Annotated in this window: 42 protein-coding genes and 1 pseudogene; 17 read left to right on the top strand and 26 right to left on the bottom strand. The window is 65.4% G+C overall.

What is annotated here, in order from left to right:
- Nucleotides 1-485: 485 nt before the first annotated feature.
- From Q8J98_RS05695 to Q8J98_RS05680, 4 genes are read left to right on the top strand one after another with little or no spacing between them, the layout of a single operon-like run.
- Nucleotides 486-1,568 carry an AI-2E family transporter gene (locus Q8J98_RS05695; RefSeq protein ID WP_305293526.1) on the top strand — a complete coding sequence of 361 codons (1,083 nt, stop codon included), beginning with the start codon at nt 486-488 and terminating at the stop codon, nt 1,566-1,568.
- Nucleotides 1,569-2,243: a DnaA ATPase domain-containing protein gene (locus Q8J98_RS05690; RefSeq protein ID WP_305293525.1), complete on the top strand. Its 675-nt coding sequence runs from the start codon at nt 1,569-1,571 to the stop codon at nt 2,241-2,243.
- 54 nt (nt 2,244-2,297) lie between these two features.
- On the top strand, nt 2,298-4,463 hold the full coding sequence (locus tag Q8J98_RS05685) for an RNA degradosome polyphosphate kinase (protein ID WP_305293524.1): 2,166 nt from the start codon (nt 2,298-2,300) through the stop codon (nt 4,461-4,463).
- Nucleotides 4,464-4,510: 47 nt separating this feature from the next.
- Nucleotides 4,511-6,052: a Ppx/GppA family phosphatase gene (locus Q8J98_RS05680; RefSeq protein WP_305293523.1), complete on the top strand. Its 1,542-nt coding sequence runs from the start codon at nt 4,511-4,513 to the stop codon at nt 6,050-6,052.
- Here the strand turns inward: Q8J98_RS05680 and Q8J98_RS05675 are convergent.
- The 6 genes from Q8J98_RS05675 to scpA all read right to left on the bottom strand — a co-directional run bounded on the left by Q8J98_RS05675 (nt 6,049) and on the right by scpA (nt 11,641).
- Nucleotides 6,049-6,402 carry an AAA+ family ATPase gene (locus Q8J98_RS05675; protein ID WP_305293522.1) on the bottom strand — a complete coding sequence of 118 codons (354 nt, stop codon included), beginning with the start codon at nt 6,400-6,402 and terminating at the stop codon, nt 6,049-6,051. The genes Q8J98_RS05680 and Q8J98_RS05675 overlap by 4 nt on opposite strands.
- Before the next feature lie 41 nt (nt 6,403-6,443).
- Entirely contained in the window at nt 6,444-7,451 is a 1,008-nt protein-coding gene (locus tag Q8J98_RS05670) for an endonuclease/exonuclease/phosphatase family protein (RefSeq protein WP_305184046.1), read from the bottom strand.
- A complete protein-coding gene (locus Q8J98_RS05665) occupies nt 7,452-8,147 on the bottom strand; it encodes a molecular chaperone DjiA (RefSeq protein ID WP_305293521.1) in 696 nt (231 codons plus the stop codon).
- A 149-nt stretch (nt 8,148-8,296) separates the two neighbouring features.
- Nucleotides 8,297-8,782, bottom strand: coding sequence for a GNAT family N-acetyltransferase (locus Q8J98_RS05660; protein ID WP_305293520.1), 486 nt, complete (start codon nt 8,780-8,782; stop codon nt 8,297-8,299).
- Nucleotides 8,779-9,378, bottom strand: a complete 600-nt coding sequence (locus Q8J98_RS05655) for a VOC family protein (RefSeq protein ID WP_305293519.1) — start codon at nt 9,376-9,378, stop codon at nt 8,779-8,781. Before Q8J98_RS05655 ends, Q8J98_RS05660 begins: the two co-directional genes overlap by 4 nt.
- Before the next feature lie 133 nt (nt 9,379-9,511).
- Nucleotides 9,512-11,641 carry a methylmalonyl-CoA mutase gene (gene scpA, locus Q8J98_RS05650; protein WP_305293518.1) on the bottom strand — a complete coding sequence of 710 codons (2,130 nt, stop codon included), beginning with the start codon at nt 11,639-11,641 and terminating at the stop codon, nt 9,512-9,514.
- 94 nt (nt 11,642-11,735) lie between these two features.
- On the opposite strand from scpA, the gene Q8J98_RS05645 reads away from it, so the two are divergent.
- Nucleotides 11,736-12,182 (top strand): DUF4174 domain-containing protein, encoded by a 447-nt coding sequence (locus Q8J98_RS05645; RefSeq protein ID WP_305293517.1) that lies wholly within the window; start codon nt 11,736-11,738, stop codon nt 12,180-12,182.
- Between the two features lie 4 nt (nt 12,183-12,186).
- On the opposite strand, the gene Q8J98_RS05640 is transcribed toward Q8J98_RS05645, so the two are convergent.
- The 6 genes from Q8J98_RS05640 to Q8J98_RS05615 form a co-directional block, all read right to left on the bottom strand.
- Nucleotides 12,187-14,190, bottom strand: coding sequence for an acetyl/propionyl/methylcrotonyl-CoA carboxylase subunit alpha (locus tag Q8J98_RS05640; protein ID WP_305293516.1), 2,004 nt, complete (start codon nt 14,188-14,190; stop codon nt 12,187-12,189).
- A 137-nt stretch (nt 14,191-14,327) separates the two neighbouring features.
- Nucleotides 14,328-14,546 (bottom strand): hypothetical protein, encoded by a 219-nt coding sequence (locus tag Q8J98_RS05635; RefSeq protein WP_305184053.1) that lies wholly within the window; start codon nt 14,544-14,546, stop codon nt 14,328-14,330.
- Between the two features lie 337 nt (nt 14,547-14,883).
- Nucleotides 14,884-15,279, bottom strand: coding sequence for a hypothetical protein (locus Q8J98_RS05630; RefSeq protein WP_305184054.1), 396 nt, complete (start codon nt 15,277-15,279; stop codon nt 14,884-14,886).
- A gap of 60 nt (nt 15,280-15,339) precedes the next feature.
- On the bottom strand, nt 15,340-15,687 hold the full coding sequence (locus tag Q8J98_RS05625; RefSeq protein ID WP_305184055.1) for a hypothetical protein: 348 nt from the start codon (nt 15,685-15,687) through the stop codon (nt 15,340-15,342).
- Nucleotides 15,688-15,769: 82 nt separating this feature from the next.
- On the bottom strand, nt 15,770-16,537 hold the full coding sequence (locus Q8J98_RS05620; RefSeq protein ID WP_305293515.1) for a class I SAM-dependent methyltransferase: 768 nt from the start codon (nt 16,535-16,537) through the stop codon (nt 15,770-15,772).
- A 17-nt stretch (nt 16,538-16,554) separates the two neighbouring features.
- A complete protein-coding gene (locus Q8J98_RS05615) occupies nt 16,555-18,087 on the bottom strand; it encodes an acyl-CoA carboxylase subunit beta (protein WP_305293514.1) in 1,533 nt (510 codons plus the stop codon).
- Between the two features lie 168 nt (nt 18,088-18,255).
- Here Q8J98_RS05615 and Q8J98_RS05610 point away from each other — a divergent pair, with 168 nt between their 5' ends.
- The 3 genes from Q8J98_RS05610 to Q8J98_RS05600 are packed head-to-tail and all read left to right on the top strand — an operon-like array spanning nt 18,256 to nt 21,298.
- Entirely contained in the window at nt 18,256-18,606 is a 351-nt protein-coding gene (locus Q8J98_RS05610; protein WP_305293513.1) for a DMT family protein, read from the top strand.
- A gap of 47 nt (nt 18,607-18,653) precedes the next feature.
- Nucleotides 18,654-19,853 carry a multidrug effflux MFS transporter gene (locus Q8J98_RS05605; protein WP_305293512.1) on the top strand — a complete coding sequence of 400 codons (1,200 nt, stop codon included), beginning with the start codon at nt 18,654-18,656 and terminating at the stop codon, nt 19,851-19,853.
- A gap of 50 nt (nt 19,854-19,903) precedes the next feature.
- A complete protein-coding gene (locus Q8J98_RS05600) occupies nt 19,904-21,298 on the top strand; it encodes a short-chain fatty acyl-CoA regulator family protein (protein WP_305293511.1) in 1,395 nt (464 codons plus the stop codon).
- A gap of 103 nt (nt 21,299-21,401) precedes the next feature.
- Here the strand turns inward: Q8J98_RS05600 and Q8J98_RS05595 are convergent, their stop codons facing one another.
- The 4 genes from Q8J98_RS05595 to betI all read right to left on the bottom strand — a co-directional run bounded on the left by Q8J98_RS05595 (nt 21,402) and on the right by betI (nt 25,887).
- Nucleotides 21,402-22,046: a thermonuclease family protein gene (locus Q8J98_RS05595; RefSeq protein ID WP_305293510.1), complete on the bottom strand. Its 645-nt coding sequence runs from the start codon at nt 22,044-22,046 to the stop codon at nt 21,402-21,404.
- Nucleotides 22,047-22,113: 67 nt separating this feature from the next.
- The gene (gene betA / locus Q8J98_RS05590; protein ID WP_305293509.1) at nt 22,114-23,772 is read right to left on the bottom strand and encodes a choline dehydrogenase; all 1,659 of its coding nucleotides are present in this window, start codon (nt 23,770-23,772) and stop codon (nt 22,114-22,116) included.
- Between the two features lie 85 nt (nt 23,773-23,857).
- Nucleotides 23,858-25,309 carry a betaine-aldehyde dehydrogenase gene (gene betB, locus Q8J98_RS05585; protein ID WP_305293508.1) on the bottom strand — a complete coding sequence of 484 codons (1,452 nt, stop codon included), beginning with the start codon at nt 25,307-25,309 and terminating at the stop codon, nt 23,858-23,860.
- The gene (betI, locus tag Q8J98_RS05580; RefSeq protein WP_305293507.1) at nt 25,309-25,887 is read right to left on the bottom strand and encodes a transcriptional regulator BetI; all 579 of its coding nucleotides are present in this window, start codon (nt 25,885-25,887) and stop codon (nt 25,309-25,311) included. Before betI ends, betB begins: the two co-directional genes overlap by 1 nt.
- Nucleotides 25,888-25,975: 88 nt before the next feature.
- On the opposite strand from betI, the gene choX reads away from it, so the two are divergent.
- The 3 genes from choX to choV all read left to right on the top strand — a co-directional run bounded on the left by choX (nt 25,976) and on the right by choV (nt 28,837).
- Nucleotides 25,976-26,902: a choline ABC transporter substrate-binding protein gene (gene choX, locus Q8J98_RS05575; protein WP_305293506.1), complete on the top strand. Its 927-nt coding sequence runs from the start codon at nt 25,976-25,978 to the stop codon at nt 26,900-26,902.
- A gap of 91 nt (nt 26,903-26,993) precedes the next feature.
- Nucleotides 26,994-27,824: a choline ABC transporter permease subunit gene (gene choW / locus Q8J98_RS05570; RefSeq protein WP_305293505.1), complete on the top strand. Its 831-nt coding sequence runs from the start codon at nt 26,994-26,996 to the stop codon at nt 27,822-27,824.
- A gap of 2 nt (nt 27,825-27,826) precedes the next feature.
- The gene (choV, locus tag Q8J98_RS05565) at nt 27,827-28,837 is read left to right on the top strand and encodes a choline ABC transporter ATP-binding protein (protein ID WP_305293504.1); all 1,011 of its coding nucleotides are present in this window, start codon (nt 27,827-27,829) and stop codon (nt 28,835-28,837) included.
- A gap of 24 nt (nt 28,838-28,861) precedes the next feature.
- On the opposite strand, the gene Q8J98_RS05560 is transcribed toward choV, so the two are convergent.
- Both Q8J98_RS05560 and Q8J98_RS05555 read right to left on the bottom strand, forming a co-directional pair.
- Entirely contained in the window at nt 28,862-29,782 is a 921-nt protein-coding gene (locus Q8J98_RS05560) for a DMT family transporter (protein WP_336623090.1), read from the bottom strand.
- A 60-nt stretch (nt 29,783-29,842) separates the two neighbouring features.
- Complete coding sequence (locus tag Q8J98_RS05555) at nt 29,843-30,439, bottom strand: LysE/ArgO family amino acid transporter (protein WP_305293503.1); 597 nt, start codon at nt 30,437-30,439, stop codon at nt 29,843-29,845.
- Between the two features lie 242 nt (nt 30,440-30,681).
- Between Q8J98_RS05555 and Q8J98_RS05550 the strand changes: the two genes are divergently transcribed.
- The 3 genes from Q8J98_RS05550 to Q8J98_RS05540 all read left to right on the top strand — a co-directional run bounded on the left by Q8J98_RS05550 (nt 30,682) and on the right by Q8J98_RS05540 (nt 33,749).
- Nucleotides 30,682-31,587 carry a hypothetical protein gene (locus tag Q8J98_RS05550; RefSeq protein WP_305293502.1) on the top strand — a complete coding sequence of 302 codons (906 nt, stop codon included), beginning with the start codon at nt 30,682-30,684 and terminating at the stop codon, nt 31,585-31,587.
- A gap of 180 nt (nt 31,588-31,767) precedes the next feature.
- On the top strand, nt 31,768-32,676 hold the full coding sequence (locus Q8J98_RS05545) for a hypothetical protein (protein WP_305293501.1): 909 nt from the start codon (nt 31,768-31,770) through the stop codon (nt 32,674-32,676).
- A 161-nt stretch (nt 32,677-32,837) separates the two neighbouring features.
- Nucleotides 32,838-33,749 (top strand): hypothetical protein, encoded by a 912-nt coding sequence (locus tag Q8J98_RS05540; protein ID WP_305293500.1) that lies wholly within the window; start codon nt 32,838-32,840, stop codon nt 33,747-33,749.
- A 67-nt stretch (nt 33,750-33,816) separates the two neighbouring features.
- Here the strand turns inward: Q8J98_RS05540 and Q8J98_RS05535 are convergent, their stop codons facing one another.
- The 5 genes from Q8J98_RS05535 to Q8J98_RS05515 all read right to left on the bottom strand — a co-directional run bounded on the left by Q8J98_RS05535 (nt 33,817) and on the right by Q8J98_RS05515 (nt 38,895).
- The gene (locus tag Q8J98_RS05535; RefSeq protein ID WP_305184071.1) at nt 33,817-34,557 is read right to left on the bottom strand and encodes a YebC/PmpR family DNA-binding transcriptional regulator; all 741 of its coding nucleotides are present in this window, start codon (nt 34,555-34,557) and stop codon (nt 33,817-33,819) included.
- A 92-nt stretch (nt 34,558-34,649) separates the two neighbouring features.
- The gene (locus Q8J98_RS05530; RefSeq protein WP_305293499.1) at nt 34,650-36,428 is read right to left on the bottom strand and encodes an SLC13 family permease; all 1,779 of its coding nucleotides are present in this window, start codon (nt 36,426-36,428) and stop codon (nt 34,650-34,652) included.
- Between the two features lie 68 nt (nt 36,429-36,496).
- Nucleotides 36,497-37,417, bottom strand: coding sequence for a DMT family transporter (locus Q8J98_RS05525; protein ID WP_305293498.1), 921 nt, complete (start codon nt 37,415-37,417; stop codon nt 36,497-36,499).
- Nucleotides 37,414-38,226, bottom strand: coding sequence for a TIGR00282 family metallophosphoesterase (locus Q8J98_RS05520; RefSeq protein ID WP_305184074.1), 813 nt, complete (start codon nt 38,224-38,226; stop codon nt 37,414-37,416). The genes Q8J98_RS05525 and Q8J98_RS05520 overlap by 4 nt, the downstream gene beginning before the upstream one ends.
- A gap of 114 nt (nt 38,227-38,340) precedes the next feature.
- Complete coding sequence (locus Q8J98_RS05515; protein WP_305293497.1) at nt 38,341-38,895, bottom strand: 5-formyltetrahydrofolate cyclo-ligase; 555 nt, start codon at nt 38,893-38,895, stop codon at nt 38,341-38,343.
- A gap of 131 nt (nt 38,896-39,026) precedes the next feature.
- Between Q8J98_RS05515 and guaD the strand changes: the two genes are divergently transcribed.
- Entirely contained in the window at nt 39,027-40,325 is a 1,299-nt protein-coding gene (guaD, locus tag Q8J98_RS05510; protein ID WP_305184076.1) for a guanine deaminase, read from the top strand.
- A 94-nt stretch (nt 40,326-40,419) separates the two neighbouring features.
- Here the strand turns inward: guaD and Q8J98_RS05505 are convergent, their stop codons facing one another.
- Together Q8J98_RS05505 and Q8J98_RS05500 are read right to left on the bottom strand one after the other, a co-directional pair.
- The gene (locus tag Q8J98_RS05505) at nt 40,420-41,232 is read right to left on the bottom strand and encodes an inositol monophosphatase family protein (RefSeq protein WP_305293496.1); all 813 of its coding nucleotides are present in this window, start codon (nt 41,230-41,232) and stop codon (nt 40,420-40,422) included.
- 62 nt (nt 41,233-41,294) lie between these two features.
- Nucleotides 41,295-41,657: a helix-turn-helix domain-containing protein gene (locus Q8J98_RS05500; RefSeq protein WP_305184078.1), complete on the bottom strand. Its 363-nt coding sequence runs from the start codon at nt 41,655-41,657 to the stop codon at nt 41,295-41,297.
- 280 nt (nt 41,658-41,937) lie between these two features.
- Between Q8J98_RS05500 and Q8J98_RS05495 the strand changes: the two genes are divergently transcribed.
- Nucleotides 41,938-42,903 carry an NADPH:quinone oxidoreductase family protein gene (locus Q8J98_RS05495; protein ID WP_305293495.1) on the top strand — a complete coding sequence of 322 codons (966 nt, stop codon included), beginning with the start codon at nt 41,938-41,940 and terminating at the stop codon, nt 42,901-42,903.
- Nucleotides 42,904-43,005: 102 nt separating this feature from the next.
- Entirely contained in the window at nt 43,006-43,776 is a 771-nt protein-coding gene (locus Q8J98_RS05490) for a Bax inhibitor-1/YccA family protein (RefSeq protein WP_305293494.1), read from the top strand.
- Nucleotides 43,777-43,827: 51 nt separating this feature from the next.
- On the opposite strand, the pseudogene Q8J98_RS05485 reads toward Q8J98_RS05490, so the two are convergent.
- A pseudogene (locus Q8J98_RS05485) lies at nt 43,828-44,169 on the bottom strand (aldehyde dehydrogenase); the annotation flags it as partial.
- Nucleotides 44,170-44,313 lie beyond the last annotated feature (144 nt).

Raw genomic sequence — 44,313 nt, 5'->3', positions numbered from 1 at the left:
CCAGTCTGCCCGAAAGCGGGCGCGCCGCCGCGGATGCGGCTCCGAAACCGCAAAATCGATGCCATTTGCCCGAAAAAGGTGCCCCAGCGACGCTCAGACGGCCATCTCGGCGAAGCCGAAGCCGTTAATCAGACGTTCCCTAAGAGGAGCAAGAGTTGACGAGTGGACCGATTTCAGCAACGCCAAACTCGAAGGTGCCGCGCTTTGGAATACTGACTACTCAGCCTCGTCTCTTTCGCAGGCGCAGATAAACTCTGCCTTCGGCGACGCCACTGTAATTTTGCCGCCGCATCTTTTTCGCCCTGCACATTGGCCAGTGCAGGAGTGGACTAGGCTCGATTTTCTCACCGAATGGCGCAAATGGCAAGTCGACCCCTCCGCCTACACCCCTCCCCCTCCCCCTCCCCCCTCCCCCTAACCCCCGCCCCACCTTGCCACCCCCCCTTCTTTGCGCGATGCTGCGGCGAGCCGCCCGAGGAGACCCCATGGCCCTGCCCGTCCGCCATCAGATGACCTACTGGAGCCTTGCGCTGGTGGCTTTGCTGGCGGCGCTCTGGGGGCTTGGCTCGGTGATCCTGCCGTTCCTGACCGGCGGTGCCTTGGCCTATTTCATGGATCCGGTGGCCGACCGGCTGCAGCGCGCGGGGATGAGCCGGGTTGCGGCGACCTCGGTCATTGCGCTCTTGCTTTCCACCGGCTTCGTGGTGGTCGGGCTTTTGGTGCTGCCGACGCTGATCCGCCAGTCGGTGCAGCTGATCGAAACCGCCCCCGACATCTTCAACCGCTTGCAGGCGTTCCTGACGGCGCGCTTTCCCGGCATCATGGACGAAGGTTCGGTGGTGCGCGACACGCTCATTGCGATTGGCGAGGTGATCAAGGCGCGCGGCGGCGAATTGGTCAAGGGCGTGCTCAGCTCGGCGATCAGCGTGCTCAGCGCGGTGGTGTTCGTGGTGGTGGTGCCGGTGGTCGCGTTCTACATGCTGCTCGACTGGGACCGGATGGTGGCCCGCATCGACAACCTGCTGCCACGCGAGCATGCCCCGGTGATCCGCCGCCTTGCCAGCGAGATCGACCGGGTGATGGCGGGGTTCCTGCGCGGGCAGGTTTCGGTCTGCCTGATCCTGGGCACCTTCTACGCGATCACACTGATGCTGGCGGGGTTGCAGTTCGGGTTGCTGGTGGGCGCGGCGGCCGGGGCGATCACCTTTATCCCCTATGTCGGCGCGCTGATCGGCGGCGTGCTGGCGCTGGGGCTGGCACTCTTCCAGTTCTGGGGCGACTGGGTGAGCATCGGCATTGTCGCGGGCATCTTCGTGCTCGGCCAGTTTCTGGAAGGCAACATGGTGACGCCGAAACTGGTGGGGTCTTCGGTGGGCCTGCACCCGCTTTGGCTGATTTTCGCGCTGTCGGCCTTTGGCTCGGCTTTCGGTTTCGTCGGCATGCTGGTGGCGGTGCCGTTTGCGGCGATGATCGGGGTGCTGGTGCGCTTTGCCATTGAGCGCTATCAGGCAAGTCGGCTTTTTCAGGGGCTGGGGCACCCCGATGAAGCCACCGACGAGGACGCCTGAGTGGTGCGCCAGTTGGCCTTCGATCTGCCGCTGCGCAGCGCCAGCGGGCGCGCGGATTTCTTCATCTCGCCCGCCAATGCGCAGGCGCTGGCCACGCTTGATGCGCCCGGCGGCTGGCCGCAGGGGCGGATGCTGCTGATCGGGCCGGAAGGTGCGGGCAAATCGCATCTGGCGCAGCTTTGGGCCGATGAGCAGGGCGCGCTGACGGTTTTCGCGGCGGCGCTGCGGCGCGCCGAGGTGCCAGGGCTGGTTGCCGCCCGCGCTGTGGTGGTGGAGGATGGCGAGGCGGTCGGCGGCAACCCCGAGGCGGAGGCCGCGCTCTTTCATCTGCACAACCTCGCGGCGGCGGAAGGCGCGCTGTTGCTCATCACCGCTGCCCGGCCACCGCGCGACTGGGGCCTTGGCCTGCCCGATCTCGCAAGCCGCATGGCAGCACTTGCGACGGTGCAGATCGCGCCGCCCGATGACGCGCTGCTGGCGGCGGTGCTGGTCAAGCTTTTTGCCGACCGCCAGATCGCGGTGACCCCGGCGCTCATCACCTGGCTGGTGGCACGCATCGACCGCTCGCTGGCCGAGGCGCAGCGGGTGGTTGCGCGGCTTGACGCGGCGGCTTTGCAGCAGGGTGTGCCGGTCAGCCGCCGCCTTGCCGCGCGGGTGCTGGACAGCGGCACCTGACGGCCTCAGACTGGGTGTCACGAAACCGTCGCAAATTCGCAGCACAAGCGCCCCATGACCCAGGCTGATTTCCTTCGCACCCCGTTTCCGGCCGCCGTTGCCATGCCTGCGGCGGTGGTTTCCGGCCCGTCGCGGTTCTTCAACCGCGAGATGAGCTGGCTTGCCTTCAACTGGCGGGTGCTGGAAGAGGCGGAGAATGCGCGGGTGCCGCTATTGGAGCGGCTGCGGTTTCTGTCGATCTCGGCGACCAACCTTGACGAATTCTACACGGTGCGGGTGGCGGGCCTGCGCGAGCTGATGCGCGAAGGCAACGCGCTGCCTTCGGATGACGGGCTCAGCCCGGCGCAGCAACTGATCTTGATCAACGCCGATGCCCGCCGCCTGATGCAGCATCAGCAACAGGTCTGGAACCAGATCCGCCGCGACATGCAGGCCGCAGGCATTGTGCTTTTGACCCGCGCCAAGCTGACCGCGCGTGACCGCGCGCATCTGGCCGAGCATTTCCTGAACAAGGTGTTTCCGGTGCTTTCGCCGCTGGCAATCGACCCGGCGCACCCGTTTCCGTTCATTCCCAACGCCGGTTTCTGCCTTGCGTTGGAGCTGCGGCGCGAGCGGGACGGGCGGTCGTTGCAGGCGCTGTTGCCGATTCCGCAGCAGATCGACCGCTTCATCCGGCTTCCCGGAGAATCGCGGTTCCTGCCGCTGGAAGAACTGTTGCTGCTGCATCTCAACTCGCTCTTTCCCGGCTACAGGGACATCGGGCATTGCGCCTTCCGGGTGCTGCGCGACAGCGACCTTGAGGTCGAGGACGAGGCCGAAGACCTGGTGCGTGAATTTGAAACCGCGCTCAAACGGCGCCGCCGCGGCCAGGTGATCCGGATGAAGATCACCGCCGGGGCACCGCAGGGCCTGCGCGCGCTGGTGATGCACGAGCTTGGCGTGGCCCCCGACGAGGTGGTCGAGGTAAAGGGCCTGCTCGGCATTTCCGACCTCAAGGAACTGGTGCTGAACACCCGGCCCGAACTCCTGTGGCCAAGCTTCACCCCAAGGGTGCCCGAGCGGGTGCAGGACCATGACGGCGACATGTTCGCGGCGATCCGGCAAAAGGACATGCTGCTGCACCACCCCTATGAGACCTTCGACATGGTGGTGCGATTTCTGACCCAGGCCGCGGCCGACCCGAATGTGCTGGCAATCAAGCAGACGCTTTATCGCACCAGCCGCGACAGCCCGATTGTCACCGCGCTTTGCGAGGCGGCGGAGGCGGGCAAATCGGTGACCGCTTTGGTCGAACTCAAGGCGCGCTTCGACGAGGCGGCGAACATCCGGCAATCGCGGCGGCTGGAGCGGTCGGGCGCGCATGTCGTGTACGGCTTTGTCAACTACAAGACCCACGCCAAGATCTCGACCGTTGTGCGCCGCGAGGGCGAACAACTGGTGACCTACACCCATTACGGCACCGGCAATTATCACCCGATCACCGCGCGCATCTACACCGACCTCAGCTTTTTTACCTGCGACCCGGCACTGGGGCGCGATGCGACCAAGGTTTTCAACTACCTTTCCGGCTATGTGCAGCCGGAAGGTCTTGAAAACCTTGCAATTTCCCCGATTTCGCTGAAACCCCGCCTGCTGGCGATGATTGCCGCCGAGGCCGATCATGCGCGCGCCGGGCGGCCTGCCGAAATCTGGGCCAAGATGAACAGCCTGATCGAGCCGGAGGTGATCGACGCGCTTTATGCCGCGTCACGCGCCGGGGTGAAGATCACCCTCGTGGTGCGCGGCATTTGCGGGGTGCGGCCCGGCATCAAGGGGCTGAGCGAGAATATCCGGGTCAAATCGATCGTCGGGCGGTTTCTGGAGCACAGCCGGATCGTCTGCTTTGGCAACGGCCATGGCCTGCCGTCGAAACACGAGCGGGTGTTCATTTCCTCGGCGGACTGGATGGGGCGCAACCTGACCCGGCGGGTGGAGACGCTGATCGAGATCACCAACGCGACGGTGCGGGCGCAGATTGTCGATCAGATCATGGCGGCGAACCTCGCCGACGAGGCGCAAAGCTGGGTGCTGCAACCCGACGGCAGCTATCTGCGCTATCTGCCTGATGGGAAAACGGATTTCTTCTCGTGCCACCGGTTCTTCATGGAAAACCCCTCGCTTTCCGGGCGCGGATCGGCAGGGGCCCGCGACGTTCCGCAACTTGCGCATGGGCACGACTAGCGGCTAGGAGATGGCGCAGCCAGCGCCGAAAGCCCAGGGATGGACCGATGATTGCAGACCCCGAAGCGCATAGCGACGATTGGGACCCCTTCGGGCAGAACCTGTTCGACGACCCCTCGGTGCGCGCGCTGAGCCGCGTCGGCGTGGTCGATGTCGGCTCGAACTCGGTGCGGATGGTGGTGTTTGACGGCGCGGCGCGCAGCCCGGCCTATTTCTACAACGAAAAGGTGATGGCGGGGCTTGGCCAGGGCATGGCGGAGACCGGCAGGCTGAATCCGCGTGGCCGCGAGCGGGCACTGGCCGCGCTACTGCGGTTTTCACTTCTGGCGCGCAGCATGGGCGCGGCACCGCTAAGCTGCGTCGCCACCGCTGCGGTGCGCGATGCAAAAGACGGGCTGGCCTTTGTCCAGCAAGTCGAAAAGCAAACCGGGCTCAAACTCTGGATCATCGACGGGCAAGAGGAGGCGCGGCTTTCGGCGCAAGGCGTGTTGCTTGGCTGGCCCGGTGCCGAAGGTCTGGTCTGCGACATGGGCGGCAACTCGATGGAACTCGCAGTTGTTGCAAAAGGTAAAGTACACGCCAGAATTTCGGCCCCAATCGGCCCGTTTCAGTTGCAACAGGTAAAGGGCGGTGCCGCGGGTGTAACCGCGCATGTCGCCTCGGTGCTGGAATCGCTGGCCGAAAAGATGGGCCGCACGCATCAGCGCATCTATCTTGTCGGCGGCTCGTGCCGTGCCATTGCGCGGCTAGACATGGAACGGCGGCGCTACCCGATGACCGTGCTGCACGAATACCGCATGAGCCCCGAAGACGTGACCAAAACGGTGGACTGGATCGGCGAGAATGACATCGAGGGGCTGCGCGCGCGCACCGGCACCTCGCTGGCCCGGATGGAACTGGTGCCGCTGGCCAGCCTCGTGCTGCAGCAGTTGGTGAAAAGCTTTGCGCCGCAAGAGCTTGCCGTTTCGTCCTACGGAATCCGCGAGGGCCTGCTTTACGAGCAGATGCCCGAGCGTCTGCGCCGCCGCGACCCGTTGCTGGAGGCGTGCCGCCACGCCGAACGGGCGATGGCCCGCACCCCTGGCTTTGGCAAGAAACTCTGCGCGTTCATTCTGCCGCTGTTCGCCGATGCCCCCCCCGAGCGGATGCGGTTGATCCGCGCTGCCTGCCTGCTGCACGACACCACCTGGCGCGCGCACCCCGATTACCGCGCCGAATCCTGTTTTGACAACGTCACCCGCGCCAATATGGCCGCGCTCTCGCACCCCGAGCGGGTGTTTCTGGGGCTGGCGCTGCTGCACCGCTACAAGAATTCGCGCGCCGGATCGAACCTTGCGCCGATCTTCGGCCTGCTGGACGAGGCGCAGCAGCGCGAGGCGGAGGTGCTGGGCAAGGCGATGCGCTTTGGCGCGATGTTCTCGGTCAACTCGCCCGAAGACGCAGGCGAACTGGCGCTGTTGCGCAACCCGGCGCGGCTGCAACTGGCGCTGAGCAAACGCGGCGAGGGCCTTTATGGCGAGGTCGCCGAGGCGCGTTTCCTGTCGCTCGCGGCGTCGATGGGTGCAAAGCCCGTGGTGATCAAGCGCTAGAGATCAAGCGATTCGCCCGGTGCCAGCGGCACCGGCAGCGGCGGCGCACCGGGCTTGCGGCGCAACAGGATATCGCCGTTGGGCAGCCGCTCGGGTGCCTCGTAATAGCGGATATCGCCGATCATCGTCAAAAGCTCGCGTAGCGCCGGTTCCAGCGCCGCCATTGCCTCTGCGAGCCCGTCCTGCACCTCGCCGAGTCTTGGCCCGACCTCGTTGAGAAACTGCTGCATCAGCAGTTGCGCGCCGCGCTCGATCAGGCTGAAGCCGGTATCGGGTGGCACCTCGGGCGGCGTCTGCGCCGCAAGCGGCGTGGCAAGACCGAGGGCAAGGGCAAAGGCAATTCGTTTCATCGGCGCAGCATAGCACGTTTCGGCACGGGTTTCAGCGCCCCTCAAAGCGCCAGATCGACGCTGACCGGGAAGTGATCCGATGCCTGAAGGAGCGCCTCGCGCAGTTCCGGCGTCTGGTAGCAGACCGGATCGTCGAAAGGGTGCCAGATGCGCCATTTCGGCGTGAGGGCACAGAGCCCCGGCGACAGCATCACATAATCGAGCAGCGCGGTGAAAAAATGCCCCTCCTCCGGCAGAAAGAACCGCGCCGAGGTAGGGGCCGCAGCGGTGGGGTGCATCAGCACCGCATGCGCATGCGGGTCGCGCAGGCGCAGCGCGGGTGGCGCGGCCTCACCCAGCACGATCTCGACCCCGGAGCGGCCAAACAGCCCCTCGAACTCGTCAATGCCGGGGCCATCGTTGAAATCGCCAAGCACGATCAGATCATCGCCCGCAGCAAGGTGCTGCTCGACGCGCGCGCGCAGCCAGATACATTGCGCCAGCTGCTTGCGGCGGTTCTCGATCGCCAGCCGCACCGCTGCCTCGGGGCTGCCCGCACCGTGCGGTGCCTTTGACTTGATGTGCACCCCGATCAGGCGCAGCCGCTTGCCTGCCTTGGTCAGCACCGCCACCTCCAGCGGCGGCTTGGAAAAGGTGACGGTCTCGGGCTCGGCGTCGGTGCTGAGGTCGATCCGGTAGCTGGTATCGAAGCGCGGCACCGCGTCTGCCTGCGGGTCATGCCGCGCACGAAGCACATCCGGGTCATAAAGCAGAGCAATTTCCTGTTGCGTTTCATTGGCATAGCCGATCAGCGCGGCGCGGGTGCGCAACCCGTAATGGCGCGCGAAACGTTCCAGCATCGGCACTGTCTGGCGGCGGCTGTTATGGTCGGGGGCTTCGACGATCAGCACCGCATCGGCATTGAGCGCGGTGAAGACAATGCCGAGCGCCCCCAGTTGCTCGGCGCGCGTCACGCCGAAACGCGATGAGGGTTCGCCATCTTCAAGCAGCTTGCCACGGCGGTCGAACAAGTTGGAGAACCATTCGACATTATAGGTGACAATGCGCATTCAGCCGCCCCGCCTTCCCGAAATCATCTCCCAGGCGCGGTTCACTGCAATCAGCCGCCGCTCCGCCAGCTTCACCACCTCGGGCGGCAGGCCGCGGGCGGCGGCGCGATCGGGGTGGGTTTCGCGCACCAGGGCACGCCAGGCCTTGCGGACATCGGGAAGGGGGGTCCCCGCGGCCACGCCCAGAACCATCCATGGGTCAGGCTCTGCCCCCGGCACCAGCCGCGCCCGGATCGAGCGGAAACAGGCATCCGACAGCCCGAACACCCGCGCTACCTCGGCCAGAAAGGCATCTTCCGCCGGGTGATATTCGCCGTCGGCAAGGGCGATCAGGAACAACCCTTCAAGCAGGTCCTTCAGCACCTCGGCACCGGGGCCGAACATTACCGCTATCCGCCGCGCCCAGGCATCGAACCCCGCCACATCGGACCGCGCGAGGTTGAAAACCCGCGCCGCATTGCCCTCTTCTTCCGGCTGAATGGTGAACACCTGCCGGAACGCCGCCACCTCGTCGCGCGTCACCTGTCCATCGGCCTTGGCGAGCTTCGCTCCAAGCGCGATCACCGCGATGGTGAAGGCGACTGAGCGCTCGGGCGGGGTGCGCAGCCGGTCGAACACCGTTGCCAGCCCCTCGCCGCGCGCCAGCGACGAAAGCGCCTCGGAGATTCGGGTCCAGAGCGAAACCGGCGTGTCCATGGCGAAAGTCTAGCGCCTCGAAACGCGGCTTGCACTCACTTCAATGCATTGCGGCCCGCCGACCGGGCCGCTGCACGCGAGATTGATCAGATACCCCGAAATCGCCTGCAATGACCTTTCCTTTCGCCCAAGAAATGCGCCCCGGTCGCTCACAGGGTCTTTTGCATCAGCACAAGATCAAGCCAGCGGCCGAATTTGCGCCCGACCTGCGGCATCCGCCCGGTCTCGACAAAGCCGATTGCGGCGTGGAACCCGATACCGGCGGTGTTTTCGCCCGAAACCCCCGCCACCAGCACATGGCAGCCCGCCGCCCGCGCATGGCCCTCGAGCGCCAGCATCAGCGCGCGGCCAAGCCCCCGGCCCTGCGCCGCCGGGGCAAGAATGATCGTGTGCTCCATCGCATGGGCATAGCCATTGCCACCGCGAAACTGCGCGTAGGTGGCTAACCCCAGCACCTGCCCGCCCGCCTCGGCCACCAGAAATTCGGCCCCCGCCGCGCGGCGGCTGGCGATCATTTCCGCAAGCCCGGCTTCGGTCTTTTCCTCGCTGGAAAAGGTCACCGTGGTCGCGCGGATCATCGGGTTCCAGAATGCCATGATGGGCGCGAGGTCGCGCGGCTCGGCAGGGCGGATCATAGCAGGCGCTCTCCTTCGGGCGTGGCCAGCCGCAGCCGCAGGGCGGGTGCGCCATGGGCAAAACCGATCCGCGCATCACGCCCCGGCAAGGAAGCGGCAAGCGCGGTAATCTCGGGGTGGCTGATCTCCAGCCGCAACAGCCGCAACCCGAGGTCGGGCAGCCTTGGCGCAGGATGCGCATCTGCCCATTCGATCAGCGCGGGGTAAAGCCCGTCGAACGGCCCCTGCCCGCTTGCCGGCACCGTCAGCCGCCAGGCAAGATCGCCGCGACGAAGCGCCATCGGCGGCCCAACCGCCGCAGGCAGCCGCAGCGCCGCAAGATCGGCCGTGCGCAGCACCCAGGCCACCGGACGCGGGCCTCCGGCGAAATCGTCAAGCCCGAACCAGCGCGGATATGTGGGGCGCTCCGCCTGCGGGTTCACCGCGATGACTTCAAGATATTCCGACGGGCCAAGGCTCAGAAGCCGGTTGTGGGTGCCCATTGCCGGGTGTTCGCCGCCCGGTGCCATCCGCACCCCAAGCTGCGCCTCGACCCAGGCGACCCCCTCCGCAAGGCTCGCCGCCGCGATTGCCACATGATCGAGAACCGGCTGCATCCCGCACCTCCGCCGCCATCATGCGCAAAGCCGGGGCGCGCGCAAGCCTTGCCCCGAACTGCTTCAGCCAAATATCCTCGGGGGGAGGCTGCCCAGGAACTGGGCGGCCCGGGGGGCAGACAGCCCCCCGCCTTCAGCCCCGTGCGGCGCGGATCAGCGCCAGAATGTCGCGCGCGGCGGCGGGAATATTGGTGCCCGGCCCGAAGATTGCCTTCACCCCGGCGCGGGTCAGATAATCGTAATCCTGCTGCGGAATGACGCCGCCGCAGATCACCAGAATGTCGCCTGCCCCCTTGGCTTTCAGCACCTCGATCAGCTTTGGCGCAAGCGTCTTGTGGCCCGCCGCCTGGCTCGAGATGCCGACCACATGCACATCATTGTCGATCGCGTCCTGCGCTGCTTCCTCGGGGGTCTGGAAAAGCGGCCCGACATCGACATCAAAGCCGATATCGGCAAAGGCGGTGGCAATCACCTTGGCACCGCGGTCGTGGCCATCCTGGCCCATCTTGACCACCAGCATCCGCGGCCGCCGCCCCTCTTCGGCAGCGAAAGCCTCGACATCCGCCTGAATCGCGGCGAAAGCAGCATCGCCCTCATAGGCCGCGCCATAGACCCCGGCGAGGGTCTTGACCTCGGCGCGGTGGCGGCCGAACACTTTTTCCATCGCCATGCTGATCTCTCCCACCGAGGCGCGCGCCCGCGCCGCCGCAATTGCCGCTTCAAGAAGGTTGCCGCCCTCGCCCGCGCGACGGGTCAGCTCGGCCAAGGATGCCTGCGCCGCCGCCTCATCGCGGCTGGCGCGCATCTTGGCCAGCCGGGCAATCTGGCTTTCGCGCACCGCGACATTGTCGATATCGAGAATTTCGATCGGGTCTTCCTGCGCCAGCCGATACTTGTTGACCCCGACGATCACTTCCTCGCCCCGGTCGATCATCGCCTGCCGCCGGGCGGCGGATTCCTCGATGCGCAGCTTCGGCATGCCGGTGGCGACTGCCTTGGTCATGCCGCCCATCGCCTCGACTTCCTCGATCAGCGCCCAGGCTTTCTCGGCCAGTTCGGCGGTCAGGCTTTCGACATAATAGCTGCCCGCCAGCGGATCGACGACATGGGTGATGCCGGTTTCCTCCTGCAAGATCAGTTGCGTGTTGCGCGCGATGCGGGCCGAGAACTCGGTCGGCAGCGCAATCGCCTCATCCAGCGCGTTGGTGTGCAGGCTCTGCGTGCCGCCGAGCGCCGCCGCCATCGCCTCATAGGCGGTGCGCACCACATTGTTGTAGGGGTCTTGTTCCTGCAAGCTCACGCCCGAGGTCTGGCAATGCGTGCGCAGCATCAGGCTGCCGGGCTTTTGCGCGCCGAAGCCGGTCATGATCCGGTGCCAGAGCAGCCGCGCCGCGCGCAGCTTTGCGGCCTCCATGAAAAAGTTCATGCCGATGGCGAAGAAGAAACTCAGCCGCCCGGCAAACTCATCCACATTCATGCCACGCTGAATTGCGGCGCGCACATATTCGCGCCCGTCTGCAAGCGTATAGGCAAGCTCCTGCACGAGGTTCGCGCCCGCCTCCTGCATGTGGTAGCCCGAGATCGAGATCGAGTTGAACCTGGGCATTTCGGCAGAGGTGTATTCGATGATGTCGGCGATGATCCGCATCGACGGTTCGGGCGGGTAGATATAGGTGTTGCGCACCATGAATTCCTTCAGGATGTCGTTCTGAATGGTTCCAGAAAGTGCCGCGCGCGGCACCCCCTGTTCTTCGCCGGTAACGATGAAACTTGCCAGTATGGGAATCACCGCGCCATTCATGGTCATGGAAACGCTGATCTTTTCCAGCGGAATTCCACCGAAGAGTATCTTCATGTCTTCGACGGAATCGATCGCCACCCCAGCCTTGCCGACATCGCCGAGAACGCGCGGGTGATCCGAGTCATAGCCGCGATGGGTGGCAAGGTCGAAGGCGACGGAAACCCCCTGCTGGCCCGCGGCAAGGGCACGGCGGTAAAACGCGTTCGACGCCTCGGCGGTGGAAAAGCCAGCGTATTGGCGGATGGTCCAGGGGCGGCCCGCATACATCGTGGCGCGCACGCCGCGGGTGAAGGGGGCAACGCCCGGCACCTCGGCCATCTGCGGCAGCCCCGCCACATCGGCGGCGGTGTAAAGCGGCTTGACCGGAATGCCTTCAAGCGTGTTCCAGACCAGGCTCGCGGGGTCCTCGCCCTTCAGCTCTTTTGCGGCCAGTTTGCGCCAAAGTTCGATCTTGTCGCTCATCGGGCATTCCCTTTTCGTCGCAAGCCGGGTTTGCCCCGGCATTCATCCTTTGGTTTCGCGCGGCCCTGCCCTATATCAAACGGCAGGAGGCGCAATGAAACCACTATACATCCTTGTTCTCTCGGCATTTCTGCCGTTTGCCGTTGCCGCGCAGGAAGCCCCTGCCGTGCCCGCCTTCGCGCCCCTGAATGCGGCCGAGGTGACGCTGGCCGAGTTTTTGTGGCTCAAGCGCCCGATCGTTGTTTTCGCCGACAGCGCCGCAGACCCTGCCTTCATAACCCAGATGGAGATGCTGGCCGTTGACCCGGCGGCACTGGAACTGCGCGATGTGGTGGTGGTAACCGATACCGACCCGGCGGCAAAAACCGAATGGCGGCTGAAGCTTCGGCCACGCGGTTTCAGCCTCGTGCTGCTCGACAAGGACGGCGAGCCGGAATTGCGCAAGCCGCTGCCCTGGGATCTGCGCGAGATCACCCGTGCCATCGACAAATTCCCGCTGCGCCGGCAGGAGGTCTTGCAGCAGCAGCCTGCGGGGCGGTAGCGGCTCATTCGAACTCCATGATGATGTCATCGACCTTGAGGCTTGACCCGGCCTTGGCGGAGACCTTCTTCACCACGCCCTTGCGTTCGGCGCGCAGGATGTTTTCCATCTTCATCGCCTCGACGGTGGCAAGTGCCTGACCCTCCTGCACCTCCTGCCCCTCGTTGACCGCGATATTCACGATCAGGCCGGGCATCGGGCAGAGCAGAAAGCGCGAGGTGTCGGGCGGCAGCTTTTCGGGCATAAGTTTGGCCAGTTCCGCCTGCCGCGGGGTGCGCACATGCACCTTGAGGTCGGCACCGCGGGCGCGGATGCGGAACCCCGAAGGGATCTTGCCGACCTTCAGCACCAGCGGCACGCCATCAACCATCAGCCGCGCCAGCGGTTGCCCCGGCACCCAGTCCGAGGTGACGCGCAAAGCGCCGCCATCGGCAAAACCCACGGTCGAGCCTTCGCGGTCGGCGTCGATACGGGTGGTGTATTCGCTGCCTTGCAACGTCACCACCCAGTCATCGCCAACCAGCCTTTCGTGGTTGCCAAGCGTGCCCGAAATCCGGGTGCGCCGGATTTCGGCAACCCGGTTCATCGCAGCGGTGGCGGCGGCGATGCGGCGCGTAAGCACTGGCACAAGCGTGGCACCCAGGAAGCCGTCAGGGTATTCCTCGGCGATGAAGGCGGTCGAGATATCGCCCGAAACGAAGCGCGGATGGTCCATCACCGCCCCGACAAAGGGCAAGTTGTGGCCAATGCCTTCAACCTCGAACGTGTCAAGCGCCAGCCGCATTTCCTCGATCGCCGCATCGCGCGTTGGTGCCCAGGTGCACAGCTTGGCAATCATCGGGTCGTAATACATGCTGATTTCGCCGCCCTCGTAAACGCCGGTATCGTTGCGCACGATGCCGCCGCCGATGGTCTCGCCCTCAACCGGCGGGCGGTAGCGGGTGAGGCGGCCAATCGAGGGCAGAAAGCCGCGGTAGGGGTCTTCGGCATATAGCCGGCTTTCCATCGCCCAGCCGTTGATCTTCAGGTCCAACTGCTTGAACGGCAACGGCTTGCCCGCCGCAACGCGGATCATCTGCTCGACAATGTCGATGCCGGTGATGAGCTCGGTTACCGGATGTTCCACCTGCAACCGGGTGTTCATTTCGAGAAAGTAGAAATTGCGCGCGCCATCGACGATGAATTCAACCGTGCCCGCCGATGCGTAGCCGACCGCGCGGGCGAGCGCGCAGGCCTGCTCACCCATCGCACGCCGGGTTTCGGCATCGAGGAACGGGCTCGGGGCTTCCTCGATGACCTTCTGGTTTCGCCGCTGGATCGAGCATTCGCGCTCGTGCAGATAGACCGTGTTGCCATGCGTGTCGGCCAGCACCTGAATTTCGATGTGGCGGGGCTGGGTCACGAATTTCTCGATGAAGATGCGGTCATCGCCAAAACTTGCCGCCGCCTCGTTCTTCGACGACTGGAACCCCTCGCGCGCCTCGGCATCGTTCCAGGCAATGCGCATGCCCTTGCCGCCGCCGCCCGCCGATGCCTTGATCATCACCGGGTAGCCGACCTGCTGCGAAATCTTCACCGCATCTTCGGCGTCTTCAATGATGCCCATGTAGCCCGGCACGGTCGAAACGCCCGCCTCCTGGGCGATCTTTTTCGAGGTGATCTTGTCGCCCATCGCCTCGATCGCGCCCGAGGGCGGGCCGATGAACACCACACCCTCCGCCTCGAGCGCCGCCGCGAACTTGCGGTTTTCGCTAAGAAATCCGTAACCGGGGTGCACCGCCTCGGCACCTGTCTGGCGCACCGCCTCCATGATCCGGTCGATCACGATATAGGATTGGTTGGCCGGGGCCGGGCCGATATGCACCGCCTCGTCGGCCATCTTCACATGCAGCGCATTGCGGTCGGCATCGGAATAGACCGCCACCGTGGCAATGCCCATCTTGCGCGCCGATTTGATCACCCGACAGGCAATTTCGCCGCGATTGGCGATCAGGATCTTCTTGAACATGTAAAGGCCCCTTTGCCCGGATTTGCGGGCCGCCCGCCCGTTCCGGTGTTGGTGTTGCAATGCAAAAAACCACCGGGGCCCGGGGCCCAGGTGGCGAGACGATATGACAGGCCGCGGCGCTTGGCCGCGCGGATGCGTCAGCGGTTGATGCAGCCCGCAACTCTGAGATCGTCGCAGAACACGCCCGCAGCGCCGCCGATAATCGCGCCGGTAAGCGCGCTGCCGCCCAGCGCACCGGCAACGACAGCGCCGGTTGCGGCACCCGCAAGCCCGCGCTCGGTGTCATTGTTGAGATAGTCGCAGCCTGCGAGGGATACGACCAGCGTGGCCGCCGCGACAAATTTGAAAATACCCATGATCGAATTGCTCCTTGTTCCGCCCCAGCGGCGTTGGTTGACCCGCCAGCACACAATGAGAACACCTTGCCGCCCGATTGGTTCCCTGTGATCGGCAACCGCGAAACCCTGCCCTTCCCGGAAAAATGCCTGGCCCGCGGGGGGCCAGGCAAGAAACAGAGGGTTGGGGTTGGGGTAGAGGGATGGATAGGTATCAGCTTCAGTCCGGGGTGCGCCGTGCTGGCGGCTCCCCCCGCAAGACCAGCTTGCCGCGCCTTGCCCGGCTTGGCAAAGCCCGATTTCGTGACCGGCACCTGCTCGGCGAAATGCTGCCAGAACCGCAGCTTGAGCGGCAAGATCACGCCCATGGCTCGTCCTCGTCGTCGCTTTGCAGCGGTACCCTACCAGCGGCGAAAACCTCGGGAAACGCGGCACGCGCGCGGCGCAGATCGATGCGCAGCAGCGCCTCATAGCTTTCGGGGTCGAACGGGTCTTCGGCGGGCACCACCTCGCGGCCAAAAAGCCACGAGATGCGACCGGCATCGAGATTGCCGCGCTCGAACGCGGCTTCGCCGAAATGATCCCAGAGCGCCGCCAGAAACCCGGCATCGGCGCGCCGGTCGGCGGGCGCGCGGTCGCGGTAGCGTTCGCGCGCGACAATTCTGGTCACGCCGCGCCCATGCACCGCGCGGCGGATGACGAACTGAAAATCCGTTCCGGGCAGACGACCGGGAAAGCCGCGATGCTTCAGCATGGCGCGGCCCCCGGAGGTTGTGGCACCGGGCGGCAATCACCCGGCGCAAGAAGCCTCAGATCACCCCAGATGCGTGAGGTTGTTTCCGAAAGTCGGGTAGTTCGGCTGCCTGCCCGGATCGTCGGGCTTGTCATCGCGGATCGGCACGCAGACCGGAACCGTGGTGACATGGGTGAGGGTCGAATAATTCGGCCGCTCGCCCTCAAGGCAGTATTCCTCGCAGGTGCGCAGCCGCTGCGGATAGTAGCGCGAATAGGGCTGGCTTTGCGGGCGGCAGGCCGCCTCGGAAACATCGCCGTATTTGTTGTAAACCGGCTCGGGCAGGATCGGGCGAACCACCGGCTTGGCGCAGGCACCAAGCAGCAGGGCGAGCGATGCGGTAAGCGTGGCAATTTCGGAAATGCGCATGGGAACCTCATTGCAATCGGGTGTATTGCACGAGAACCATACGCGGTTTTCCCCCGCGCGGCAATTGAACTGACAAGTGAAGTCATGCGGGCGCACCTTTGCGAAGGAGCACCCGCCGCGCCTTGGGCGGCGACGGCAGATCGCTGATCGCGCCAAGCGGTGCCAGCGCGCGTATCTGCGCCTCGGCGGTGGTGGCGCGAAGATCAAGGATCACCGCCCCGTCACGGGTCACGCCACGGTCGAAATACTCCAGATAGGTTTCGACCGGGTAATGAAACCCGCAGGAAAGGAAGCTCACCGCGAGGTCAACCGGCCCGGCGGAAACCGGGTCCATGCTGGTCGGGTTCAACGTGGCCATGGTCGCGGCATGCACGCCGTTCTGTTCCAGAAACGCGCGCGCGACCGCCAGCGACGAATAGGCGGCCCCCGCCTCGGCAAAACCGAAATGCCGCCGCTCGTTGCTTTCGATGTCGATCAAGAGCAGATGCGCGCCAAGATCGCGCGCAGCAAAAAGGTCGAACATGGCGTAGCCGCAACCGATATCGGCGATGCGGTGCAGCTTCAGCGCGGCCAGAACCGGCTTCAGCAGAAGATACTCGGCATGGATCACCCCGGCAGCGCGCCGCGCAATCTCGGCCCCCAGCCGTTCGGCCTGCGCCAGAATCGGTGCGCTGTCGCCTTCGTTCCAGGCCCGGATCACCTGCCCCATGCGCGGCAGATCGCCAAGCACCTCCGACCTTTGCAGGATCAGATTGACCAGATCGCTCTGCCCGAATGCCGCAAATTGAAGCTCCGAATGCGGTTTCGCGCCGCCGATTTCAGCAAGATCACTGCCTGTCTGCATGCTCATGTCCATTTGCCCACCCTCTAGAGCGGAATATTGTCGTGTTTTTTCCATGGGTTGGTCTGTTTCTTGCTGCGCAGGCTGGCAAATGCCCGTGCCACCCGCTTGCGGGTCGAACGCGGTTGGATCACCTCGTCGATAAAGCCCTTTTCCGCCGCCACGAAGGGGTTGGCAAAACGGTCTTCATAATCTGCGGTGCGGCTGGCGATCTTTTCGCGGTCGGCCAACTCGCTGCGGTAAAGAATCTCGACCGCGCCCTTGGCCCCCATCACCGCAATCTCGGCGGTTGGCCAGGCGTAGTTGAAATCGCCGCGCAAGTGCTTCGAGCTCATCACGTCATAGGCACCGCCATAGGCCTTGCGGGTGATGACCGTGACCTTCGGCACGGTCGCCTCGCCAAAGGCAAACAGCAGCTTCGCGCCGTGCTTGATGACGCCGCCGTATTCCTGCCCGGTGCCCGGCAGGAAGCCCGGCACATCGACAAGGGTCAGGATCGGGATTTCGAAGGCGTCGCAAAAGCGCACAAAGCGCGCCGCCTTGCGCGAGCTGTCAATATCCAGGCAGCCCGCCAGCACCATCGGCTGGTTCGCCACCACGCCCACGGTCTGGCCCTCGATACGGATGAAACCGGTGATGATGTTGGCGGCGAAATTCTTTTGAATCTCGAAAAAATCGCCCTCGTCGGCGATCTTGCCGATCAGTTCCTTCATGTCATAGGGCTGGTTCGGGTTATCGGGAATGAGCGTATCGAGGCTTTCCTCAAGCCGCGCCACATCGTCGAAGAACGGGCGCACCGGGGCGCGGTCGCGGTTGGAAAGCGGCAGAAAGTCGATCAGCCGGCGGGTTTCGGCCAGCGCCTCGACATCGTTTTCATAGGCACCATCGGCGACCGAGGATTTTTTCGTGTGCGTGCCCGCGCCGCCCAGCTCTTCCGCCGTGACAATCTCGTTGGTCACGGTTTTCACCACATCGGGGCCGGTCACGAACATGTAGGAGGTGTCTTTGACCATGAAGATGAAATCTGTCATCGCCGGGCTGTAAACGGCCCCGCCCGCGCAAGGCCCCATGATGAGGGAAATCTGCGGCACCACTCCGCTTGCCATGATATTGCGCTGAAACACTTCGGCGTAGCCTGCAAGACTGGCCACGCCTTCCTGAATCCGCGCGCCGCCGCTGTCGTTGATGCCGATCACCGGGGCACCGTTTTGCACCGCCATATCCATGATCTTGCAGATCTTTTGCGCATGGGTTTCGGAAAGCGAGCCGCCGAACACGGTGAAATCCTGGCTGAACACATAGACCATGCGGCCGTTGACCGTGCCCCAGCCGGTGACCACGCCATCGCCCGCCGGGCGGTCGGCCTGCATGCCGAATTCGGTGCAGCGATGCGCCATGAACATGTCGAATTCTTCAAAGCTGCCCTCGTCAAGCAGAAGTTCTACCCGCTCGCGCGCGGTCAGCTTGCCCTTGGCATGCTGCGCGTCGATGCGGCGCTGGCCGCCGCCAAGGCGGGCTTCGTCGCGGCGGTCCTCAAGCTGCTGCAGGATGTCTTTCATGGCGATGCCTCCCGAGTTTGCGGCACCCTAGCGGTTTGGCGCAAGCGGACAAGCGGAATTGAGAAAATTTGCATAGTCCTCGCCGAGTAAGTGCTGCTAATTGCAACTTTGCAAAGCCTTCCCGCCGCGCCGCGCCCGCGCTAGCTTGCGCGGATAGCTGGAGGTGCCATGAGCTTGCCCGTTCCCGTGCTGACCATTGGCCTCTTGTTGGCCTCGAATGTGTTCATGACCTTCGCCTGGTATGGGCATCTGAAGTTCAAGGCCGCGCCGCTGCTTGTGGTGATCCTGTTCTCCTGGGGCATCGCGTTCTTTGAATATACGTTGCAGGTGCCCGCCAACCGCATTGGCCACGGGGTTTTCAGCGCGGCCCAGCTCAAGACCATTCAGGAGGTTATTACCCTTTCGGTATTCGCGATATTTTCCTGGGCATACCTGAAAGAGCCGATCACCTGGCAACATGGCATCGGCTTTGCGCTGATCGCCGCCGGGGCCTGGTTCATCTTTCACAAATGGAGTTGAGCGCAAGGGGCGTGGACAAATCCGCGCGCGGCCCCTAGCCAATGCAGATGCGCCAGTTTCTGAATCGCTCCGCCCCGCCCCACATCATCACGCTGGTTCTGATGGCGGGGCTGGCGGCGCTGTCGCTCAACATCTTCCTGCCGTCGCTGCCAGGCATGGCGGACTATTTCGGCGTTGAATACAGCTTCATGCAGCTTTCGGTTTCGGCCTATCTGGCGGTGTCGGCACTGCTGCAACTGCTGGTCGGCCCGATCTCTGACCGCTTCGGCCGCCGCAAGGTTGCGCTGGCGGTGCTGGGGCTGTTCCTGCTCGCCACGCTTGGCACGCTCGCGGCACCCACGGCCGAGGTTTTCATGGCGTTCCGGCTGGTGCAAGCGGTCGTTGCCACCAATTTCGTCATCAGCCGTGCCGTGGTGCGTGACATGGTGCCCGCTGATGAGGCAGCCTCGATGATCGGCTATGTCACCATGGGCATGTCGCTGGTGCCGATGATCGGCCCGGTGATCGGCGGCGCGCTGGATGAAGCCTTTGGCTGGCGCGCCAATTTCACCCTGCTGGCGGCGCTGGGGCTACTGGTTACGGCGCTGGTCTGGGCCGATCTGGGCGAGACGACGCGGGCGGGCGGTGTGGGTTTTGCAGCACAACTGCAAAGCTACCCGGCGCTGCTGCAATCACAGCGGTTCTGGGGCTATTCGCTGTCTGCCGCCTTCGCCTCGGGGCTTTTCTTTGCCTATCTTGGCGGCGCGCCCTTTGTCGGGACCACGGTCTATCATCTGAGCCCCTCCCAGCTTGGCTATTATTTCGCTTTGCCCGCAATGGGATATGCAATCGGCAACTTCATATCCGGGCGCTTTGCCAGCCGTGTCGGCATTGACCGGATGGTGCTGGCGGGCACGCTCACCGCGACATTGGCGCTGGTTGTGGCGGTGGTGGCAAATCTTGCCGGTGTGGCGCATCCGCTGATGTTCTTTGCAATGGTCGGGGTCACCGGGCTTGGCAATGGCCTGGCGCTGCCCTCGGCCAATGCCGGCATGATGTCGGTGCGCCCCGAACTGGCGGGTACCGCCTCGGGGCTCGGGGCAACGCTGACGGTGGGCGGAGGGGCCGGGCTTGCGGCCCTCTCGGGGGCGCTGCTGAGCCCCGAAAGCGGCGCGCTACCGCTGGTCTTGCTGATGTTCGCCTCGTCGCTGGCCTCGGTCGGGGCGATCGGCTGGGTGTTCTGGCGGCGCAGGCAACTGGGGATTTGACGTCGCGGCTTTGCAAAGCCTAGGGTGGTTTTGCAAATTTCGGAGGCATCATGGCCACGCAAAAGCTCTATGCTGGCGTCAAGCTGCGCGAAACCCGGGCCCGGCTCGGGCTGACACAAAAGGTCTTTGCCGACCGGCTCGGGGTCTCGCTGCCCTATCTCAACCAGATGGAAAACAACCACCGCCCGGTTTCGGCGGGCGTCGTGCTGGGCCTTGCGGGCGAATTCGGGCTGGATGTGACCGAGCTTTCCGTGGGCGATGCCGAGCGGCTGGTCAGCGACATGCGCGAGGCGCTGGCCGACCCGGTATTTGCCGATCTGACGCCGCCACTGGCCGATCTGCGGCTTGCCGCCTCGAATGCCCCGGCGCTGGCGCGGGCCTTTCTCGAACTGCACCGCGCCTATCGGCAGGGTCACGAAAGGCTTGCGAGCTTTGATGAAGCGCTCGGCCGCGAGGGCGGTCTGACGGTAGTCAGCCCATGGGAGGAGGTGCGCGACTTCTTTCACTATTGCGATAATTACCTCGATGCGGTCGATCGCGCGGCAGAGCGGTTTTCCTGCCCGGATGGCAAGCGCATAGACCCGGTAACCAGGGCGACGGAAGCGCTGGGTGCGCGGGGGATAAAAGTTCAATTTTCAGATGTTTCCGCCATTCGCCACCGCGAGGGCAACCTGCTCACGCTATCCACCCGCGTCGGGGCCCCGACGCGGGCGTTTCAGCTTTTGCATCAGGTCGCGCTGATCACCCAGAACGAGCTTCTGGAGGCAACGCTCGACCTCGCCCGCTTTCAATCCGATACCGCGCGGGCGATTGCCAAGATCGGGCTGGCAAATTACTTCGCCGGGGCCGCGCTCCTGCCCTACCGCGTCTTTCAGGCCGCTGCGCAGGAAACCCGGCACGATCTTGAGCGCCTCGCCGACCGCTTCGGGGCCAGTATCGAGCAGATCGCGCACCGGCTTTCAACGTTGCAGCGGCCCGGTGCCAAGGGGATTCCATTTTTCTTCGTGCGGGTCGATCAGGCCGGCACGATCACCAAGCGCCATTCTGCCACACGGCTGCAATTCGCCCGCTTTGGCGGTGCCTGCCCGCTCTGGAATGTGCATCAGGCCTTTGAAACGCCGGGGCGTTTTCTGCGGCAACTGGCGGAAACCCCGGATGGGGTGCGCTATTTGTGCCTTGCCCGCGATGTCTCGAAAACCGGCGGCTCGTTTCACGCACCAGTGCGCCGCTACGCGATCGGCCTTGGCTGCGAGGTCAGCCACGCGCGCGGTCTCGTTTATGCCGACGACATGGAACTGGCCAACCCCCGCGCCTATCAACCGATCGGCATTTCCTGCCGGATCTGCGAAAGGCGCGATTGCCACCAGCGCTCGGTGCCGCCACTGGAACGCCGCCTGCGGGTCAATCCCGACAGCCGCGGCGTGCTGCCCTACGACATCGCCTGAGCTGACACCTGTCTGGCGCTGACAGAAGCGCCGGACAGGTGTCAGCTTGCTGGTTTGCGCCTGTCTTGCGACAAAACCGGTGCCCACTTTTGCCGGACAGGCTCTAGCCGCGCGCTTTCACCCAACCGGCGGCAACTGCTTGATCTTCCGAACAGAACCAGCGTTCGCCCTTGGCGGTGCTGATCGTGGTGGCGGCGTAGCCGCGGCTGCCCGGAAGATGGTAAAGCCGCCCGTTGCCCGAAATATTGCCCTTGATCGCGCAGCCCTCGGGCGCGCCCGCGGTGCCGCCGAATGCGCGCACCACCTCGGGCCGCTCGGCCTGCCCCGACCAGACCCCCCGCCCTGCGGCGCGGGCCCGGGCTTCATGCGGCAGGTAATCGGCGGCGTAGCGGGCATAGGCAAAGGCGGCACCCGCCTCAACCAGCGCCGCGCCGACATCGGCACCAGCGGCCCGGCACCGCGCCACCAGCCGGTCATAGCGATCCCGCTCGACGCCATCGCAACGCATTTCCGCCGCCGCAAGCGCCGCCAGTGCCCCGGTGGCAAAGCCGCCGCAATCCCAGGCCGCACCCGCCGCATCGCGGCAGGTCTGGCCGGTTTCCGGCGCATCTATCCCGTAAAGGCGCACCCGTTCACCCGCGAGCACCAGCGTATCGCCATCAACCACGCGCGCCGTTCCGACCAGCGTCTGCGCAACCACAGGCTGCGCCAGCACAACCAGAACGAGAAGTGAACAAATCCTTAACATGCCCCGCATATTGTGGCGGCGGGGTATGATGTCAACAGCGCTGGTATGCCTTCGTTAACGCCGCGCCTCAGCGCTGGCTTGTCTGCCAGTTCGGGTTCACCCATGGCTCGGCATTCTCGGCGGCCAGCGGCGCGCGCCCCAGCACCAGATCGGCGGCCTTTTCACCGACCATGATCGAGGGCGCGTTGAGGTTGCCATTGGTCACCCGCGGGAAAATCGAGCTGTCGGCTACCCGCAGCCCCTCCACCCCGATCACCCGGCAGGCAGGGTCCACCACCGCCAGCGGGTCATCGGCGCGGCCCATCCGTGCCGTGCCGCAGGGGTGAAAGGCGCTTTCGGCATGGGCGCGGATGAAGCCGTCAATCTCGGCGTCGCTCGCAACCCCCTGCCCCGGCTGGATCTCGTGTTTCACATGCGCCGCCATCGCCGGTTGCGCAAAGATCTCGCGGGTCAGGCGAATGCAGCGGCGAAACTCTTCCCAGTCGTCCGGGTGGCTCATGTAGTTGAAGCGGATCACCGGTGCCGCCTTCGGGTCGGCTGAGCGGAGCGTGACCGCGCCGCGCGATTTCGACCGCATCGGCCCGACATGCGCCTGAAATCCGTGCCCCTCGGCCACCGCGCGGCCATCGTAACGCACCGCAATCGGCAGGAAATGGTACTGGATATCGGGGTATTCCACGCCCGCGGCAGAGCGGATGAAGCCGCAAGCCTCGAACTGGTTCGACGCCCCGAGCCCCTTGCCGGTGAACAGCCACTGCGCCCCGATCAGCCCCTTGCCCCAGAGGTTCCAGTACTTGAACAGCGTCACTGGCTGGGCTGCGGCAAACTGCATGTAGATTTCCAGATGGTCCTGCAGGTTCGCGCCCACGCCGGGCCGGTCCGCCAGCACCGGCACGCCATGCTCGGCCAGATGGGCACCAGGTCCGATGCCCGAAAGCATCAGCAGCTTTGGCGTATTAAGCGACGATGCGGCCAGTATCACCTCGGCCCGCGCGCCGATCACCTCGATGCGCCCCGAGCGTTCCACCTCCACCCCCACCGCGCGGCCTTCGCGCAGCACCACCCGCCGCGCCAGCCCCCGCACTACCGTGCAGTTGCCGGTTTTCATCGCGGGCCTGAGGTAGGCATTCGCCGCCGACCAGCGCCGCCCGCGCCAGATCGTCGCGTCCATCGGACCAAAGCCTTCCTGTTGCGCACCGTTCGCATCTGCCGTCACCGGATAGCCTGCCTGCCGCCCGGCTTCGATGAAGGCGGCAAAAAGCGGGTTGGCACGCAGCCCTCGGGTCACATGCAAAGGCCCCGCATTGCCGCGCCAGACACCGTCGCCAGCCTCCGCGCCGCCGTGCCAGTGCTCTTGCCGCTTGAAATAGGGCAAGACATCGGCATAGCCCCAACCCGCCGCGCCCTGCTCTGCCCAATGGTCGAAATCCTTGGCGTGGCCGCGCACATAGACCATGCCGTTGATGCTGGAGGATCCGCCAAGCACCTTGCCGCGCGGCGTCACCAGCACCCTGCCGCCCAGATGCGGCTCGGGCTCGGTCTTCAGGCCCCAGTCATAAAGCCCCATGTTCATCGGGTAGCTCAGCGCCGCGGGCATCTGGATGAACGGCCCCATATCGGTGCCGCCATGCTCGATGACAATCACCCGGCGGCCCGCCTCGGCCAGCCGATAGGCCATCGCCGAACCTGCCGAGCCTGCCCCCACAATCACGAAATCCGCTTCCATTCCGCCCATCCTTCCCGGCGACCCGGGCTTCTTCAATGCCAAAATACCCTCGGGGGGTCCGGGGGGCGAAGCGCCCCCGGCTTCGCTAGTAAGGTGCCTCGACCGGGCCGAGGCCGACATAGACCGATTTCACCCGGCTATAGTGCTCCACCGCCGCGCGCCCGTTTTCGCGCCCGAGCCCCGATGCCTTGACCGCTCCGAACGGGGCCTCGACCGGGGTCAGGTTATAGGCGTTGATCCAGGTGGTTCCCGCCTGCAATGCGCCGATCACCCGATGCGCGCGCGCCATGTCGGCGGTAAACACCCCCGCCGCAAGGCCGTAGGGCGTGGCATTGGCCCGTGCCACCACCTCGGCCTCGGTGTCGAACTCAAGCACCGCCATCACCGGGCCAAAGACTTCCTCGCGGGCAATTTCCATGCCGTCGGTGACATCGGCAAAGACCGTGGGCTGCACGAACAGCGGCCCGGCGTTGCCGGGGCCGCCGCCGCAGACAAGCCGCGCGCCTTCCGCCCTGGCGCGCTCGATGTAGCCCAGCACGCGGGCCACCTGCGCCGCGCTCACCAGCGGCCCGAACTGCGTTGCGGGGTCAAGCGGATCACCCGCCACAATGCCTGCAACGCGCTCGGCCAGCCGCGCCAGAAACGCCGCCTTTAGTCGCTTTTGCACGAAGACCCGCGTGCCGTTCGAGCAGACCTGCCCCGACGAATAGAAATTGCCAAGCATCGCCGCGCCCACCGCATCCTCAAGGCTGGCGTCTTCAAAAACGATCAGCGGCGATTTGCCGCCAAGCTCCATCGTCACCGCCTTCATCCCGGCAGCGGCTGCAGTGTAAACCCGCTTGCCGGTCGCCACCGATCCGGTCAGCGAAACCTTGGCAACGCGCGCATCGGCCACCAGCGCCGCCCCCACCGCGCCCATCCCCTGCACCACGTTGAAAAGCCCGGCGGGCAGCCCCGCCTCGGTCAGGATCGCGGCCAGTTGCAGCGCCCCCAGCGGCGTCACCTCGGAGGGTTTGAACACCATCGCATTGCCAAGCGCCAGCGCAGGTGCCGCCTTCCAGCAGGCAATCTGGCTCGGGTAATTCCACGCGCCAATTCCGACGCAGACCCCGAGCGGCTCGCGCAGGGTATAAACGAAATCGCGCCCCAGCGGGATCGTTTCGCCGGTGACGGTGGCCGCAAGCCCGGCGAAATATTCCAGCGCATCCGCCCCCGAAGGCCAGTCGGCAACCCGGGTTTCCTGCAACGGCTTGCCGGTGTCGAGCGTTTCCAGCACCGCCAGCTCTTCGCCCCGCACCCGGATCAGTTCCGCCGCGCGGTGCAAGATGCGGCCGCGTTCCACCGGCCGCAGCGCCGCCCAGGCACCTTGCGCCCGCGCCGCACTCGCCAGCGCCGCCTCGATCACCGCAGGCGTCGCCGCATGCAGCCGCGCAATCACCTCGCCGGTGCCGGGATAGATCACCTCGATCGGCGCGCCGGCGCTGTCTTCCAGCCAGGCACCATCGACAAAATGGCTCGCTTTCGGTTCAGCGCGCATCACGCCCCCTCCAATTCGCGGTCAAGATATGCAAGCACCAGCGCCGCTGCCGCGCGCCGGTCGGTGGCACCCGGTTGCAGCGCTGCGCGGATGTAAACCCCGTCGATCAGCGCGCCGAGGCCGCGCGCCACACCGCCCGCCCGCGCGCCAACAATCGGTTTGAGATCGTGCATCAGGTTGGAGTGCAGGCGGCGCTGATAGACCGCAAGCAGACGGCGCGCTTCGGGTGCGGTCTGCGCCAGAACGTAGAAGTTGAGCCATGCGCCGATCGCCTCGCGGCGAAACGAGCCGGGCGCGAACGAGGCATGCACGATGGCGCGAAGCCGCCCGGCGTGGCCCTCGGCCACCACCAGTGCGCCGCGCACCTCGGCGGCGTAGATCGATAGAATCGCCCGCATCGCGGCCAGGAATATCTGCTCCTTGGAGCCGAAATAGTGATGCGCCAGCGCCGAAGACATGCCCGCGCGCCGCGCAATCTGCGCCACGGTGACATCCAGCGAGCCGCCGTCGCCCACCATTTCAATGGTGGCTTTCACCAAAGCCGCCCTTCGGATAGGCTCGGCCCCAAGCTTGGGCATGGCATCCTCGCAAAAAAAGCTTGCCAAACCGAGCTACAGGCAAGTTTATTGACTCGTCAATCAACAAAAACGTCCCAGGGAGCCGAACATGAACCTCAAGACCGCCCTTCTCGCCTCTGCCGCCACGCTGGCACTGGCGTTGCCCGCCCATGCCGCGGGCTGCGACAAGGTGATTTTTTCCGATGTCGGCTGGACCGACATCACCGCCACCACCGCCGTCGCCAGCTTTGTGCTGACCGCGCTTGGCTATGAAACCGATGTGAAGCTGCTGTCGGTGCCGGTCACCTATTCGGCGCTTTCCACCGGCGATGTCGATGTGTTCCTCGGCAACTGGATGCCGACCATGGAGGCCGATATCGCCCCCTACCGCGAGGCGGGCACGGTCGAGACGCTGCGCACCAACCTTGTCGGCGCGAAATACACGCTTGCCACCAACGCCGCCGGTGCGGCGCTGGGGATCGACAGCTTCGATGACATCGTCACCCAAAAGGCAGCACTTGACGGCAAGATCTACGGCATCGAGCCGGGCAATGACGGCAACCGGCTGATCCTCGACATGATCAGCGGCGACGCCTTCGGGCTGGCAGGGTTTGAGCTGATCGAAAGCTCGGAACAGGGCATGCTGGCGCAGGTGGCGCGGGCGGGCGACAAGCAGGCGATCATCTTCCTCGGCTGGGAACCGCACCCGATGAACGCCAATTTCGCGATGACCTACCTGGCGGGCGGCGACGATTTCTTCGGCCCCGATTTCGGTGGTGCCGAAGTCGCAACCAATGTCCGCAAGGGCTATGTGGCCGAATGCCCCAACACCGGGGCGCTGCTTGCCAATCTCGAATTCAGCCTGGCGCTGGAAAACGAGATCATGGGGGCGATCCTGAATGACGGGGCCGAGCCTGTCGCGGCCGCCAAGGCCTGGCTTGCCGCGCATCCCGAGGTGCTGGCACCCTGGCTTGCAGGCGTCACCACCAAAGCAGGTGGCGACGCGCTGGCCGCGGTCACCGCCGCGCTGAAGTGAACGAACCGGCGGGCCGGGGGGCCAGCCCCCCGGACCCCCCGGGGTACTTTTGCGATGAAGACGCGTTGAACAGAGCCTCGGGGGTCAATGCATGGACTGGCTGACCGCCTACAAGATTCCGGTCGGGCGCACCGCGAAACTGATTTTCGATTGGTTGAAGGCGCATGCCGGCGGATTTTTCGATCTGGTGTCGGATGTCATGCAGGCGCTGATCGAAGCCATCCTCTGGCTATTGCAGACGCCGAACCCGCTGGTGATCGTGGCGCTGTTCGTGGCCCTCACCTTCGCCTTGCAGCGCAACTGGAAAACCCCCTTGCTGGTGCTGGCCGGGTTCCTGTTCATTCTCAATCAAGGCTATTGGAAAGCCACCACCGAAAGCCTGACCCTGGTGCTTTCGGCCTGCGTCGTGTGCATGGCGGTGGGCGTGCCGATCGGCATCGCGGCGGCGCACCGGCCACGGCTTTTTGCCGCCATGCGCCCGGTGCTCGATCTGATGCAGACGCTGCCGACCTTTGTCTATCTTATTCCGGCGATTGTATTTTTCGGCATCGGCATGGTGCCGGGCCTGATCGCCACGGTGATTTTCGTGCTGCCCGCGCCGATCCGGCTTACCCATCTTGGCATCGCCTCGACACCGCAACCGCTGCTGGAAGCCGCGACCGCCTTTGGCGGCACCCCGCGGCAGGTGCTCTGGAAGGTCGAATTACCCTATGCGCTGCCGCAGATCATGGCGGGGATGAACCAGACCATCATGCTGTCGCTTTCGATGGTGGTGATCGCGGCGCTGGTCGGTGCCTCGGGGCTCGGGGTGCCGGTGGTGCGGGCGCTCAATTCGGTCAATACCGCGCTCGGGTTCGAGGCGGGCTTCATCATCGTCGTGGTGGCGATCATCCTTGACCGGATGCTCAGGATGGAGCGCTGAGCATGCCCGTAGCAGTCGAATTCGACCGCGTCTCGATCGTCTTCGGAGAGCGCCCCGAGGCGGCGCTGCCGCTGATGGACCAGGGCCGCACGCGCGGCGAGATCAAGGAGGCGACCGGCCAGGTGCTGGGGGTGCACGACTGCACGCTGAGCGTTGCGACCGGCGAGATACTGGTGCTGATGGGGCTTTCGGGGTCCGGCAAATCGACGCTTCTGCGGGCGGTCAACGCGCTCAACCCGGTCTGTCGCGGCGAGGTGCGGATTTGGGATGGCGGCAGAATGGTTTCGGTCACCGGGGCCGATGCCGCGACTTTGCGCCGCCTGCGGCTGACGCGGGTGGCGATGGTGTTTCAGGCGTTCGGCCTGTTGCCCTGGCGCACGGTGCGCGAAAATGTCGGGCTGGGGCTTGAGCTGGCGCATATGCCGCTGCCCGAACGCCGTGCCCGGATCGATGCGCAACTGGCGCTGGTGGGGCTTTCCGACTGGGCCGAGCGCAAGGTGGGCGAATTGTCGGGCGGCATGCAGCAGCGCGTTGGCCTTGCCCGCGCCTTTGCCACCGAAGCCCCGATATTGCTGATGGACGAGCCGTTTTCGGCGCTGGATCCGTTGATCCGGGCAAGGTTGCAGGATGAGTTGCTGGAGTTGCAGGCGACGCTGAAGCGCACCATCATCTTCGTCAGCCACGACCTTGACGAAGCCTTCAAGCTCGGCAACCGCATCGCGCTCATGGAGGGCGGGCGGATCGTGCAACTGGGCACCGCGCGCGACATCATCGCCGCCCCCGCCGATGCCTATGTCGCCGATTTCGTCGCGCATATGAACCCTTTGGGCGTGCTGACCGCCGCCGACGTGGCGCTGCCCGGCTCGGTGCCCGGGGCCCCTGAAGTGGCGGCCGAGATGACCGTGCGCGCGGTCATGGCGGCGCTGGCAGAGGTGCCCGAGCTGAACTTGCAGGGCGGTGGCCGGATCAGCCGCGAAAGCGTGCTGGCGCGCCTCATCGACCCGCACAGCTAGGCGCACTGGCACCGCGCGCGGGGTTCAGACCGGGGGTACCGCCGGGGTGGTGCGCCGCTTGATCTTTGCCTCGCGCCAGGTGATGTAGCTGATCGCGCCGATGATGAGCGCGCCGCCCAGCATCACCATCGGGTCCACCGCCTCGCCGAACATCAGCGCGCCAAGCAGCGTCGCCCAGACCAGTTGCAGGAAGGTGACCGGCTGGGTGACGGTCAGCGGCGCGCAGGCGAAAGCGCGGGTCATGCAGTAATGCCCGGCGGTGGCAAAAACCGCGACAAGGCCCAGCCAGGCCACCTGCACCAGACTGACCGGCACCCAGACCCAGAGCGCGAACGGCGCAAGCCCGATGGTCACGGTCAGCGCCATCATCGCCACCACCGCACCCGCCGGGGCAATTTCGGAAAGCCGCTTGGCGATCAGGTAGGAAAGCCCGAAGAACAGCGCGGCAAAAAGCTGCGACCAGTGGCCCGGTTCGATCTCGCGCAGGCCGGGGCGCAGCACGATCAGCGCCCCGCCGATCGCCACGCCGATCGCAAGTATCCGCCGCGCCGCCAGCCGCTCGCCAAAGAATAGCGCCGCGCCGATGGTGACGACAACCGGGTTGAGGTAGCCGATGGCGGTCACTTCCGCCACCGGAATGCGCGCCATCGCGTAGAACCACAAGATCACCGCCACCGTATGCAGCGCGCCGCGCGCCGCGAAAAGCCGCAGCGCACCGGGGGCGAAGCCGCGTTGCAGGGTCAACCCCAGTGTCGGTGCCAGAAACGCAACGCCGAAGGCAAAGCGGATGAAGGCGCTCTGTGCTGCGGGCAGCTCTGGCCCGAGGTAGCGCACGATGCCGGTGACCGCGACAAAGTTGAGCCCGGTGACAAGCATCCAGAGCACCCCGGCAACCGGCCTGTCGGGGCGGCGCGTGGCCTTTGCGGTGGCGGCGATGGCGTTCATGGCGGCGAGATCACCGCATCGGCGCACGGGGCGCAAGGGCGCGTTTGTGCCGGGTACAACTCAGCCGAACGCCAGTTCGGCGGCGATGCTCCACATCACCACGCCGACCAGCAGATCGAGCACCACCCAGGCGCGCGGCTGCGCAAAGATCGGGGCCAGCAACCGCGCGCCATAGGCGAGGGCGAAGAAGAACAGGAACGAAGCGCTGATGGCACCCGCCGCGAACGCCTTTCCCTGCCCCGGATATTGCGCCGAGACCGCGCCAAGAAGCACCACCGTATCCAGCCAGACATGCGGGTTGGCCCAGGTCAGCGCGGCGATGGTGGCAAGTGTCGCGGCAAGGCTCGCGGCCCCCCCCGCAGCCACGAGCCCCGAGCCGCCGCGCCAGGCCGCCAGAAAGGCGCGGGCACCGTACCAGACCAGAAAGGCGACCCCGCCCCAGCGCAGGCCGGGGCCTAGCCAGGGGGCCGCCTCGGCGGCCAGCGCAAAGCCCGAAACCCCAAGCGCGATCAGCGCGGCATCGGAGACGGCGCAAAAGAAGGCCACCGCGAACACATGTTCACGCCTGAGCCCCTGGCGCAGCACAAAGGCGTTTTGCGCGCCAATTGCCACTATCAGCCCAAGCCCGAGCCGCAAGCCCGCCCAGAATGCCACCATTTCCGCCCCCACTCCGCGCCAGACGGCTTAGCCTGTCGGCTTGCCCGGCACCAGCCCCGCACCGCGCACCTGGCTTTCGGCAATCGGAATCTGGCCCCGGCACCCGCCCCCGTCAAAGCCCGGTGCAGGCGCGCAACACCGGCGCATTTCATGGCCTCGCCCGCCGATGCATCCGGTGCAACTTCCGCCAGCGCGTGCTAGGCTACCGATGGTTTCAAAGCGATGCGGGACGGGGGACGATCATGAAAACAATGGCAGTAGCGGCGCTTGCGGTACTGGCGGGTTCGGGCGCGGCCTTCAGCCAGGGTGTCGGCAGCTCGCCGGTCTATGCGAACGGCATGATCCAGTATGAATATCTCGGCCAAGGCGGCGATTGGGTCGATTTTGGCTATGGCGATCTCGCGCTCGGCCTGCGCGGGAACCTTGGCAACAAAACGGTCGGGCTGGAGCTTGGCGTGGTGGCCATCGGTTCCAGCGAAGGCAGTTTCAGCCGCTCGGCACTGTTCCCCACCGTCTGGGTCGAGACCTCGTTCGGCAAGTTCTCGGCGGGCGTGCCGCGTTCGGCCATGGCCAGCCGGATCAAGGTGCCGACCATCGCGGGCACCTACTATTTCACCGACTTCTACCAGCTTGCATTCAACTTCACCGACATGGCGTTGCTGCAAGGCGGGGTGGATTCCTACGGGGTTCGCTACGACGGCGCGTTTGGCGGCTTTGATGTCGGCCTGTCGGCACACCATTTGTCAAGCGGCTCGGGCAGCGGAACCTCGATCACCGGTTTTGTCGGCCGCGATTATGGCGCGCTCGATTTCGCCGTGGGTTTCGAGCATCTGCAAGGCGATAGCAGCAGCGAAACCACCTACACCGCAACGCTCGGCTATGACGTGGGGCTCTATGGTGCGCGCCTGACCCTTGGCGACAGCTTCATGATGGCCGACAGCGCCTATTCGCTCGAAGCCTTCTACCGGCCGCTCGACTGGCTGAAAGTCAAAGCATCCTACGGCAACTATGCGGGCAGTTCGATTTACGGTGTCAACGCAGAAGCCAGTTTCCTGAAAAACGGCTATGTCGGCGTCGGCTATTTCGACAGCCCGGACTTCGGCGAAGGCTTCGCTACCGCCTATGCCGGCTGGAAGCTGAACTACTGAGCCTTGCCGAAGCAAAAGCTGGGGGCCGCGCCATCGCGGCCCTTCGGCTTGGTCCGTTTACCAGGCAAAAAAACCACACTTCGGTGCGTTTTCTCAATGATTGTAGCAAGGCGGGTGATCGTGCGCGCCGTGGATGCTAGATTTTCAGGAATGCGGCATCTGACCCCGGAGAATCGACACATGAAACGCGCGGCACTCATTCTCACCATGCTTCTGGCGGGCGCGGGCGCGGTTTCGGCTCAGGTCGGCAGCTCGTCCTTCTACAGCAACGGGTCGTTGCAATACGAGTATCTCGGTAACGCCAGTGGCGCTTCCCAGACCTTTGCCACCGCCGATTTCAACGTGGGTATGGGCTTTGGCGGGATCAGCAGCGCACCGATGGGATTCGAGCTTGGTGTGTTCAGCTTTGCCGGCGACAGCGGCGAACGATACGTGCTTTTCCCGACGCTCTGGATGGACAGCGCCTATGGCCGCTTTTCGGTCGGCGCGCCGCGCTCGGCGCTCGGCAGCGCCCTCAGTTTTCCGAATATCGGCGGCTCCAGCATCCTGTCGCTCGAGTTGAGATCGATTGCCAACCTAACCGACTTCGTGGTTCTCGATGAATCTGACGTTCGCAGTTTTGGCGCGCGGTTCGATGGCGCTGTCGGCAGCCTCGATGCCGGGCTTTCAGTGCACGGGTTCACTGGCAGCGGTGAAGGCGATTATTCCGTTACCGGCGTTGTCGGGCGCGATTATGGCGCGTTTGAATTCGCGGTCGGATTCGAGGCTTTTGGCGGCGAAACCACACCGATCCAGTCCTACATCGGCCGGATCGGTTATGACGTCCGGCGCTACGGCGCGCATCTGACGGTCGCCCAGAGCAGCCGCGTTTCTGAAACCATCGCCATTGCCGATGCCTTCTATCGCCCGCTCGATTGGCTGAGGCTCGAGGCGAGCTATGCCTCCGTAGGCGGCACCTTCAACATCTATGGTGTCAGTGCCGAAGCCAGCTTCCTCAACAACGGCTTTGCCGGTATCGGCTATCTTGGCAGCGACGGGTCAATCGACCCTGTATATACCGCCTATGTCGGCTGGAAACTGAACTACTGAGCCTTGCCGCAGAAAATGCCAAGCTCCGCGCCATCGCGGCCCTTGGCAGGAATGCAACAACCCGCCCGTGATCGCGTGAAGCGGCACAGAAAACCGCTGCCCTTGGCGCGATGTGGTGTTATCTGGACTCAATGCGACATTTAGTCACGGAGATTCAGGTCATGAACCGCACGGCAACCGCCATTGCAATCCTGATCGCGGGGGCAGCCGCTGCTTCGGCGCAATCGAACAACCTCTACACAAGCGGCTCGATCCAGTACGATTACCTCAGCAGCAATGGTAGCGACGTCAGCTTTGCCTATGCCGATTTTGCCGTGGGCTTCGGCTTTGGCGGCGGCAGCAGCCTGCCGATGGGCTTCGAGCTTGGCGTGCTGGGCATCGCCTCCGATAGCGGCGGGCCTTTCGACAGCCGCGCCGCACTGTTCCCGACCTTCTGGGTTGACACGGCAATGGGCCGCTTCTCGGTCGGTGCGCCGCGCTCTGCTGTTAGCAGCGCCATCCAGATACCGCGTTTCGGCGGCTCCAGATATGTTTCGCTGATGCTTTCCAGCGTGGTTGGCGTAACCGATTTCGTGCAGTTGGTTGGCGAAGCGCATAGCTACGGCGCGCGCTTTGATGGCTCCATCGGCGGCTTTGACACCGGGCTTTCGGTGCATCAATTCACCGGAGGGGCAAGCGACGCGACTTCGGTAACCGGCTATTTCGGCCGCGATTACGGCGCGCTCGATTTTGCCCTCGGCTTCGAAGCGATCAATACCGGGTCGTCCGACTTCCAGACCTACGTTGCGCAGGTCGGTTATGATGCCGGCCAGTTCGGCGGACACCTCACCTTGGCCGACAGCAGCAGTTCGTCGGAAGTTATCGTGATGGTTGACGCCTTCTACAAACCGATCGACTGGCTGACGCTCAATGCAGGCTACCTTGGCACCGGCAGCTCCAGCGAACTCTACTCGGTCAACGCCGAGGCCAGCTTCATGAAAAACGGCTACGCCGGTATCGGTTATATTGACAGCCTTGGCGGCGGCGGCAACGGCATTACCACCGCCTATGTCGGCTGGAAGCTGAACTACTGAGCCTTGCCGCAGAAAATGCAAAGGGCCGCGCCATCCCGCGCGGCCCTTTCGTTTGCTGCCCGCCGCCTCAAAGCCTGGCGGCAATTTCCTCGGGAATGTCGAAATTGCCGGTGACGTTCTGCACGTCGTCGTCATCTTCCAGCATCTCGACCAGTTTCATCAGCCGCTCGGCGGTCTCGAAATCGACCACCGTCAGGTTTTGCGGCTTCCAGATCAGCTTGGCGGTCTCGCTTTCGCCCAGCGCCGCTTCAAGCACCGTGGTCACCTCGTTCAACGCATCCTGCGCGCAGGTGATCCAGTGGCCTTCCTCGTCGCTCTCCACATCGTCGGCACCGGCATCCAGCGCCGCCAGCATCAGCGTATCGGCGTCGCCCGCTGAAAGCGGATACATGATCTCGCCCACCCTGTCGAACATGAAGGCAACCGATCCGGTTTCGCCAAGGTTGCCGCCGCATTTGGTGAAATAGCTGCGCACATTCGAGGCGGTGCGGTTGCGGTTGTCGGTCATCGCCTCGACGATAATGGCAATGCCGTTCGGCCCATAGCCCTCGTAGCGGATCTCGTCATAGGTTTCGGCGTCGCCGCCGATGCTTTTCTTGATCGCGCGGTCGATCACGTCTTTCGGCATCGACACCGCCTTGGCCTCCTTCACCGCCAGCCGCAGGCGCGGGTTCTTGGCGGGGTCGGCATCGCCCATTTTCGCCGCCACGGTGATTTCCTTGGCGAGCTTGGAAAACACCTTGGCGCGGATCTTGTCCTGCTTGCCCTTGCGGTGCTGGATGTTTGCCCATTTCGAATGGCCTGACACTTGGCTGCTCCGTCGTTTGTCATGTCCGGTTGGCCCGGTCCGGCGCCTCTATAAGCCAGCCATGCGTGGGGCCGCAAGCCACCCGCTGCGCCTCAAAGCGGCCAGATCAGCGGAATAACCAGGCTTGCCACCAATGCCAACACGATGTTGAGCGGTATCCCGACCTTCAGGTAATCGGTAAAGCGGTAGCCACCGGGGCCATAGACCATGGTATTCGTCTGATAGCCGATCGGGGTTGCAAACGAGGCCGAGGCGGCAAACATCACCGCCACCACAAACGGGCGCGGGTTGTAGCCAAGCGCCGCCGCAAGGCCGATGACGATCGGGGTCAGGATCACCGCAACCGCATTGTTGGTAACCACCTCGGTCAACACCGAACCCAGCGCATAGACGGCAAGAATGATCAGCACCGGCGGCAGCCCCATCAGCAGCGGGGCCACAGCATCGACGACCAGTCTGACCGCGCCGGAATGGTCAAGCGCCGCACCCATGATGAGCATGGCATAGATCAGCGCCAGCAGCCGCCCTTCGATGAAGGAAAACGCCTCGTCCGGGTCGATGGTTCGGGTCACCAGCACCACCCCGACCGCAATCGCGGCAAGCAGCAGGATCGGGGCGACGTTCAACGCCGAAAGCGCGACCACCGCCACCAGTGCGCCGACCGCAATCGGTGCCTTGGCGCGGCGGAATGGCTGCACCCGGGGCCGCGAGACATCGACCAGATCCATGTCGGCGGCCAGCCGGGCGATATCGTCAGGCGCGCCCTCCAGCAACAACGTATCGCCCACCACCACCACCAGATCGTCAAGCTTGCGGCCGATATTCTGGTTGCGCCGGTGCGCGGCCAGCACATAAACGCCATAGCGGCGACGCAGGCGCAATTCGCCAAGGCTGCGCCCGATCATCCGGCAGCCGGGAGAGATCAGCACCTCGACGGTGTCGGTCTGCACCGAACTCAGCTTGTCCACCATCCGCAGGTTCGGGTTCTGCTGCATGCCAAGAACTTCGGCCATGTCGGTGCGCAGCACCACCCGGTCACCCGCCGCCAGCTCCACCCCCGCCATGTCGCGCCGAAGGCTCGCATCGCCGCGCAGCACGTCGATCACCCGCACGCCATCGCGCTTGAACAGATCGATCTCGTTGACGTTCTGCCCGATCAGCCCCGACCCCTCCGGCAGCGCCACCTCGGTGAAGAACTTCTGCCGCCGCCGGTCGCCCAGCAACATCCCCATCGACGAGCGGTTGGGCAAGAGGTGCCGCCCGATCAGCCCCATGTAAAGCCCGCCCACCAGCACCATGATCACCCCCATGCCGGTGATCTCGAACATCGAAAACGGCTCCAGCCCGCGCTCGCGCGCCACGCCATCGACAAGAATGTTGGTCGAGGTGCCGATCAGCGTGACCGTGCCACCAAGAATTGCAGCATAGGAAAGCGGAATCAGCAGCTTGGAGGCCGAAACGCCAAGCTTGCGGGCAAGCGTCATCATCACCGGGATCATCATCACCACAACCGGCGTGTTGTTCATGAACGCCGAAGATGCGGCGATAAGCCCGAATATGATGACCAGCGTCACCGCCGGGCGGTGGTCGATCTGCGCCTCGGCCTGCCGGGTCAGCCAGTCAAGCGCGCCGGTGCGCACCAGACTGCCCATGATCAGGAACATCATGATGATCGTCCATGGTGCCGAGTTCGACAGCACCTTGACCGCCGCGTCATAGGGCACGATGCCAAGCGTCAACACCGCCGCCGCGCCGCCGATTGCCACCACCTCGCTCGGCCAGCGTTCGCGGGTGAACAGAAACAGCATGATCCCGACCACTGTCAGCGTCAGGATCGCCTCAACGTTCTGCGGCAGGGCCAGGTCGAACATGCAGTCTCCGCGGTCATTCGGGCGCGACTATAGCGGCGCAAGGCGCGGGCACAAGCGCGCTGGAAGACTCAGCCTGCGGCCTCGTCGGCGGCGCGATGCAGCACCGCGCGCGGCTGAACCAGCGCGAGGCCAACAAAGATCACCACCATCGCCGCCCAGAACCAGGGCGAGAACCGCTCGCCCAGAAGCAGCATCGCCCAGAACACACCGAAGCCGGTGACCAGGTAGCTGACCTGCGAGGCAAACACCGCCCCGGCGCGGCCCACCAGCCAGAGGTAGCCCACATAGGAGCCGACATTGAGCATGCCCCCCGCCAGCACCGCCCAGGTGCCCGGCCCCCAGTCGGTGACCGGGTTGATGAACACGCCGCGTGCCAGCGCCAGCGGTGCCGAAACCAGTGCGGTCAGCGTAACCGCCCCGGCAACCAGTTGCACCGGGTTCAGCCCCGCCGTGCCCCAGCGCGCGATGCCGTTGGCTTCAAGCGCGTAAAACACCGTGCCGATCAGCGCCACCAGCACCCAGGGCACCATGCTGCGGTCAGGCAGCGCGTTTCCCGGCAGCACGATCAGCGCCACCCCCGCCGCCCCGGCAACAAGCCCCAGCAGGCGGCCGGGGCTGGCGTGATCGGTGCGCATCATCAGCGCCATCGGCAGCGCCGCCATCGGAATGAACGAAAGGCACAGCGCCGACACCCCCGAGGGCAGGAACCGTTGCGCGGTGAAACCGGCGTAGTTGGGCACCAGCGTGCCCGCCAGCGAGATGAAGGCATAAAGCGCCAGCGCGCGCCGGTGGAGCGGCAAGCCGCCGCGCACCAGCACCCAGGGCAACAGCAGCACGGCGGCAATGCACGACTGCCAGAAGATGATGCCAAAGTCGCGCAGGCCCGCAGTGACCGCGATCTTGGTCAACGGCAGGCCAAGGCCCCAGCTCGCGCCAAGCACCACCAGCAACCCGAACAGCACGGCCTTGCCACCCTTTTGCAGGCTCACGGTGCCGCCTGTGCCAGCCGCCCGCCCACCCGGATCGGCAGGATCCGGGTGGCCTTGCCGTTGCGATCATCGATCTCGACATAGACGCCGGAAAGCGTCGCCTCGCCTTCGGCGGGGGTGAAGCGTTCCTTGCCCATGCCGGTGATGAAGCGGCGCATCGGCTCGGCCTTGTCCATGCCGATCACCGAATTGTAGTCGCCGCACATGCCCGCGTCGCTCTGGTAGGCGGTGCCGCCGGCAAGGATCATCGCATCCGCCGTTGGCACATGGGTATGGGTGCCGACCACCAGGCTTGCGCGGCCATCGCACCAATGCCCCATCGCCATCTTTTCCGAGGTGGCCTCGCAATGCATGTCCACCACCGTGGCCTGCGCCATGCCGCCCAGCGGATGCGCGCGCAAGACCGCGTCGATCGCCGAAAACGGATCGTCGAAGGGCCGCTTCATGAACACCTGCCCCAGCACCTGCGCCACCAGCACCTTGCGCCCGCGCCGGTCGAGATAGACCCGTGCGCCCTTGCCGGGGGCCTCGCGCGCGTAGTTGAGCGGCCGCAGGATGCGCGGCTCTGCCTCGACGAAGCGCAGCATGTCCTTCTGGTCGAAGGCATGATCGCCCAGCGTCAGGCAATCGGCCCCGGCAGCCAGCAGCGCCTTGGCATGCTCGGGCGTCAGCCCGGCACCCGCAGAGGCGTTCTCGCCATTGACCACGACGAAATCGAGCCCCCAGTCGGCGCGAAGCCCCGGCAGCCGCGCCGCCACCGCCGCGCGCCCCGCGCGCCCCATCACATCGCCCAGAAACAGCATCTTCATGCCGCAAGCGTTAGGCGGCGGGCAGCAAAAGGGCAAGCCCTCCTGCTGCGGGCAGGGCAAGCTGAAGCCGGGGGCGCTGCCCCCGGACCCCCGGGATATTTGGCCTGAAGCAGTTCAGAACGGGCCAAGCACGGCTTCGTCGGTGACGATCAGATCAAGCCGCGCGTCGGTGGCCTCGGTCGGCACCTCGGCCACCGCCTGCGCCGCGAAGGCGAAGCCGATGGCAGTGAGCGCGCCCTGCGCGCGCAGCACGGCGAGCGTGCGGTCGTAATAGCCGCCGCCGTAGCCAAGTCGGTAGCCACGCGGGTCAAATGCCAGCAGCGGCACGATCAACACCCGTGGCACCAGCCAGGCACCCGACTCGGGGACCAGTGCCCCAAAGGGGCCGCGCTGCATCGCCACGCCGGGTGCCCAGGCGCGAAAGGCCAGCGGCTGGCCGCGGCCCTTGATCACCGGCACTGCCACCGGCCCCCGATGCGCTGCCATTACCGCCAGCGGGTCGATCTCGCTCCGCATCGGCATGTAGCCTGCAAGCACCTGCCCGGCAAAGGGCGCGAGCTCGGCACCAAGCCGCGCCGCCGCATCGCCCTGCCCGCGCGCATGGGCAGCGGCGCGCAGCGCCTCTGCCCGCCCCCGCGCCTCGGCCTTCCTCTCAGCAATCTCGCCCACCTGCCCGCTCCGCCTTGCCCGGCGCCAGCCTAGCCCGGCCACCGCACCCGCAACAAGGGCTTGCCGGTGGACCGCGGCGAAGCGAGGCCCTAGCATGGGCTCCGATGGAACCGGTCGGGGGAAGGTGGCGGATGGCGGATTTGCTCGTCGGACAGGTGCTGAGCTTTGCCGCCGACCCCTTCGCCGAAGGGCCGGGGGCGGCGCGCATCTGGGAACGGGGCGGGGTGCTGGTCGAAGCCGGGCGGATTGCCGCGCTGGGCGATGCCGCCAGCCTCGCTGCCGCGCACCCCGATGCCACCCGGCACGATTACGGCGCGGCGCTGATCAGCGCCGGCTTCATCGATGCGCATATGCACTATCCGCAGACCGCGATCATCGCCAGCTGGGGCAAGCGGCTGATCGACTGGCTCGCCACCTACACCTTCCCCGAAGAGGCGCGCTTTGCCGACCCCGCCTATTGCGCCGAAATCGCCGGGCGCTACCTCGATATGGCGCTGGCGCAGGGCACCACCTCGATGTGCAGCTTTGCCACCATCCACCCGGCCAGCGTCGATGCCTTTTTCACCGCCGCCGAGGCGCGGCAGATGCGGGTGCTGGCGGGCAAGACCTGCATGGACCGCAACGCCCCCGCCGATCTGCGCGACACCGCCGAGGCCGCCTATGACCAGAGCCGCGCGCTGTTGCAGCGCTGGCATGGGGTCGGGCGCGCGCGCTATGTCATCACCCCGCGCTTTGCCCCCACCTCGTCGCCCGCGCAACTGGCGGCGCTCGGCGCGCTCTGGGCCGAGCACCCGGACTGCCTGATGCAAACCCACCTGAGCGAGCAGACCGACGAGGTTGCCTGGGTGGCGGCGCTTTATCCCAAGGCGCGTGACTACCTCGACGTCTATGAAAGCGCAGGCCTGCTCGGGCCGAACGCCATCTTCGGCCACGCCATCCACCTCACCACGCGCGAGCGCGCGCGCCTCGCCGAAGTCGGGGCCGCAGTGGCGCATTGCCCGACCTCGAACAGTTTCATCGGCTCGGGCCTTTTCGACATGGCCGGGCTGAAGCGCGACGGGCTGCGGGTGGGGCTTGCCACCGATACCGGGGGCGGTTCGTCATTCTCGATGCTGCGCACCATGGCGGCAGCCTACGAGATCGCGCAACTGCGCCACGTCGCGCTGCACCCGTCGCAACTGATCTGGCTGGCCACCGCAGGCTCGGCCGCAGCGCTTGGCCTTGGCCAGCGCATCGGCAGCCTCCTGCCGGGGCACGAGGCAGACCTGGTGGTGCTCGACCTCGCCTCGACCCCGGCCATCGCACAGCGCAGCGCCCGCGCAAACGACCTTTGGGAGGCGCTGTTTCCCACCATCATGATGGGCGACGACCGCGCCATCCGCGCCACCTGGGTGAACGGGCGGCTGGCACATGCCCGGGCCCTGGCCTGACCGACTGCAGACCTTTGTTGCCAAGAATTCACGGGGGGGGAGGAGTCCGCAAGGCCTCAAGGGGGGGCAGCGCGCCCTGGCCCCGCGCGCTGGCTCAGCCGTTCAGCAGCGCCAGTGCTGCGGCGTGGATCTCGGCATTGGCGGCGGCAATGATCCGCCCGCCTGCCGCCGCCGGGCCGCCCTGCCAGTCGCTGACAATGCCGCCCGCCGCCTCGATCACCGCAATCGGTGCCGCCACGTCATAGGGTTGCAGCCCCGCCTCGACTACAAGGTCGATCTGCCCGGCGGCGACCAGTGCATAGGCGTAGCAATCCATGCCGTAGCGCACCAGGCGGACCTGCCCCGCCAGCCGCGCGAAGGCGGCGGCTTCCTCAGGCGTGCCGACCTCGGGAAAGGTGCTGAACAGGATCGCCTGCGCCAGCGGCCGCGGCGGGCGGGCGGCAAGCGGCTTGCGCCCCATCGGCCCGATCACCTCGGCAACGCCGAACCCCCCGGCAAAACGCTCGCCGATATAGGGCTGGTCGATCAGCCCGTAAAGCGGCCCGGCGGTGCCGGAAACCGCCACCAGCACGCCCCAGGTCGGGGTGCCCGAAAGGTAGCCGCGGGTGCCGTCGATCGGATCAAGCACCCAGGTCAACCCGCTGGTGCCCGCGCGGTTGCCGAACTCCTCGCCCAGAATCGCGTCCTGCGGGCGGCGCAGCGCCAGAATCGCCCGCATCGCGCGCTCGGCGGCGCGATCCGCCACCGTAACCGGGTCAAAGCGCAGGCTTTCCTTGCTTTCGGTGCCCAAGTCCTCGGCGCGAAAATGCGCCAGCGTCTCGCGCCGCGCGGCATCGGCAAGCGCCCCTGCCACCGCCATCAACTCGTGCCGCGTCGCTTCGCTCAACTGCCCCAACGCTTTGCCCATGCCCGCCCCCTGCCTGTTCGGCGGCAGCGGTAGCGGCGACGCGCGCCGGGGTCAACAGGCTATCACGCCGCGTGCGACAGCGCCTTGGCAAGGTCGAACAACCGCCGCCGCTGCGCCTCGGGAATCGCGTAATAGGAGCGCACCAGCTGCAGTGCCTCCTTGTCGGCCATCAGATCGACGGTCGCCTGATCGGGCCGGGCTTCGGCCTCGTCGAGACCCTCGAAAAAGAACGAAATCTGCACCCCTACCGCATCCGCGATATCCCAGAGCCGCGACGCCGAGACCCGATTCATGCCGGTTTCATACTTCTGGATCTGCTGGAACTTGATCCCGACCTGATCGGCCAATTGCTGCTGCGTCATGCCGATGAGCCACCGCCGCTGACGGATTCTTTTGCCGACGTGTACATCTACCGGATGTTTCATTCGCTACTCCTGGGTTACATCGGCCATCATCGCCAAATTCCCCCGGGTTTCCAGCTAACATCGGAATTTTCCGGGCAAACCTGTCCAAAAAGACAGGTGCACGACACCCTTTTTGCGCGAGTCACCGCGCCAGACTGCGCCGGATTGTCGCATTTTGTGGGCGCGAGCCGAGAATCACCCGCTCGCCTTCAGCGTGTTTCAGCCGCACCCGCAAAGTTTCCGCGACGGCAACTGGTAACCCGGGCAGCGCTGCGCTAGCTTGCGCCGAGGAGAATTGACCATGCGTGCTTTCCAGATCGGATCGTCAGGCGCGGCACCCGCGCTTGTCACCCTGCCGCTGCCAAACCCCGGCCCCGGCGAGGTGCGGTTGCGGATCGCCGCTTGCGGGCTCAACTTTGCCGACCTGCTGATGATCGACGGCAAGTATCAGGAACGCCCCGCCCCACCATACACGCTCGGCATGGAACTGGCGGGCACGGTCGATGCGCTCGGTTCCGGGGTCAGCGCCCCGGCGCTGGGCGCGCGGGTGGCGGTGTTCGCCGGGCATGGCGGGCTGGCCGAAGCGGGCTGCTTTGATGCAAGCCGCTGCCTCGCGCTGCCCGCGACGATGAGCTTTGCCGAGGCGGCGGCCTTTCAGATTGCCTATGGTACCTCGCATCTGGCGCTCAGCCACCGCGCCAGGCTGCAACCCGGCGAGCGCCTGCTGGTGCTTGGTGCCGCGGGCGGTGTCGGGCTGAGCGCGGTCGAGATCGGCAAGGCGATGGGTGCGCAGGTCATTGCGGTTGCACGCGGCGCGGCGCGGCTTGCGGTCGCCGAGGTGGCAGGGGCCACGCATCTGCTCGACAGCGAGGCGGGCGGGCTCAAGGCGGCGGTACGCGCGCTCGGCGGTGCCGATGTGGTTTATGACGCGGTCGGCGGCGATCTGGCGCGCGCCGCCCTTGCCGCCACCAACCCCGGCGGGCGCTATCTGCTGATCGGCTTCGCCTCGGGCCAGGTGCCGGATTTTCCGGCCAATCACCTCTTGGTCAAGAACATCGCGCTGCACGGCTTTTTCTGGGGCGGCTATCAGCGGCTGGCCCCCGAGCTTGCCGCCTTCAGCTTGCAAACCCTGTTCCAATGGCATGCCAAGGGTCATCTGCGCCCGCATATCGGTGCCAGCCTGCCGCTGTCGCGCGCCGCCGAGGCGCTGGCGCTGCTGCGTGACCGCGCCAGCACCGGAAAGGTTGTGGTCACGATGTCCGACTGATCCGGGCAAAACGCTTGAATTCGGCGCGCGTCACCCCGATATTGATCCGAACGGTGCCTGCGCCCTGCAGACGCCGCACTGCTTGACCCTTTGGAGGCTTCAATGGCTGACTACCGCACTCTCCGCACCGCCCAGGCCGGTGCCCGGACCCTGCAGATCGACGAGGGTCTGCGGGCCTACATGAACCGCGTCTATGGCCTGATGTCCGTAGCCATGCTGATCACCGCCGGGGCCGCCTGGCTGATGGCGACACTGGCGCTTTCGGCCGACCCGACCCCCTACCAGATCGGCACCAACACCTACCTGACCGAATTCGGCAAGACGCTCTACCTCTCGCCGCTGAAATGGGTGGTGATGTTCGCGCCCCTTGCCGTGGTCTTCGCCTTCGGCTCGCTGATGGGCCGGATGAGCCTTGCCACCGCACAACTGGTGTTCTGGGGCTTTGCCGCGCTGATGGGCGTCTCGATCAGCTGGATCTTCGCGGTCTATACCAGCTTCTCGATCGTGCAGACCTTCCTGATCACCGCGATCTCCTTCGCCGGTCTCTCGCTTTACGGCTACACCACCAAGCGCGACCTTTCGGGCATGGGTTCGTTCCTGATTATGGGCCTGATCGGGCTGATCGTGGCGATGCTGGTCAACCTGTTCCTGCAAAGCTCGGCCATGCAGTTCGCCATTTCGGTGATCGGCGTGCTGATCTTCGCGGGCCTGACCGCCTTCGACACGCAGAACATCAAGAACACCTACCTGCAAATGGCGCAGTCCGACAGCGAGTTTGTCGGCAAGGCGGCGATCATGGGCGCGCTGCGGCTTTACCTCGACTTCCTCAACCTGTTCATGTTCCTGCTGCAATTCCTCGGCAACCGCAACTGAGCAGAGCCTGGGCGAAACCGCAAAACCCCGCCCCTCACCCGGGCGGGGTTTTCATTTGACCCGCATCGCCACATCCAGCATCCGGTTGGCAAAACCCCATTCGTTGTCATACCAGCCGAACACCCGCAGCAACCCCTGCGGCGTGACCCGGGTTTGCGGGGTTGCCATGACAATGCTCTCGGGCCGCGCCCGCAGGTCTGACGACACCAGCGGCAGATCGGTCACGCCAATCACCCCGCCCGCAGCACCCAGCGCCGCGTTGACCGCCGCGGCCGTCGCTGGCCGCGCCGTCACCACCGCCAGATCAATCGCCGAAACCGAGGCCACCGGCACCCGCACCGCCGAAGCCTGCACCCGCCCCGCAAGCGCCGGCAGAACCGCATCAAGCAGCCGCTCAGGGTAGTGCCCCATTTGGTGGTGTATGAGCGCCAACCCTCGGAGAGGCTCGGTCTCGATCAGGCGGCCACGGCGGGCAGCCTATGGTTGGGAGTATCCGTGATGCGGGCGAGGGATTCCAGCCCCATGTAGCGCCGCGCC

It is taken from the genome of Phaeovulum sp. (genome assembly GCF_030684035.1).
Classification (GTDB): Bacteria; Pseudomonadota; Alphaproteobacteria; order Rhodobacterales; family Rhodobacteraceae; genus UBA6213.
The sequence above is the reverse complement of the archived record's forward strand: the minus strand, read 5'-3'. Positions and strand labels throughout refer to the sequence as shown.

Coding starts and splice junctions, on each gene's coding strand:
- Q8J98_RS05545 (WP_305293501.1), top strand. CDS start 31,768: ATGAAACGCGCGGCACTCATTCTCACCATGCTTCTGGCGGGCGCGGGC.
- Q8J98_RS05675 (WP_305293522.1), bottom strand. CDS start 6,402: ATGAAACGAATTGCCTTTGCCCTTGCCCTCGGTCTTGCCACGCCGCTT.
- Q8J98_RS05660 (WP_305293520.1), bottom strand. CDS start 8,782: ATGATCCGCCCTGCCGAGCCGCGCGACCTCGCGCCCATCATGGCATTC.
- Q8J98_RS05685 (WP_305293524.1), top strand. CDS start 2,298: ATGACCCAGGCTGATTTCCTTCGCACCCCGTTTCCGGCCGCCGTTGCC.
- Q8J98_RS05495 (WP_305293495.1), top strand. CDS start 41,938: ATGCGTGCTTTCCAGATCGGATCGTCAGGCGCGGCACCCGCGCTTGTC.
- Q8J98_RS05645 (WP_305293517.1), top strand. CDS start 11,736: ATGAAACCACTATACATCCTTGTTCTCTCGGCATTTCTGCCGTTTGCC.
- Q8J98_RS05550 (WP_305293502.1), top strand. CDS start 30,682: ATGAAAACAATGGCAGTAGCGGCGCTTGCGGTACTGGCGGGTTCGGGC.
- choV (WP_305293504.1), top strand. CDS start 27,827: ATGCCCGTAGCAGTCGAATTCGACCGCGTCTCGATCGTCTTCGGAGAG.
- Q8J98_RS05500 (WP_305184078.1), bottom strand. CDS start 41,657: ATGAAACATCCGGTAGATGTACACGTCGGCAAAAGAATCCGTCAGCGG.
- Q8J98_RS05625 (WP_305184055.1), bottom strand. CDS start 15,687: ATGCGCATTTCCGAAATTGCCACGCTTACCGCATCGCTCGCCCTGCTG.
- betI (WP_305293507.1), bottom strand. CDS start 25,887: ATGCCCAAGCTTGGGGCCGAGCCTATCCGAAGGGCGGCTTTGGTGAAA.
- Q8J98_RS05655 (WP_305293519.1), bottom strand. CDS start 9,378: ATGCAGCCGGTTCTCGATCATGTGGCAATCGCGGCGGCGAGCCTTGCG.
- guaD (WP_305184076.1), top strand. CDS start 39,027: ATGGCGGATTTGCTCGTCGGACAGGTGCTGAGCTTTGCCGCCGACCCC.
- Q8J98_RS05605 (WP_305293512.1), top strand. CDS start 18,654: ATGCGCCAGTTTCTGAATCGCTCCGCCCCGCCCCACATCATCACGCTG.
- Q8J98_RS05615 (WP_305293514.1), bottom strand. CDS start 18,087: ATGAAAGACATCCTGCAGCAGCTTGAGGACCGCCGCGACGAAGCCCGC.
- Q8J98_RS05620 (WP_305293515.1), bottom strand. CDS start 16,537: ATGAGCATGCAGACAGGCAGTGATCTTGCTGAAATCGGCGGCGCGAAA.
- Q8J98_RS05490 (WP_305293494.1), top strand. CDS start 43,006: ATGGCTGACTACCGCACTCTCCGCACCGCCCAGGCCGGTGCCCGGACC.
- Q8J98_RS05540 (WP_305293500.1), top strand. CDS start 32,838: ATGAACCGCACGGCAACCGCCATTGCAATCCTGATCGCGGGGGCAGCC.
- Q8J98_RS05680 (WP_305293523.1), top strand. CDS start 4,511: ATGATTGCAGACCCCGAAGCGCATAGCGACGATTGGGACCCCTTCGGG.
- Q8J98_RS05610 (WP_305293513.1), top strand. CDS start 18,256: ATGAGCTTGCCCGTTCCCGTGCTGACCATTGGCCTCTTGTTGGCCTCG.
- Q8J98_RS05520 (WP_305184074.1), bottom strand. CDS start 38,226: ATGAAGATGCTGTTTCTGGGCGATGTGATGGGGCGCGCGGGGCGCGCG.
- Q8J98_RS05595 (WP_305293510.1), bottom strand. CDS start 22,046: ATGTTAAGGATTTGTTCACTTCTCGTTCTGGTTGTGCTGGCGCAGCCT.
- Q8J98_RS05560 (WP_336623090.1), bottom strand. CDS start 29,782: ATGAACGCCATCGCCGCCACCGCAAAGGCCACGCGCCGCCCCGACAGG.
- Q8J98_RS05555 (WP_305293503.1), bottom strand. CDS start 30,439: ATGGTGGCATTCTGGGCGGGCTTGCGGCTCGGGCTTGGGCTGATAGTG.
- choW (WP_305293505.1), top strand. CDS start 26,994: ATGGACTGGCTGACCGCCTACAAGATTCCGGTCGGGCGCACCGCGAAA.
- Q8J98_RS05635 (WP_305184053.1), bottom strand. CDS start 14,546: ATGGGTATTTTCAAATTTGTCGCGGCGGCCACGCTGGTCGTATCCCTC.
- choX (WP_305293506.1), top strand. CDS start 25,976: ATGAACCTCAAGACCGCCCTTCTCGCCTCTGCCGCCACGCTGGCACTG.
- Q8J98_RS05530 (WP_305293499.1), bottom strand. CDS start 36,428: ATGTTCGACCTGGCCCTGCCGCAGAACGTTGAGGCGATCCTGACGCTG.
- Q8J98_RS05600 (WP_305293511.1), top strand. CDS start 19,904: ATGGCCACGCAAAAGCTCTATGCTGGCGTCAAGCTGCGCGAAACCCGG.
- scpA (WP_305293518.1), bottom strand. CDS start 11,641: ATGAGCGACAAGATCGAACTTTGGCGCAAACTGGCCGCAAAAGAGCTG.
- betB (WP_305293508.1), bottom strand. CDS start 25,309: ATGCGCGCTGAACCGAAAGCGAGCCATTTTGTCGATGGTGCCTGGCTG.
- Q8J98_RS05695 (WP_305293526.1), top strand. CDS start 486: ATGGCCCTGCCCGTCCGCCATCAGATGACCTACTGGAGCCTTGCGCTG.
- betA (WP_305293509.1), bottom strand. CDS start 23,772: ATGGAAGCGGATTTCGTGATTGTGGGGGCAGGCTCGGCAGGTTCGGCG.
- Q8J98_RS05665 (WP_305293521.1), bottom strand. CDS start 8,147: ATGGACACGCCGGTTTCGCTCTGGACCCGAATCTCCGAGGCGCTTTCG.
- Q8J98_RS05640 (WP_305293516.1), bottom strand. CDS start 14,190: ATGTTCAAGAAGATCCTGATCGCCAATCGCGGCGAAATTGCCTGTCGG.
- Q8J98_RS05670 (WP_305184046.1), bottom strand. CDS start 7,451: ATGCGCATTGTCACCTATAATGTCGAATGGTTCTCCAACTTGTTCGAC.
- Q8J98_RS05505 (WP_305293496.1), bottom strand. CDS start 41,232: ATGGGCAAAGCGTTGGGGCAGTTGAGCGAAGCGACGCGGCACGAGTTG.
- Q8J98_RS05630 (WP_305184054.1), bottom strand. CDS start 15,279: ATGCTGAAGCATCGCGGCTTTCCCGGTCGTCTGCCCGGAACGGATTTT.